This window comes from Nesiotobacter zosterae, from assembly GCF_033843645.1.
Taxonomy (GTDB): Bacteria; Pseudomonadota; Alphaproteobacteria; order Rhizobiales; family Stappiaceae; genus Pseudovibrio; species Pseudovibrio zosterae.
In genome coordinates, this window is the sequence record NZ_JAWXVZ010000018.1 from 1 (window position 1) to 57,671 (window position 57,671).

Below are 57,671 nucleotides of genomic sequence, written 5' to 3' on the forward strand. Positions count from 1 at the left end.
GGCGCCGCCGGGCATGATAACAACAATCAAAAAAACACTCTCCAGCATCAAACAGAACAAGCAATCCAAAAGCCCCCGACGCATCATGCGCGGGGGCTTTTTGCATTCCAAAACAAAAACAAAGACAATCAGCTTGAACACGAAACCACGATGTGCAAGCGTTGCAACTCGACTTCCATCGATTTTAAAGCACTCTTTTCTATTTCCACGATCTGCAAATGACTATGCAAGCGCCCTTTAGACTTCGGCTAGACACACTCGAAATCCCTGTCAGCAATCTTGACCGGTCCCGCAACTGGTACGCCTCCGTTTTTGACCTGACGCCCACTTGGTCTGATGATCTCCATTGCCAGCTTTCTTCAAAAAATGATCTCGGGCTCCGGTTCCTACTGGTTGCAGCGGGGTGTGAAGACAGGCTCGCGTTCCAGAACGTTGCAACCGGTGTCGTTCACAGCTTTGCGGATCTGGAAGTTGATGACCTTGAAGGGTTCCACGCGTCTTTGCGGGCGAAGGGCATCACTGTGCCAGACCTCAGGGATCCAGAGTACGACTGGGCACCGAAGGGGTTTGCGCTGCAAGATCCTGATGGTAACCGCTTCGGCATCTTTTCATTGAAAAGTGATTGAGACTTTAGGCAGCAGTTCTGGTTGCTAACCGACAGTGAGGCAGGGGCGTTTATGATGTGTTGCTGGGCATGCTAGCAACAATTAAAGTCTCCAGCATCAAGCAGAACAAACAATAACAAAAGCCCCCGACGCGTCATGCGCGGGGGCTTTTTGCATTCCAATACAAAAACAAACACCCAACAAAACATGCATGATATGCGCATTACATAAGCAGTCCAGCCATCAGGCTTGTGGGGCGGCTTTGGGGGCGCGCCGTAGAGCCTTATGGCCGGGCATAAACAGGCTGGCGGGGGCTTGTGCGGCCCGTGTGGGAGCGTTTTGGCTGGTAGCTGTTTGGTTCGTGTTGTTGTCCTTTCGACGTGCCAGAGTCCAACGTGGAAAGCGAACATTGCAAAGTCATTCGTCGTTTTATCTTGCAGCCTAACAGCCAAGCTGGCGGGCAGGCCTAACCGAACTGGCACAAGATCTGATGGCGATTGCGTCGGATTATTTTAGCCTAAACCGCTGCTTCATGGAGGGGCTTGCCAAGTGGAAACAGGGTTCTCTCCATTGGAAGCTCGAGATGGTTATGGCACTGTTTTCTGTGTTGCGGCGGGGACCAGGTTCGAGCCCATCCTATTGGTATTTATGGGGGTAGGGCGCTTTGCTCACTGAAACAACTTTAAGAGCGCCGAGTTCAGACCAGTTTGACGTGTTGAGATTCCTCATTCGCCATCGTCTGTCATCGCTTCTTCACAGGCTAATTGGCGTTTCCACAATGATTGCAAATATTCGCCTTGAAATCCGGCGCTTAGGTGGGTATCTACGCGGTCAAGGACACGTGGCCGAGTGGTCGAAGGCGCTCCCCTGCTAAGGGCGAGTGCTTTTTTTATATTCTCACGTAATATCAGTGAGTTATGTCACTTGTTGAATCGTGACTGTTTGGGTTTTGCAGATTTCCGCTTTTCTTCCCGAGAGAACGCATCCAGTACATTTTGAGAACCTTGCCGTGAGTGCGCATAGGTATCCAGGAGCACGCGCGGGCTTGACCAGCGGCCGTGTTTGGCAACGTCTACCGGGTTCACGCCGCGCCTGACAACGGTCTCTGTGCCGAAGCCGTGGCGGCCAGCGGCATGCGGACCGATGTACTCAATGCCTGCTTGTTTACATGCGTGTTGCCACGGGCCGTATATGCTGTGCCGGCTTGCGTACCCGAAGACTTTTCCATTCCGGGGAGGGAGGTTTGCAAGGGTAACCACCATATCTGTTGTGATGCTCACCCATTGTGCCGGGTGGCCTTTGGATGGTGGCATCCAGACACGGTGGTTTTGGAGATCAAGGTCATCTGGTACCAGCTCAATGGCTTGCGTAACTCGGGCTCCGGTGGTGAACATGAATAGCGCCAGCGCGCTCATATAGGGGTTTGCATGTTCGCGGAACTTATCGAGCCATTCCCATGAGCCGGGGGTCTTCTCGGCGCGGCTTTGCTTGCCTCTTGCCGCATCTTGAGCCTGACGCTCTGCGGGCGTGTAGGCTTTGACCTTGATGGGTGGCGTTCCCTTTATTTGGTGCGCATTGTTTATGACAGCGCTAATGGGAACAACGACCTGCCTTCTCCAGGTATCCGTTGCCGCTTTGGGGTAGATCTGCCTGCCCAGATTTCGAACTTCGTTGGGCGTTATGTCCCGGACCTTCTTTGCCGCCAGGTGGGGCAGGATCTTCTGAAGGTAGCCTGCCTCCGCCGGTTTGGCCGGGTACAGAATGACGGCTGCAGCGAAGGTCAGCTCATCTTTTTCTGATGGCGCATCTGGTCCAAGGATCGCACGTTGCCGCGCTTGCCTTTCGATCTCTGCGAGCTTCGCTGTTGCGACCGCTTCATCAGATGTTCTGAGGCTTCTGTCAATGTAGCCGTCGATGCCATCAGCGCGTCCACGGATCCACCATTTGAGGCCTTTTCGATAGATTGTGAGAGGCATGGCTTTTCCTCGAAAATACGATCTATATGTTCCGGCAAGAGCAGCATCGCATTGCCGAGAGTGCAAAAGGCGCCCAGTTGGCGAGCGCGCTCTCGGAGTTTGCGTTCAGAGATCGGGATTCCGCGTTCACTGAAAACTGTTACCCATTCATCCGGTGTTTTTCCAGCTTGTAGAACTTTAGGCATTGGTTGTGACATGCAACCCTCTAATATTCGCCTGAGGCTTTCATTTTGGCAGATCATGTTGCTCCTGCCAGCGTACCTGTTGGCTGACATTCCATTCTGCCCTGAACCAGCCATTCTGCATCTTTCCGATACTTCACAAGGGGCCGTTTCTTGCTGCGATCAAGGCTGCATCCAAAGCCGGTGTGAACCATAGGCCAGCACCGGCTAACAGCATCAAGAATGCCAGTTTTGCTGCTTCACTCAGCAGAAATACGGCATTTCGGATTCCGGGGTATCTGCCGAGCATTAGATCCTCCTTATTGTGTGGTGGGGAGGTGCACAGTGATCACGGCAGCCTTTGTTAGCGGTAGTATGGACAGTCTTCGAGGTACTCGAACTCGATGCGATTAACTTTAGATTCAGGTGGGCGTTTGTGATGATCTGCGAACATGCGCACGAAGTCTTCAGGGGAATACTCCGGAAACCCTTCGCGCGCGCAATCTTCTTGACTGATGTCTTTAAGGCGCTCTGTTTGCACAGAAACGACCCGGATTTGACAAAGTCGTTTGACTTTTTCGCCCGGTTTTAGACCCATGCCTTTTTCGACAGCGTTGAGAACTGTACCTGGCTTCAGAAAAGCCCAGCCAAAGCGCCGAGTGACTGTCTTTTTGCGGTTTATGATTTGCTGTTTTGTAAGAGCAAAACTCATGTTTCTTGGCATGCTATCACTCCTGTGAGAAGGACGGTCAGGGTTATCCTGACCGTCCGTATTACCCGTCACTATGGGAGGAGTGGTGGACGGGTTTAACCTACAAATTATTTACATCACCCTAAAGGGTTAATGTCAAACAATAAAGAGTGACTGGTCATATTTTCTGAAGTTGCATTTGAAGGACGCAGACCTTGTTACCCTCTGCATCCAAAACCACAGGGCCGATTTTCTCTGTTGGCAGTGCGATCCTCGTCAGCCAGCGCGCGAAGCCTGGATGCATAAGGGCGATAAGCCGTTCTGCTCCGACACCTATTGCTCTTTTGGCAAGAGCTCTGGCGTTGGCGGATAGCGCCTCGTTTTTTGTTTCTGGATCAAGAGTAGGGCAGGCCGTAAAGCGTGTAGCTTCCCAGCATTTTTCGTCAGTTGGAAGAAAGGGAATTTGAGGGTCTGGAAGCCCGTTCAAGCGCTTTAGAGCCGCATCCCTTATCATGTAGGACTGGCCGCCCATGTCAAATGAGCATGGATTCATGCGGCTTGCTGCAAGGACAACACCGTCCCGGTGAGTGATTACGTATTCCGTGTTTCCAGTGTCATATTGATCCCATTCGATGAGAGTATTGTGCGGAACTTTCCACTTAAGCTCATCGACAAATAGCGCCTTCCGTATCTGAAGGTGCTGAAGCCATAAATCCCCATATTCGTGGATGGTCTCGAAAGACATAGTGACAGATTGCATAGATCCCTCCTAGTTGAGTTAGGAGGCTACGATCGCGGATCTGAATGCTTTCGGCTGCTAGTTTATTTGGTGAACTTTTTGCTCCAGCCCAAAGCCGGCGCGCGCTGCAAGGGCGACTACAGTTGCAAAATTGTCGACGCCAATGTGTCGTTGGATTGCCTTTTTGCGCTGCTTGATAGCGTCTTCACTAACCCGAAAATGATGAGCAATCTCTTTTGCCTTGTGGCCTGAACTCGCGAGTTGAATTAGCTCCTTCTGTAACGGTTGCAAAGCCAGCGTCCGGTTACATAGCTCTTCAAGATGATAACCAGTGAGCAGTTGATGGACCTTTTGTTTCTCGGCTTGGCTGAAGGGTTTGGTTCTTGCCACACCTGCGATCAATCTATTTCCGCCAATGCAGGATGAAAAGGCAATGCCAGCCTTGATGTCTCTAGCGTAGGCTGCCGACAAAAAGCTATTATTCGGATTTGTGATTTGCCACTCGATCAGGCCGGTGTTGTTCAAGCCGAATATTACAACCGGATCATATTTTAGGCCGTTCATCGCAAAATACTGGCGTTGCCACTCGGCGCTGTAAGTGGTTTCCAGGTCGACATCTCCCATCGTGAATCGACCTTTTCCAATCGCGTAGCCCTGATAGGCTATAAGCTTAAAGTTCTCGTCCATAGCATTGTCCATTTAACCCTTTCGGGTGAAAATACTATAAAAAGTAATATCTCCGCAACCACATAGAAAACGTGTTGTAGAGTGGAACAAACAGTAGGTGCGCGGGTGCCTCTGCATGCGTCAAAAAGGAAACTGCATGAAGTCCTAACCCTTTAAGGTTACATTCACCAAATTTGTATTTACACCTGACGATGGTTGTGTAAGTTTAACCTGCATACTTTACGTGAGGTTGCTATGGATTCTAAGCAAAAAAGTGCAAAGGTGGAATTATCGATTATTATTAGCCGGATGTCCGATGTTCAGGCTGGTGAATTGTTGAAGCAAATAAAACAAAATCAAAAAGCAAGCTATTTCAATTTATCCAGCAAAGAGCGCGCTTCATCTTCGGACATTCCGTTTATGAGTTCATAAAGTTCGGCTTTAGCGGTTGATAGTGGGTTATCACTGTCCAATATTTGCGCTGACGGCAGTCCGATCACGCTACAAATCGCTTCGAGGGTCGACCAGCGTAATGATTTAGTGTCTGCTCGCAGGAACTTAGACACTGTGTTGATGCTGTAACCTGCTTTTTCCGAAACTTCCTTAGGTGTCATTCGTTTGTAGGCAATAATTGCTGCCAGATTTCGCCGGCGCCGATCCCAAAGATCCTCTTCATTGGGCTTAACAGTACTTTTTTTCACGTTAGGTATCCCTTGGGGTTAAGAGTTGGGACATTTTCACCCTTAACGGTGAAAATGTGAACATGCCAAAAAGTGATTTCATCAAAATAAAAAGATGTTATATAACCCTATAGTGTGAATGTAGCTATAAGGGGGTTTGCTATGGAAGATGGAACCAGAATTCCGAATCCTGCTGAGTTTCGGGAATGGGTTATTCAAACCATGGCGGCTCTCCAAATTAGCCCGCACTATTGGAGTACCGCCGCCGGTATTGGTCCTAACGCAATCAGCAAGTTTATTAGCAACGAACAACGAGACTTGCGGATGGGAACAGCCTCCGCAGTTTACAGCGCTGCTTTTCGGCTCGCAGCGGAAAAAGACACCGTTCTTCCACCTCTCAAAGCTCGGCAGGTTTTCGACGGCGAGCCAGTGGGCGATGCTCATGTCTAGTGCTTGTTGCGGCTGCATAATCCCCACAAAGCCTTCAGAGTGCTCTAGCAAGCCAGTGTCGAACCTCATAACCTTCAACGAACATTCCAGCTTGTCCATTACTCAACCAATCGATGCGATCCGAGCGAAATGTACGGACCTCATCTACTTCCCAGCAGTAGGCATCGATATAGAAAAAGTGCTCGCCGATTTCGGGGTCTGGGTACCAAATGGTCTTAACCTGAATGGTGAGTTCGCTCTCTATTCCATACCTGTTGTGGTAGCCGATTGTGAGCTCTTGGCCTACGAGCGAGCTTATGCCTCTATTTCTATCTCTGCGTTTAAGATACTGATTTCTGTAGTGTTCAAGTTGCTCTTCCTGATGCTGCTGTTCGCGGCGCTTGCGCAGATGGCGCCTTTTGGCAAAAAACCAAATGAGGAACACAATGGCGAGGAAAATGAAAAAGGTAGTGGGGCTCATACGACAAGCTCCCTGATCTTTTTGAGCAAGATCGCAACGCTTTCCCATCGGGTATCATTAGTGCGAGGGCTGGTGTCGATCATTGGCCCATTCCCTCACTTCATCACCGCAAACAGAGTTCCTAGGCGGCCGTGCGGGCCTGAGGGCCTCGCTGCCGATTTTCGTTCCGTCCGGGCGCCTGCCGTGCTCGATGCACCAGTCGCGGTAGTCTATGTCTCCTTTATCTCGTGGAGCGTGTTTCGGGTTCGTGATCATATCGAACAAGATTACACCCGCCATGATTGCGAAGTGTACAAGGATGACAAACGCGGTGGGGGCGTTGTTTGCCTCATCCGGGAACTTGCTGCCGCTCACAATCACGACCATGCATTTGGATATTACCAGAACGCAAAACAACAATATATTCAGACGCATAGTAGCCCCCCGTGGCGCGGTGTGTGTGATCCACGCTACCAATCACCGGTAGATTCGGCTTCCCTGCAAGCAAGGGGGATAGTTCATGGGGGGGAAGGTGACTGCGCCCGCAGTTTGTTAGCAGGCCGGGGTTACAGGCTCGGCCTGTTGCACGCCCCAGAGCCTAGGTTAGGCTATTTCTTCGTCTTTTACCTGCTGTTGGTAGACGGGCACCACCTCTGCTTTGAATTGGGCAACAACCTTTTCCAGTTCTTGGGCGTTGTTGCTGGTCAGTTGCTCGGTTTCTGCGGCCAGCAGGGACACCATGTGCCTGCACACGGTTCGGCTGCCACAGCTACAGATCATGGAAAATGTGCCGGGCCCATACACAACGTGGACCCGCTGTTGGCGTTCGTTTTGTGGCTTAAGATCAAACGTGAAACTTGGCATGTAATTACTCCTTCGAGTGCTTGCGGGAGCGCGATTAAGCGTGCCTTCCCGGCATTTTCGAAAAAGGGCCATGCCATCAAGGTTACGCCCCGCAACTCCCTGAAACTAAATGCTTACAGGCGCAGTCGTAGTTGGGCGTGCAGTGCCAAGTTTGCGGGAATTACCCCCGCTGGTGATACCAGCGGCATTTTGGGGATGGGCAATTAATGCGAGCAGAGTTTCTTCCGGGGTTTGGTGACGTTGGTTCTGTGGGTCGGGATCACCAGCTGATCATCGATAGCTTTGCTGGGGGCGGTGGGGCTTCGACAGGGATTGAGCTGGCTCTTGGGCGCGCGCCAGACTTGGCCATCAACCATTGTGGTAAGGCGCTTGCCATGCATGCGGCTAATCACCCGAACACTATTCACTTGAAACAGGATGTATTTGACGTTGATCTGCAGGCTCACACTCTGGGTCGAAAAGTGGGGCTACTTTGGGCATCGCCGGATTGTAGGCACTTTTCACGGGCGCGGGGCGGCAAGCCGACATCAAAAAGTGTCCGCATGCTGGCGTGGAGCATCGTTCGTTTTTGTCAGAAGCTCGGCGCCTGTCGGCCCGAAGTAATCGTGCTTGAAAACGTGCCTGAGTTTCAGTCCTGGGAAGACTTCCAGCCATGGCTCGGTGCCCTTAAAAAGCTCGGCTACAAACCTGAGTTCAAAGAGCTTCGCGCCTGCGACTATGGCGCGCCCACTATCCGAAAGCGCTTGTTCATGGTCGCGCGGCGCGATGGGAAGAAGATCCGTTGGCCAAAGCCAACGCATGGCGATCCGCGTGCTGAAGGTTTTGCCGAAAGCGGGCTCAAACCATGGCGTACAGCGGCAGAAATCATTGATTGGACGCTGCCTTGCCATTCGATCTTTCTGAACCGGGAAGAGGGGCGAATGGTTGGTGTGAAACGGCCTCTCTCAGACAATACGCTGCGCCGAATTGCGAAAGGTATTGTGAAGTATGTTTTGGATGCGAAAGAACCTTTCCTTGTGAACATGAGCCACGGTGGCCGGTGCGAGCCGCTTCATGAGCCCATGCGCACCATAACCACTACCAAGGGCGATGAGCGACTATTGGTTGCTGCCGGGATTCGGCGGGACTTCGGTAGCGCTCTTGGCCGATCTCTTCGAACTGTTACTTCTGACCGGGCGGGAAAAGCAACGCTTGTAGCTGCGTTCTTGGCGCAACACAACACAGGGGTGATTGGCCGAAGTTGCGATGCGCCACTCTCAACAGTGACGGCGCGTGGTACGCAACAGGCGATTGTCTCCAGTCATCTTGTGAACTTGAAGGGTACGCATCGGCGAGGGCAGGCACTTGATTCACCGATGCCCTCCATCACCGCAGGCGGCCTGCACGCAACTGAGGTGCGGGCATTCCTGATCAAGTACTACGGCACTTCGATTGGTCAGGCTGTAGATGAACCGCTTGGAACTGTCACAACTAAGGATCGCTTCGGCCTTGTGACTGTGCAGATCCACGGGGAGCCTTACGTGATCACCGACATTGGCATGCGGATGTTGAGTGCAAGAGAGTTATATCGCGCGCAGGGGTTTCCTGATGGGCACGAGTTGACAGCGGAGTTTGAAGGGAAAGCACTGACGAAGACCGACCTTATTAAGGGGTGCGGGAACAGCGTCAGTCCGGTGATTGCGCAGGCGATTATCGAGAGCGTGTGTCCAGATCTGAAAGTGGGGGTGGCATGACCGAGGTATCTGGCATTGCTGCGGACCAACTGCGGGCGTTCGTGGAGCGCGTGGAGCGGCTGGACGAAGAGATCACATCATTCAACGACGATAAAAAGGCGGTTTACGCGGAGGCCAAGTGCAATGGCTTTTGCGTGAAGACGCTGAAGAAAATCATACAGGAGCGGCGGAAGAAACCACAGGAACGCGAGGAGCAGGAGGCGCTTTTTGACCTTTACTGGCACGCGTTGCAAGGCGGAGGGGCAACTGATGCAAGCACCTAAGTTTTTTCCAGGTTCGGGCTTTCCGACCAGCTCGGTGATCCGGTTGGCGGCGCGGTATCGCGAGGCGGGCGTGTTTCCACGGTATGACCCGGCCGTGCTGATGATGGCGCTACGGATGCCTGAGCGCGCACCGGAGTCTTTGCTGGCGGAAGCGCGACACATCAACCGGACGGGGCGCTGGCAGAAAGAGGAGGAGGCGAGGCGCAAGCGGCGCAAAGCCAGCCCCAAAAAGCCGAGCATGAAAGCGCGGGTTGAGAAGATCCTCCAGCAGGAGGCTGCGGAAGCCGGCGTTTCCGTTGAGCGCTTGCGTGGGCGATGCCGAAAACGGCCATCGCTTCAGGCGCGCCGTGAAGCTGTGGCCCGGTGCCATGAGGAACTGGGCCTGAACTGCAAGCAGATTGGAGAATACTTTTCCGGGCGGGGCGCAGAGGCGGTGCGCACCTTGTTGCAGCGGGCGCAGGCGGCGCGGCAAAAACAGGCCGCTGAGGATGATGTGCATCGGCTGATGGAGATGCTGACTGAGGCGGAACGCAAGAGCCTTAAACAACGTGCATTGGCGCTGACCATAGCTGAAGAAATTGCGCGCAAACATGAACGCACCTTGGCGGAAATTCGTGCACGGCGGCGTGAGCCGGCGCTGCACGGCGTGCGACGGGAGGCGCTTTACTGGGCATGGGAGCGCACGAACCTGGGGTGGAGCGAACTGGGGCAACTGTTCGGGCGCGGGGCTGGCCATGTGGCGTGCCTCGTGCGCGAGCACGCGGAGCTTCATGGGCTGCGCGCCCCTGAAGGCATGGGGAGGGTGGCTGCATGAGTTTGACAAATCACCCCTTCGAGTGCATGTTTGCCAGTAACCAGTTTTCTACTGGTGAGTGCGTCACAAAAAGGCGTGCGGGGATTGGCGTCCCTTTCCGTACCGCAGGCGCTTGCACCGCGCCACGACTCCCCGTGAGCGTGGTTTTTTCTTATGGTCAGGCGTTCAGGAGAGCCTTCGGGCTCGCCGCCTCCTGTGGTGCGGTAACGCCAATCCTGTTCGTCTGGCCACCAGAAATTGGCGTTTCGAGTGGTCAGGCCTCAAAAGATGACCACAGGAGATTTGCCATGTGCGAGCAGGCGAATGACGGGCGAAATGTGCCCGAGGAAATTTATCTACAACTGCTAAATTTGAGTGCTGTTCTTGGTGAAAGTACAGCATTGATCCTCGCGATGACTTCACTGGCCGAGGACGGCATTCGATCAGAACGAAAAGTGGATGCCGTTTACACGTTGCTTGACACGTTGTCAGTGCTGGTGAAACGGGCTGAGCGCCATAATGAACGCGCTAGCGCCATACTATGCGAGCTCGCTGCACTCCCAATCCAACCTTCCGATACCTGATTTTCTTCCCCTCGCGTGCCTACGCGTGGGCGAGGGGCTTTTATGACACCCGGCGAACCGGGGCCATCCAGAGCTCTAAGGAGACTGATTATGGGTAAACAGCGAGTTGTAAATGCAGGACAATTAAAAGTGGCGCTGCGGGCCGTGAGCCCGCTGGTAAGGCGGCGGACGCTAGTTCCGATCCTATCGTGTGGGGTGCCTCGCCCTCCTTATCGCAGTGGCGAATATGCTGGCGGGTGTGACTGCGTCTTCGGCTTTTTGGAGGAGGGTCTGCAATGAGGGTGGATTACCTCTCGGGCTTTGGGGCTGAGGATGGGGGTGGGTTATGACACCAGCAATCCAACAATTCGTTTTCAGGCGTCGGGGTTTGACGGCTCCAGAACGACTGATCCTGCTTGCATTGATTGAGCACCGGCAAGGGAGCTTTGGCGCTGAGATTAGCCAAGCCGAGCTTTGCGATGATGTGGAGATTGCCCGGTCAACCTTGAATGTTCATTTGCTGGCTTTGGAGGAGCAGGGGCTCATCGTCAGGGAGCCGCAGCGAAGCGAGATTGATGGCACAACGTTGCCGACTTTCTATCGCTTTGGCGAGGAACTCCAAAGGGTGCTTGGCACGTCAGAGAGGGGGCGGGAATGAGCGAGCAATCCCAAGCCTGGAGTTGGCGTCAGGCGATTTACAAATCAAACCTACCGGCGATGACCAAGCACGTTTTGCAAACTCTGAGTGCGTTCATGAACTCATTCGGGGAGAGCTGTTACCCCTCTGTGGAGACCTTGGCCGAATACACCAGCCTGAGCAAGAGGGCCGTTATCGACCATCTGAGACAGGCCAGAGAAGCTGGCTGGATTGAGGTATCCTCACATGGATTTCGCGGCCAGAAATGGAAGCGGAACGAGTATACACCAAGGTGGCCGGATCGGGATCTGGTAGCTAGTTGTGGGGTGATAAATGATGAAAGAGGTGGTGAAGGAGGTTCACCACCTCGCGGTAAAAATGCGCGCGGAAAAGAGGCTGAAGGTGGTGAAGGAGAGTCACCACCTCCCTCAAAAAAGGTGGTGAAGGAGGTTCACGAAGGTGGTTACCGTGATGCACCTAAGGTGGTTACCGAGGTGCACCAAGATAAGAACAGTCCAGATAACATTCCAATACCAGTCCAGATTGAGAGAGAGCGCGCGCGAGAAAATCCGGAACAGGTTCAGGAAGCCGATACGGCAACCGTGACACCGGAAACCTGGAAGCGGCGGCTCAAGCGCGTGCATGCGCAATGGCCCACCTTCACCAGCGATAGCGATGCTGCTGCGGAAAAGGCGTGGTTCGATCTCAGCGCGGAAGACCGGCAGGCCGCTTGCGACTTGGCGGGGGCTTACATCGAGCAGTGCAAGGCGGAAGGGCGCAAGAAGTTTTGCTCATTCGCGGTTTATCTCTCGGAAAAGCGGTGGCTGAAGGTGAACGCCAAGGCGGGGCTGGCAACGGCTGGGGAGGTTGCCCGGCCGTTTGGCAAGGCGTGGGGCGCTGCCCGGTTTGCCGACCTGATGCGCGAGCCCTATGGCGTGTTTCCCAAGCCAAGCGGGTTTATCGCGGCGATCCTTGAGCGGGGTGGCCCGGATGCGGAGCGGGAGCGGGCCCAGCGGGTGGCGCGGTATGGCTGGCCGCGTGTGAACACCATGCAGGAGCGGGCGGTGCGCAGCCGGGCGTCCATCACGGTGGACGGGGCGCTGGCGCCACTGGCGGACATGTTCGAGCCCGTGAAGGTGGGCGGTGAGGTTTGGCAGGCGTGGCGGTTGCTGCACGAGGAGCACAACTGGCCGTGGTTTGGAGCCGAGCGTGACCTGCCGGAGTGGGTTTACATGCCCGCACGGCCCATGGACGAACCGGGCGATGAACTGGCGGCAGTGCGAGCCGCGCTGGCCAGTTTCGAGGCGGCGTATCGGGAGACCTTCAGCGGACAGGAGGCTGCGGAATGAGCACCTATCACACACACCAACCGTTGGAGCGTGCGGGGCTGATCTGGGTTGTTTGCCTGGTGAAGCCGCAGGCGGAGCGGAGGGCTGCGGCTGAACTGAGCCGGGCCGGGCTGGTGGGCTGGTGCCCGCTGGTGAGCGAGCGGCGCTACTGGCGGCGCAAACGTGTGATGCGGGTGATCGAAAAGCCGTTGTTGCCGCGGTATGTGCTGGCCGGTGTTGAGTGGCGAAAGGGCAAGCAGATCTCCACGGCGTTGGAGTGTGAGAGCGTGATCCGCGTGCTTTCGATGAGCGAGGATGGCCGGGCAATGCAGGTGCCTTTACGCGATATTCGGCGCATTCGGGAGTTGTTAGTTGCTGCTCGAAACAGAAATAGCGGGCGTATTCCCGAAGCGATTAATGTTGGTGAGGTGATGTTGGTAAGCCTTTCACACGGCGAGGAAAAAGAGATTACCGTGACGGCGGTGGAGCGCGATGGCCAGCGTGTCAAGGGCCTGATTTCCATGCTTGGAATCAATGCTCCCGTCACTGTGGGGGCTTCCAAGCTGCGACGCGGGGCAGCATGATATGGGCAGGACGATCCGTTGGACCCTGATGGACCCCGCAGAGCGCGGGAGTGACCGCAGCGGCGGACCCAGCCAACACAAGACGCGAGTTCGCGGAGTTGGCGCGATGGGGTTCTATGGGGAAAGCGGTGCGTTCGATTTCACTGGGGAAGGGTTACTGGCTCGTGAGGCAACTCACGGGCCGTTTTTCTTAAAGGGTAGAAGGGGGCGTCATGGCGCTGAAGATGATGGCAAGCCAGTTGCGGCGAACCAAGCCTGCGCTGCGTGCGCCCGCAAAGCTGGTGGATCCGTTCTACCGCACACCGGAATGGCGAGCCCTTGCTGCCGATGTGAAAGAGCTGAGGGGCTTTGTCTGCGAAGGGTGCGGCGGGGATTTCTCCAAGCGGCGCGACAAGCTGATCGCGGATCACAAGATCGAGCGCAAGGATGGCGGGGCGGATCTGGATCCGGTCAACGTCCAGTGCCTTTGCATCTACTGTCACAACCGGAAAACCGGGCTGGCTCGGAAGCAGCGGATTGCCCAGTCCTCCGAATGAGGGGGGTGGGGTAAAAGTCTGCAGGGCTGGAGAGCGAGACCGGACCCCAGCCTAATCGGGAGATTTTTTTTGGCTGACTTCGAATTTGACCTGCTTGGGGACCCGATCCCGGAAGGCTTTGGCAAGCGCGGCAGACCACCCCATCGCGTGACCGACGAAAAACGTAAACTTGTCATACAGTTATTGGCGTTCGGCTGGACGCTTGAAAAAATCGCTGCAGCGCTGAGCATCACACCACCGACTTTACGCAAGAATTATTTTCGAGAGCTGAAGTTCAAGGAGGAGGCCAAGGCACGTGTCCAGGCCAAGTGCCTTTCCAAGCTGATGGAACAGGTAGAGGCGGGCAATGTTTCCGCCATCGAGAAGTACATGACGCGGCTCGAGCGCGCAGACCAGCAGGCCAAGGCGGCAGCGCTGGCGCATCGCGGACCCAGCGTTGCCATCGCCTCGGCTCAAAAACTGGGAAAGAAGGAGGCGCGCAAACAGCAAGCGCATTCCTACGATGGCAAGTATGCACCGCCTGAGGCTCCCTTGTTGAACTGATCGGGATCGCGCATTTGACAGTGCATTGGACAACGGCCTGCCCAGACTGGGAACGGCGGATTGTTGCCGGCGAGACCCTGATCCCGCTGGAACCGCTATTCCCGGATGAGGCGCAGGCGGCGCTTGATGTGTTCAAGTCGCTAAAAGTAGTTGATGTGCCGGGCATGCCAACATTTGGCGAGTGCTGCGATCAGTGGGTGTTTGATTTCGTAGCTGCCATATTCGGTGCCTATGATGCCGCGACAGGCAAGCGGCTCATCACCGAGTTCATGCTCCTGATCTCGAAGAAGAACGCGAAATCGACCATCGCGGCGGGGATCATGATCACGGCACTGATCCGGAATTGGCGCCACCTGAATGAGCTGCTCTTGCTGGCACCGACGATCGAAGTTGCCAACAACTCGTTTGAGCCGGCGGCTGCGATGGTCAACTACGATGAGGAGTTGAAGGGCATCCTCACCGTTCATGACCACAAGCGAACGATCAAGCACGAGACAACCGGCGCGCAGCTGAAGATTGTTGCAGCTGATAGCGATACGCTATCAGGCAAGAAGGCGGGCTTCGTACTGGTTGATGAGCTTTGGTTGTTTGGCAAAAAGCCCAAGGCGGCCGCCATGCTTCAGGAGGCAACGGGAGGCCTTGTTTCCAAGCCGGAAGGGTTTGTGGTTTATCTGACAACCCATTCCGATGAGCCTGCAACCGGGGTTTTCAAGTCCAAGCTTGAGTACTTCCGTGATGTGCGGGACGGCAAGATTGAAGACCCGCAAAAGCTCGGGGTTCTTTATGAGTTCCCGCAGAAGATGATCAAGTCCCGCGACTATCTGAAGCCGGAGCATTTCTACATCACCAACCCGAATCTGGGGCGCTCGGTTCGCCTTGAGTGGCTGACTTCCAAGCTGCGAGAAGCGCTTGATAGTGGTGACGGTGACAAACAGTCCTTCCTGGCAAAGCACCTGAATGTGCCGATCGGGATGAACATGCATCGCGATCGGTGGGCCGGTGCGGATCATTGGGAAAGCGCAACTCTCGAGGTGATCCGTGATCTGGACGTGTTTCTTGAGCGCAGCGAGGTCGTGGTTGCCGGCATCGATGGCGGCGGGCTGGATGACTTGCTGGGGCTTTGCCTGATTGGACGCGAGAAGGTGACAAACATCTGGTTGCTATGGTCCATGGCCTGTTGCCACGAGATTGCACTCGATCGCCGCAAGCAGATTTCGGAAATCCTGCGTGGCTTTGAAGGTGATGGTGACTTCTTCATCTGCAGTCAGGTGCAGGACGATATCTTGATTGTCGCGGATATTTTGGAGCAGGTGCTCGATAGCGGATTGTTTCCGGAGCAAAACGCCATCGGACTGGATCCGGTTGGTGTGGCAGCAATCATTGATGAACTCAACCAGCGCGGATTTACAGAGGGGCAACTTGTCGGTGTTCCGCAAGGCTATCGGCTATCCGGGGTGACCAAAGGCATGGCGCGCAAGCTGGCAGATGGGTCGCTCGTTCATGGCGGGTCACGGATGATGGCGTGGTGTGTGTCCAATGCCAAAACCGAAAAACGTGGCAATGCGGACTACGTCACGAAGCAGGCCTCAGGTTCGATGAAAATTGATCCGGTCGTGGCGGCGTTCAATGCCTTTGATCTGATGAGCAGGCACCCGGTTGCCAGTAGCAACAACATCAACGATTTCCTCGCAAATCCGGTGATGGTCATATGATGCGATTTTTGAGAGCGGCGCTGCGCGGGGTGCGCAATGAGCTGCGGGGCGATGGCATCGGTTGGGTGGGGCTCAATTCGGCTTCAGGCTTTACCAGTCCCAGCCACAAGACACCGAGCGGCAAAACAGTCAACGCGACAACGTCTTTGGAGGTTTCTGCCGCGTTTGACTGCGTGCGAAAGACGGCACAGGTCGTGTCTTCGCTTCCCTTGAAACTTTACCGCAAAGCAGCGGCCAAGCGCGAAGAGATCGAGGATGACCTGTCGGACATTCTGACCACAAGCCCGAACCCGGAACAGACTGGTGTGGAGTTTTGGGAAGGCATGACCGCACACATGGTGTTGAGGGGTAACGCCTATGCCGAGCGGTTGATGATTGGCAACCGGCTTGTTGGCCTAAAACCGCTTCTTGATGTTGAGCCTAAACGTACAGCAGACGGATCGTTTGAGTATGCAGTGCGGGATCGGGGCAAGCTTGAGACACTGCCGGCTGGCAAGGTTTTTCATCTTCGGGGCTTCGGCCCAGGTGATGGTATCGGGCTCTCGGCCATTCGGTATGGGGCAGGTTCAATCGGGGCGGCATTGGCTGCGGATGAAACAGCTAGCCGTGTGTTCTCGAATGCGATGATGGCAAGCGGGGTATTGAGCTCCGAGCAGACATTGAACGCAGACCAGCGGGCAAGCTTGCAAGATTTGCTGACGCGCTATGCGGGCTCCAGCCGGGCCGGCAAGATGCTGGTTCTGGAGGCAGGTCTGAAATTCCATCAGCTGCAGATGAACCCGGAAGATGCCCAGCTTTTGGAAACGCGGCGCTTCAACGTTGAGGACGTGTGCCGCTGGTTTGGAACACCGCCGATCGTGATTGGCCACGCCGGGCAGGGGCAAACCATGTGGGGCACCGGGGTTGAGCACATCATGCTCTCCTGGTTGTCGCTGGGTATCAACCCGCTGCTGACCCGTATTGAAGCGCGAATTTTGAAAGATCTGGTTCCGGTTGAAAAGCGCAGGACGCATTATGCCGAGTTCACCCGCGAAGCCATGCTGAGGATGGACAGCAAGGCCATGGGCGACTTCCTTTTGAAAATGCGGATGGGCGGTTTCATGTCCGGCGATGAGGGGCGCGACAAGCTGAATCTGCCACGGCGTGGCGGCAAGAATGATGAGCTGGTTGTGCAGACCTCCATGGGACTGGTGGGCATGTTGGGCAAGGAGGACACATGAGCATCCGCGAGCTACCCAAAGCCCGGTTGACCAGCCGGCAGGGGCTGCAAAGCGCCATAAGCGATGCGGTTCTACAGCGTTGGAACCCGGATTTGCAGGCATCCAGCGAGGAGACAGACGGCAACGTTATTTCGATCCTCGATCCCATCGGTGACAATTGGCTCAGTGAAGCGGTGACAGCCAAGGGCGTCGCCCGTCGCCTTGAAGGGTTGGGCGACAATGATGTGGTGGTGACCATCAACTCACCGGGCGGTGATTTCTTTGAAGGTCTGGCGATTTACAATCTTTTGCGCGAGCACAAGGCCAAAGTGACGGTGAAGGTTTTGGGGCTGGCGGCCAGTGCTGCATCCATCATTGCCATGGCCGCAGATGAGATACAGGTGGGCCGTGCTGCATTCCTGATGATCCATAACACCTGGGTTTGTGCCTGCGGGGATCGTCATGCCTTTGCGGATGTGGCCGAGTGGCTGGAGGCTTTCGACAAGTCGGCCGTCAGCATCTATGCGGCCCGTACTGGTATCAAAGCCGCTGATCTTCACGCGATGTTGGACAAGGAAACATGGATCAGCGGCGAAAAGGCGGTTCAACAAGGGTTTGCCGATACCCTGCTATCCTCCGATGAAGTGGACAGCAAGGCGGAGATCGCGGCCCAATCTCTTTCTGCCAATGCGGCGCAAAAACAGCTCGATGTTCTGCTGGCGCGCCTTGGCATTCCTCGTTCCAATCGCCGGACACTTTGTGCGGCGCTGAAGGGAAGCAAGTCTGGCGCTGCTTCCCCCGGCATGCCAGGCGCTGCCGATATGGCGGGTGTGCAGGGCATCCTCGCCAAATTGCAATCCATGTAGCTGGAGATTGATCAATGATCACGAAATCCATGATGCCCGCCATATCTGTGGCGGCATTGGCCGCGACGCGCCCAGATGCCGTATTGGGCACGGTCCGCAGTGAAGCTTCCGACATGGAAGCCCTTCTGAAACAGGTTTCACAGCAGCTGGATCGGGTAAGCGGGGATGTAAAATCCACTGCCGAGACTGCGTTGCAAGAGGCCAAGCGCTCCGGTGAGGTCTCAAACGAGACCAAGGCAACCGCTGACAGGTTGCTTAGTGAACAAACCGCGCTCAGCAAGGCTGTATCCGACTTGACCACGACCCTTGAAGGGCTTGATGCGAAGACACAAGAGCTGTCTCAGCACGTCGCCAGCGGTCCCGGCGCATCACCCGCTTCGGTGCAGAGCTTGGGGCAGGCGTTTGTTTCCAATCAGGAAGCCATCAGTTCTTTTGCCGCAAACGGTGCCAAAGGCAGTCTGCGTATTGAGGTTGCCAACGCAATCACTACAGCAGACGGTTCTGCAGGCGGCCTGATTACTCATGAGGAAGAACGTGTGCCGGTGCGCTTGCCGCGTCGCCGCATGATGCTTCGTGCCCGCCTTACCCAAGGCACTGTGGGATCAGATCTGGTTACCTATCGAAAGCAGGTCCTTCGCGACAATCAAAGTGCGATGGTTGCTGAAGGGACGGCCAGCCCGGAATCGAGCTACGGCTGGGAAAAGGCCGATGCCAAGGTCAAGAAGATCTCCCATCACACCAACATTACGGAAGAAGCGCTTGCCGATGCCGATTTCCTGCAAACGGAGATCGATACCGAGCTTCGTTATGGTCTGGATCTGGAAGAAGAAGAGCAAATCCTTGCGGGCGATGGCACAGGAGAAAACCTGACTGGGCTGCTGACAGAAGCGCCTGTTTTCGTGGCGCCGTCTGGCCTGCCGGATGCGACCCGTATTGATCGCTTGCGCCTTGCCATTTTGCAGGTGGCACTTGCCGACTATTCTGTGACTGACCTTGTGTTGAACCCACTTGATTGGGCGGCCATCGAAATGCAGAAGGATTCGGAGAACCGCTACATTTTTGCCAATCCTGCCGCGATGACAACACCCGTGTTATGGGGCAAGGATGTGATCGAAACCAACACCATGTCGGCTGGCGAATGGCTGGCAGGCGATCTGGCAATGGCGGCCACCTACTATGATCGCCAACGCACCGAGGTTCTGATTTCCTCAGAACACGACACCAACTTCGTTGAAGACATGCTGACAATGAAGGCCAGAAAGCGGGTTGCAATGGCAATCAAGCGTCAGGCTGCCATGGTCAAAGGCAACTTCACCTTTGCCTGATCTGCAGAACCGTCTTCTGACCTAAAGCTCTGCGCGATGGTTGGAGCGCAGAGCCTATTCCAAATCGGAGAAAGCAAATGTGGGTGAAGGTTCTTCAAACCCGGAAAACCGAGATCGGGTTTCTGCGGTACGGGCAGGTGATCAATCTCGATGACAAAGACTACAAAACACGCAAGGTGCTGGATGATCTGACAAGAGGCAGGACACCGGCCTTAAAGAAGCTGAACGCCAAGCAACTGGTGGAAGCGCGCAAAGAAGGCCTCGGCGTCTATCCAGAGCTGGATCTGACCGGTTCCTCTGATGATGCGGACTGAAGCAGCGCTGTTTGGTGGTCATTGATCCATGAAGAGTGAACATAAACCATCAAGGATGGGGGCAGCACCGCGTTTGCCTATCACGCTGGAGGAGGCCAAGGCCCATCTCGTGGTGGATTTTAACGACGATGACGGCTTGATTTTGGCCTATATGCAGGCCGCCGTTGATCAGCTGGACGGATATGAGGGGGCGCTTAATCGCTGTCTGCTAAATCAGACCTGGCGCGAGGTTTATCGAGATTGGCCGGTCGATCGTGAGCTTGAACTCTGGTTCGGTGATGTCTCTGCGGTCACGGTGACCTTTCTCGACCAATCTGGTGTGGAGCACGTCATTGATGAGGCGTGCTATGAGCTACTTGAAGGCTTTGGACGATCTTTCATCCGGTTCCTGCCGACATTCACCGAGCCATTGCTTTCAAAAGACACCACAACGCCTGTGCGGGTTGAGTATGTCACTGGTTTTGGCGATCTGCCGGAAAATGTGCCAGCGGCCATTCGCTATGGCGCATTGATGATCGTGGGATCCTACTATGCCAATCGGGAGGACTTGGTGGTGGGCTCACAAGCCTCCACATTGCCCAGGTCAACCGAATTGATGATCAAGCGCTATCGGCGTTTTGTCGTTTAAGGGCACTCATGCGGGCAGGGTGGCTCAGAAACAAGGTTCAAGTTGAGCGGGAAATGCAAACCCCAGACGGTGCCGGCGGGGTGTCGGTTGAATGGCAGATCATTGCTGCCATTCGGGGTGAGCTGCGTATGTCTAAGGGTAAGGAAGTTGTCTCATCCGGGCAGATCGAGGCCAGTGCCATGGGTACGGTTTCGCTCAGATATTCAACGGTTACCGCATCCATCACTGAAGCCGATCGCGTGGTTGTCGACGGAATCCCAATGAACATCCGCAGCGTTCGAGATCCGGAAGGGCGCAAGCGGCGCATCGAACTGATCGTGGAGCGAGGAGTTGCTCAATGAGCCGAGATGGGATCACCATCAAGCAACGGGAGTTGGATGATAATATCAAGAAGTTGAGGCGTATCGTTCCTACTCTTGATCATGAAATGGACAAAGCGCTGAAGCGCACCACGGATGAGCACGTAAGGCTCTCACGCGAACTGGCGCCCAAGGAAAGCGGCGAGCTGGCTGCGTCACTAAGGAATGAGAAAGTAAAAGGCGGTGTTGCTACATTTCGCAACGCGCGCCGAAAGGAGCACAAGACTGTTGTTGAGTATCGCTCAATCTCTGCAACCAGTAGCTGGGGCATCTACGCAATGGCGCGTTGGGTTTTTGCGGAGTTCGGAACCGTTTATGCCGAGGCGCATCCTTTCATCTTTCCGGTAGCGCGCCTGCTCAAGCGCCGACATACGGGGCGCATGCGGCGGGCCTTGTCCAAAGCTCACAAACGGGCATTTCGCAAATGATGGATTACGCTGTGCCTCTGCAGCGCTGGCTCTATGAGGCGCTGACCCAGCCGGCAATCCAAGGCATATGTGCTGTTGTCGATCATCGCCCGCAGCACGCTCACCACCCGTTCATTGAGATAGCTGGCTCTGAGTTTGTCGAGGATGACGCGCAGTGTGCGCCGGGGGGATCTCACGTTCTTACCCTTCATATCTGGTCGCAGGGGCGCGGGCAGAGCGAAGTCAAACAGATCATGGGCGAGATCTACGAGCGGCTGCACGACCAAAGCCCGGATCTCACGGGGTTGGCTGCCTGCTTTTCGCGTGTTGATCAAACGCGTGTGTTGAACGATCCGGACGGGAAGACCCGTCATGGGGTGATGACAATCCAGTTCACATGCCGAAAGGAGATTTGAATGGCGGGTGCAGAAAGTAAAGGCCGGCTGATGTTGATCAAGCTCGGTGATGGCGGGGATCCTGAGACCTTTGAGCCCGTGTGCGGCGTCAAGGACAAGAGCTTCTCGATCAATAACAATACGGTCGATACAACCCGTCCGCCATGTGACGATCCGGGCGCGCCACTTCACTATTCGGGCGCTTACGGGGTTCGCACGATTTCCATCAGTGGAAACGGCGTGGCGATTGGAAAGCCGGAATACCAGAAAATTGCTCGGGCAGCGATTGAGCAAGATTATGTCACTTGCCAAATCATCGTTCCGCTGTGGGGCACCTTCACGGGCACTGTGCTGTTTAACTCTGTTGAGGCCTCAGGGCCCATGGAAGGTGAGGTGGAGTTTTCCATCGAACTGACAATGACCGGCGACATAACCGTTGATTGGGAGGCCCTTGTATGAGAAAGCCGATCAAGTCTCGCGGTGAAGTCGCCTGTTCTTTCAACGGAAAAGAGTACATTTTGTGCGCCACCATGGCTGCCCTGGATCAAATTGAGGCGGAGACCGATCTGGCAATTGCCGATCTCATCAATGAGATCAACAAGAAGCGGCTTTCTGTGTTGCGACGCTGCTTTGAGGCGCTTGTGGTGGAAGGTGATGCGGCAGCCGCATTTGCAGATAAAGTTGGCGTGGCGGAACTGCCCGAGCTCTCGATCTCAATCATGGATGCACTCATCCCAGATATGGGGACTGATGAGGGAAACGGGGACGCGGCGAGCGCGAGTTGAAGCGCTGGCCGCTCTCTGACTGGATGCAGTGGATGCCCGTGCTCGGCTGGCCGCCTGATGTCTTCTGGCGAGCGTCCATGATGGAGCTTTTTGCAGCGATTAAGGGCTGGCAGCGGGCGAACGGGGCTGCAGATGATGACAGCCAGATCACTCCAGACGATCACAACGAACTAAGGCGATTGGTGGCGAAGTATGGCTAGCGGCACTGAAAAGCTCGTGATGCTCTACGAAGCGCAGAACAAAGACGTTTTGCGCAAGTTGCGGCAGATCGAGAAAAGCCAGAAAAAGGCATTCGATAATAAGAATGTGAGCCGTTTCAACCGCTCCATGCAAGCATCGGCTACAAAAGGGGCGCGGCTTAAGACCACGTTTGCGCAAGCGGGCCGGTCTGTTTCCGCGATGCAGGGACCACTTGGTGCAATTAGTGGTCGGTTTTCCTCCATGGCGTCATCGCTTACTCGAGTAAATCCGGCTGTTGCCGCGTTCGGGATCGGGATTGCCGGCCTTTCAGTTGTAAGCGCAAAAGCGCTGAAGGCCTTTGAGGGCTTTGAAACACAGAGCCTGAAGCTGGATGCGGTGTTGAAAGCCACCGGCTTTTCCGCTGGTCGCACGGCGCAGCAACTGGAAGAACTGGCGCAGGGTGTTGGCTACGATACGCTGGCGGGTACCACAGGAGCGCGAGACGCCATTGCACAGCTTCTGACGTTTCGCTCGATAACAGGCGAGACGTTTGACCGGACAATCAAGCTTAGCCAAGATCTGGCTGCAGTAGGTTTTGGCACGTTGGAAAGCTCAGCTGTGCAACTGGGTAAAGCACTGGAAGATCCGGCCACGGGCCTGTCCGCCTTGAGGCGCGTTGGTGTGTCCTTTTCTCAAAGCCAACGGGACCTGATCAACAACTTCGTTAAAACCGGGCAGGTGGCGCAGGCACAGAATGTCATTCTGGATGCGGTTGAGAGTCAGGTCGGAGGGGCTGGTGTTGCTGCTGGGAGTGGATTGGCTGGTGCTTATGACAGTCTTTCTGAAGCGACACAGATACTTCTAGAGCGTTGGGGTGCCCAAATCTCCGAAGCAACTGGGCTTCGAGAGGCAATTCTAGGCATTGCTGATGCTGTAAACCGAGTGAATGAGGCGGCCGGCTCAGCAGCAACGCTGTCCGCGGTCAATCAAAACATCGAAAAGGTACACGAACGAATTTCGTTCTATCGCGGCCGCGATGACATGCGCGACAGTAGCAGAGAACGCAAGCTACAGTTCTATCAGGCTAAACTGCGGGATCTGCGTAAACAGCAGAATGCACTGTTACGCGAGTTGGATCATCAACGTAAACAGGAAACTCACGCCCATTTGGCTGGGCTGGAGGCGCAGCAAGAGCTTGCAAACCAGCGCGTTGAGGCTGTGGTTGCGGCACAGGAAAAGCTGATCTCCAATGCAGCCAAGACGCCCTTGCAGCGTCAGATAGATCTTAACCTTTCAACTGCGGGCGTGACTGCTGACAGTGATGCTGGCCAACGTGTAATCGAAGTGACCCGACGCGCCTTTGAACTCAGCAAAGGCGAAACCAAGGCGCGGGCGGCAGCCGCAAGCGCTGCAGGAAATCAGGCAGATCAAGTCCACCAGGTGATTGAGGCTCTGCAACTGGAACGCCAGCAGATTGCCATGAACGATGTAGAGCGCCGGATCTCAAACGAACTCACGAGCGCGGGTGCCGGTGCAACAGCTCTACAGCGAGCCGAGATCGAAAAGCTGACCCGCGCCAATGCCCAGCTTGTTTATGAACAGGAACAGGCCGCAGAAATGGCAGGATTCATGGGGCAGAATATTGCCTCTCAGTTTCAGCTGATCACCGGCCAGATTGAAACGGGCAACCGGGCGCTTGATACGTTTATCCAGAACCTGGCAAATGCTGCAATACAGGCTGCTGTGTTTGGAGAGGGACCGTTTGGCAAGTTCTTTGGCGGGTCATCATCTGGCGGCGGTGGCCTTATGAGTTTTCTTGGTAAATTTGGCGGTTTCTTCAAAAACGGTGGCAATCTCGGTGCAGGTCGATGGGGCATTGCCGGGGAGGCCGGGCCCGAGCTTATTCGCGGTCCTGCCAGTGTAACGCCCATGAGGCCTATGGCGGGTGCAGGCGCACTTACCGTTTCAGTTGCGCCCTCTCGGTTCTTCGATGTTGTGGTGCGTGATCTTGCCGGCAATGTTGTCCAGCACGCAGCACCGTCGATCGTTTCGGCCGGTGCTCAGGCAGGGGCAGCCTTGGTTCAAAAGAATTTTGGCCGCATGCAGTCCCAGGCGCACATGGCTTCGGGTGCTTGAATGGTTAGTTACATTGAATGGCCGCGTGAGCTGATTTCGCCGCGCCATTACACGCCGGGTTTCGACCCACAGACCAACCCTCAGGATCGCATGTCGCTTACTGGGCGTTTAGGGAATGGATCGGTACCGGGGCTGGGGATTTGGCGTCCGCGCTTTTCTGAGGTGCCGGTCCATCAACGGATCAACCAATCTGCCTTTGATGCGCTGGCGGCACAGATGAATGGGCGCGACGTTCATGTGCTTCTGCCATTCTATCATTTCGGCAAGTATCCCAAGGGCTCTGATCCGGTGGACGTTGGGTTTGCAAACGGAATGGACTTCGACGGCGGAAACCGGTTCGTTTCAACTGGCACCACGGCACTTGTAGCCGAAAACGCTTTTGCCGGGTCTGCCGCGGTTCAAATTTCAAAGGTGGCCTGTGCCACCATTATACCAGGCCATGCATTTTCCATAGGCCGGCACCTTTACCAGATCCGCTTTGTCGACATGCAGAACGACAACACGGCTCAAGTACGGATTCGGCCAGAACTGCGGGACGATATTTTGATCCGTGATGAAGTGGAGTTCGCAAGGCCGTGGGTGATGGCAACTCTGGTTGAGGGAATGGGCATGGACTTTGACCAGCAGTTCGGACGCTACGGGACGCCTTCTTTACAGTTCATCGAGAATACCGCTCCCTTCGATCCGGATCACGAGGTGTGAAGTGGGACTTTTCACCTCCGAACAGATCAAGGCCATCAGCGAGCGGGGAGCGAAGATTGCACGCGCCTGGGAGTTTCGTTTCAAGTCGGAAACGGTTCATGTGTGGAATGGCAACGTAAACCGCAGGTTTGGGGATGAGCCGCAAAAATGGATCGGCATGCGCGGTCACCTGCAAGGGCCTGATTTTCCGTTCTCAGCTACCGGCGAAAACCAAAGCGGGTTCTTTCGTGTTCACGGATTGCCAGAGCATATCAAACACATGATGTGGGACTACCAATCGGAAGTCTACGGCCGATACGTGATCGAATACACCCTGTTTCTGGATGGCCAGACGCTGGACCTGATTGGCCCAAAAGCCGTCAATCAGATCTATGTGATGCGGCGCTTACGATCAGCCCGCAGCGGGGCGGGCCTCTCGGGCAGCGCGCCGGGGTATACGCTCTCCATTATGGTTGCAAGTCTGTTTGAAAAACGGGCGGAAGCAGCCTTTGGCCGCTACACTGAAGCCGATCAAAAAGGCCGGTATCCCGGTATGGATGACCGGATATTCAACTACGCCACTGTGTTGGCGCGGGGCACACCAATCAAACTCATATGACACTGGATGCTGTTTTGAATGCCTTCTTTGCTGAAGTCTTTCGCAAAGGCTTTGGCTACAGGCCTGATGAGGTGGACTGCTGCCGCTTTGCGGCTGATTGGGTGGTCTGGAACGGTGGTCCTGATCCAGCAGCCGAATGGCGCGGGCGCTATTCATCCGAGGCGGAAGCGCTCGCCTTTGTAGCTGCGGCAGGCGGTGTTCACAGGATCCTTGATAAAGGTATGGGAGCGGCAGGTCTGGCAAACACGCGAGTGCCTTGCGATGGCGATGTGGGCTGCGTTCGAACGGCGGTGGTGGTTGAGGGGCATACCCAACGCTTGCCGGTTGGAGCCATTTATTTTAGCGGGATCTGGTGGACTTTGACTGAGGTTGGCATTTTGCCACTGCCCGCACAAACCCGTGCCATTGCCGCCTGGGAGGTGTTGCCATGCCGCCAGTAGTTGGCGCGATTGGCTCGTTCATTGCCGGTGCTGCGGCGGCCTTGGGGGCGGCCCCGCTTTCGCTCACGGGTATTTTGGGCAGCGGAGCGTATGCGGCCGGGTACGCCGCAGCCGGTGCTCTTGCCAGTGCGGTTGGTGCCTTGGGTGTGGGCGGTGTGATTGCCCTTGGCGGGGCAGTGGCTGGTCTGTTTATCTCTGCGCCGCAAACGCCTCAGGCAGCGCTCCCGTCCAGCCAAAGGCAGATTGTGCGTCAGGCTGTTGGGTATCGGCGCAAGGGGTGGGGCACGGCGCTTGGGGGTGGGCAATTGCTTTTCGCCGGGGTGAAGGGCAGCAGCTCGCGCTGGCCGGGCGGTAACAACTATTGCATGTTGGTGGCCTTTGCTGATGGGCGGGTGAGCAAGTGGCGGTCGTTTTTGGTGGACGGAAAAGAGGTCGCCGACGAAACCGGGGAGGTGTCCGTTGATGAATACACCGAATATCTGCGGTTTCATGCCAGAAATGGCACAGAAAACCAGACCGCTTTTGATCACCTGATAGCTGAGTTTCCGGAGACTGTGACCGAGCATTGGCGCGGGATTGGCACAGCATTGATAGCGGCAGAGCTTAGATGCACAAATGATGTTTATGCCATTTTTCCCAATGCCTACCGCACGGAGTTGGGGGCAATTGCCGACCTGTCACCAGTCTATGATCAGCGAGACCCAACTCAAGTATTTGCGCATCAAGCAACGTGGAAATTCTCTCGAAATGCGGCTCTGGTTATTCAGAATCAGTTGACCTCACCTTTGCGCGAAAACGGCCTCGCGATCCCGGTGGACATTCTGGATCTGGAAGATTTTGCTGCAGCTGCTGATGACAGTGATCGTGAGGTGGCGGGACCGGAAGGGCAGGCTCGCAAGCAATGGGAGTTGAGCGGCTGGGGGAGCTACAGCGAGACGCCAGCTGCGATTTTAAAGCGGATGATGGTGTGCTGCGATGCAAGATTGAGACTGACCTCCAATGGCAAGATCGGCATTGGCATTGGGGGCTGGCAAGAGCCCACGGTTACCCTGACAGACCAGGACTTTCTTGAGATCACCCAGACACGGGGACGGCTTGTTTCTGGTACGGGTACGGTGATCAAGAGCCGCTATACAAGCCCGGACCACGGCTACCTCGAACAAGATGCCATTGAGTACGTTCATCCAGCTGCGGCCACCTACGGGCGTGAAGTCACGACCGCTGACTTTCTGATGGCAAGCAACCACGGACAGGTGCGCCACCTGCAAAAGAGCACGGCCTATCGGCAAAATGCCGAGATTGAGGTGGAATGCGTCACAGGTGTGACCGGCCTTGCGGTAGTTGGTGAACGTTACATCTGCATCAGGAGCGAGCTGGAAGGGATTGAGGGCACCTTTGAGGTGAGTGAAGACTGGGAGTACTTGATCAACGAACATGGCAACTTCATCGGTGTGAAGTTTACTGCCATTTCCATGGCACGCGAAGGCGTTGAGTATGATGAACTCACTGAAGGGGTTACGCCACCGGAGGTGCTGGCCTCGGTTGAGAGCAGCATTGCGCCCGATACACCCACGCTTTTGATCAGCGGGTCGGCGCTGCGCCAATACTTCGAAATTTCACAGAGCGATACCAGTTATGTGCACCAGATCGAAATCGTGGATGTGACTGATCCTGAGGACTTGCAGACCGGCTATCTTTGGCTTGAACCGGGGCAACTATCCTCAAGCGCTGTTTTGGAAGATGGCCACGAGTATGAAATTCGCGCCAAGGCGCGCACCGTCTCCGGGCTTTCTTCGCCCTATACGGATGCCCAGACAATTACGGTGAGCGCCTAGAGCGCAAGTCTAACCATTTTTTTCAACCGACCATGATGGGGGCTGCATGACCCTTGCTTATGACCTCGACATCATCTTGCGGGACCACAAGGTGCTGGGCGATCCGGGAAGTGGTGCCCACGCAGTGGTGCTTTCGCAACTGCGTCAATACTTGAAGTGGGCAGAACGGGCTGGGCCTGCCATCGTTGTTGGGTCGTTGGCTGAGCTGAATGGCATTGTGGGCGGTGAAGGGGCATTGCGCGCCGAGGTGAGAGGGGCCGCAAACGGTGAGAACGGTTACTATCGCTGGGACGGCGGGAGGTGGACGAAGGTTGCGGGACTGGATGTCTCGTTCGGGCAACTGACCAACATGAGCGGTACGCCAAACGAGATCTCCGCTGCGCTTGTGGCTTCCGGAGAGCGGGGCACCGTGGTCGCTTTTGTGGGAACGGCTCTTTACAACAACGAGGGCGGGGGCACGTTCATTGCCATTGACGGCGTGCGGGAGGAGATCCTGACTGCAGCGGGCGATCCGCTACCGGAAAACCAACTGATTGCCGATCAGGCTTTCTTGTTGATGCGAGCGCCGGATGGCACGCTGCGTTGTTACTTTGCGGGCGATGCCGCAACCGCTGCGGCACAAGCGGCGCAAAGCGCTGTGCAAGCGCAGATTGCCCGGCAAGCTGCGGAAAGCGCAACAGCAAGCCTGACAGCATTGCAGTTTACATCCCGCGCCGTTTTTGAGGGAACAACCATTCTGCCCGGTGTTGTGACCGTGGAGATGCTTGGCATCTTTCAGCGCGGGGATTGCGGGCATCCGTTCCGTTTGACCCGGCTTGATAGCGCACCGGACCCTGTGGAGCCATGGCACTGGCAAAGTGCCGATGGTGGATACTGGTTGATGGCCAAGCCGTTTCCCAGCCCAAGAGAGTTTGGGGCGCGAGGCAATTACGCCAGTGATGACACAGCATCCGTGCGGGCATGGCTGCGCTATGGGGAGATTACAGGCCTGCCTCTTGGGGGCTATCCCGGTGTTTACCGCTGCACAAAAAGCTTTGAGCTGCCTGAGGGCATCCAGATTTATGGCAGTGGTGCGCCCGTAATTGCGGCCTATCCGCAATACGGGGGAGACAAAAGCTTGCTGAGGCCGGGGTATAAACACCGGATCAACGGCATGTCCTTTGTGTTTTCTGGCACGCCAACGATCACTGTCACGACACCGCGCAACGATCGTTTTGCAGTTGTGCGACCCTGCATGTACTACAAGTATCCAACACCGCCTGTGCTCAAGGACATCGCCATTTTGCAGGACATGGATGTGTTCAACGCATCTGGACAAATGACCTCGGCTGCGCAGGACAATCGCGCTGCCGGATTTACCTGCGGATTGTGGACGGAGAGCAACAAGGGCGTTTATGAACGCCTGACAATCTTTGGGTACTTTGACGTCCAAGGCATTGTGATCTCCAACTTCTCGCCGATATCACACATCAACCCGGATTATAACGGGTTCCGCTTCAATCGGATCACGTCTGGGCTTGCGATTATCAGCTCTGATGATGGCTCAATGGATGAGGGCAATACGGGCCTGCAGAGCTTTGGCAACAGTTATCAGGGCGCGGACCATCACGACAGAGCGGCGACAAATACTAACGTGCCGACACTCTACATTGACGGCGATGTGACAACACTCGGGCACATCCGAGGGCAATCGTTCACGGGAGACAGTTTCCGCACGCTCGTTAATGATGCGATCGTCCTCGATCATTGCGATGACGTTCAGTTTGCAAACTGCATCACCGAGTTTGCAATTGTCCCAGGTGTTCCGGGTCTTGATCAGCATGGCCGCTTGCGGGGCTCAAGCAACGTCCAATCGGCACGCTTTACGAACATAGCTTCTACACACGATATGGGCCTGCTGGAGTTCATGGCCGAATGCGACGGCGGCACGGTTACCGCTACCTCAGTTGGTCCGCGTGATGGGCACATTGTTTCAATCAATGGGAAGGCGGTTTGGCTCGGCCAGAATGCGGGGTCATATGGACCGGGTATTCAGTTCGTTGACGCCGTGAATGCAGGAACGGTGACAAAAGGTCTGATGCTTCAAAGGTCATCAGATGGCGGATTTCGAGCTGAGCTGGATGACGAACTAATTTTTGATGTTACGGCAGAGGGCATCGCCTACGGGTATGGTGGTACGCAGCTACCAGTGATCTCTCCCGTCAGCATTGAAAACAAGAACAGCCAGCTCAATCAGAGCAGGCGCGCCGGCCAAATGATCCTTGAGGGTGGAACCTACAAGCTTTTGATTTCAGCCAGCACAGCGCCTACCGGGACTTGGCGTGACGCTATGGGCGCGGTTGTCTATTCGCCTTCATAAGAGTTTCTGACGCCGATTTTTCATCAAAAACTGAACTGGAGAATGCAATGGGGCGGGTGCCTGACCACCACGTGCAACAGATGCTCGTGGCTGATTGGCGACGTGTGCTTGTACGGGCCTGGAGCCTGCGGCTGTTGATCATCGCGGCCGGGTTGCAGGGGCTGGAGGCTGCGGTTCCGTACCTTGGCGGGTTCGTTCCTGAAGGCGTGATGCTGGCGCTTTCGTTCATCGCGACTGCAGGTGCATTCGCGGCCCGGTTGATGGCACAAAAGGAGCTTTCCAGATGAGGAAGAAGACAAGACTGGTGGGTGGGGTGGCCGCGCTTACCATCACCTTCGTTGGTGCATGGGAAGGCCTGCGCCTTGCGGCCTATCGGGATATCGTTGGCGTGCCAACCATCTGCTATGGCGAAACGCGCGGCGTGAAGCTTGGGGATCAGCGCACACGGGCGGAGTGTGACGCCATGTTGCTGGAGAGCCTGAAGCGCCACGAGGCGGGCATGCGTAAGTGCCTGAAGGCACCGGACCGGATCCCGAACAAGAGCTATGTGGCGTTTGTTTCGCTCACTTACAACATTGGCACTGGCGCGTTTTGCCGGTCCACCGCAGCACGGCGGATTAACGCTGGTGACCTTGAGGGCGCGTGTGAGGCTGCGACCTGGTTTAACCGGGCCGGTGGGCGCGTGGTGAAGGGGCTGCAAAACCGGCGCTCGGCTGAGTACCGCCTTTGCATGGAAGGGGCAGGGGGATGAGTTGGGCTATTTCCATACTTGCCATGGGCAGCAATACATTATTGGCTTATGGCGCACTGGTGTTGGCGGGTGCAGCGTTCATAACTCGTCTGCATCCCCTAGTACCAAGAATCCTGTCCAGTATGCTCACTGTCTGCTTGTTGTGCGTGTCTGTCTGGCATTTTTCCGCTCGTCATCACAATCATGAGGCCCGGCTTGAGGCTCTGAACGATGAACTGCGGATTTTGAAGCAGCACACTGAGATGCAAAGACAGGTGCAGGAGAAAGCAAACATCAAACTTGCCAATCGCATCCGACTGACAACCGAGCTTCAGGAACAGATCGATGATTATGAAAAGGCTCTTGCTTCGGGGCAGGGTGGTGCTTGCCCTTCTGATGATGAGTATGATCGGCGCATGCGCGCAATCCAGATCGGCTCTGCCTCCTCCTCTCGCTGAACCTCCGCCAGACCTCATACAGCAATGTCGGGATCCAGGTGTTTCCGGCGATAAGGGACGCGATGCCATCCTCCATCGGGCCGCGCTTGCTGAATGTGAAGCGAAGCGAGAAGGGTGGCAAGACTTCTATCAATCTCAGGAAACGCGAGGTGCTGGCAAATGACACCTGAACAGGCAAACTATGCATCCGGTGTAAGCATGCTAAGCTATCCGTTTTGGCGTGATCTACTCGAAGCAGCCAGCAACCTTGCCTCCACCGTCGTACCAATTCTGGGGGCTGTGCTGGTGTGCATGCAGATCTACCTAACATTCCGCAAGGCACGTGCGATAAAGAGTGGAGATGAGTAGCGCCGGATGGCTCGGGCAGTGTTTGGGTGTTATTCCAGATTTTTGGGAGAACTGCTGTATGAGGATGAATGGGCTGCCTAGGTTGCAAGCGGCGTGAGCATCGATCGCTAATGTCGTTGTTCACGCTGGTACTGGCATTTGATCAAACGAATCTGTATTCAGTTATCATCAATTTATCAAAGGCTTAAAATGTCTGAAAAGTACGACAGTCTTACACGCGAGCAACTGATTGATCTGCTAAAGAAACGCGATAGGACCAAGAAACTTGGGCTGGTCTGGGAGCGGGACGAGATCGCAGCGGATCAGGCCATTGATGAGAACTTCATCGCCTGCGAGATCGTGCCGGAGCTGTCGGACAAGCCTGCGCCCTGGGCGAACATGGTGATCGAGGGCGACAATTTCGATGCGCTGCGCTGGTTGCGGATGACGCTGGCGGGGCGGGTCAAATGCATCTATGTCGATCCGCCCTACAACACAGGCAACAAGGACTGGGTCTATAACGACCGCTATATGGATGCCGAGGATCGGTTCCGCCAGTCTACATGGCTCGAATTCCTCTATCGCCGGTTCACGCTGGCCCGCGACCTGCTGGCCGAGGACGGGGTGATGCTGGTCTCGATCAATGATGAGCAGCGGGCGCTGCTGGAGTTGATGATGGACCAGGCGATGCCGGGGATGCGGATAGCGGTCATGCCCTGGCGAACACGGCAAGGGTCAAACGCAGATCAGAGGGCCTTTATGAGCCCGGACCACGAACATGTTCTGGTGTATGCGAAAGACGAATTTCGATTCCTCGGGAACGAAAAATCTTACTCGATGTATAAGCACTTCGACGAGTTGCGCGATGACTGGTATCGCCTGAGCGATTTGACACTTGGTTTCGACTACCGAGAACGGCCAAACCTGTATTACCCGCTTCAGGACCCCAAGACCGGCAATTGGTATCCCTGCAATCCGAACAGTGTATGGCGATACGCAACTCGTAAGCGGCTCAAGCCCGGCCAGCGAGTACAGTCTAAGCCAATGGAAGAGTGGTTGGAATTGAACCGCATAAAATTCCCTGAATCACCAAATACTCGCATCTTTTCCACGATCGATGAGTTGAAAGCTGCATGTGAGGCAGGCGAAGTTCCTTACAGCGGTCGAGCTCCTCTGATCCGACCTGATCTTCCAGACTTTGAGTTTTGGGTCGGAAAGAAAATCGCCTACGGAACCCCTTCCTTCAAGAGATATAAGAGAGAGTTGCGCAATCCGCGCCAGCCGTTGTCGTCTTGGGTTAGCCCCAGAGCAGAGGCTAAACAGATTGATGATGGTTCCAACACGATCATTGCTGGTACGAATGACGAAGCTGCAAAAGAAATCAAATCGGTCTTCGGATCCAAAGCCTTCAACTACGCCAAACCCGTCTCCCTGATCCGCGAACTCGTGCGACAGTCCACCGGACCCGGCGATATCGTGCTCGATTTCTTCGCAGGATCTGCCACCACCGCACAAGCTGTCATGGAACTCAACGCCGAGGATGGGGGGGGGCGACACTTCATTATGGTCTCCTCGACTGAGGCGACAGAGGAGGAACCCGATAAGAACCTCTGCCGAGATGTGACCGCCGAACGGGTCAGGCGGCTGAATACTAACGACGATCCGAAATATGCCGATCTTGTCGCCCCCTTTGCCTATCTGCGCACCCGTGAAATTGCCTTTGAGGATCTGGATTACGATCTCGCGCCCAAGGATGCCTGGGCGGCGCTGGAAACCCTGCATGGCCTGCCCCTGACCGTCTACAACACCGCAACACCGTGGAACGCGCATGAAGGTGATGGCGTGACGCTGGTCATGGTGGACCGCTACGACACCGCGCTGCTGGACTGGCTGCACGACCGGTCGCGTCGGAACGTCTTTGTCTATAGCTGGGCACCGGGGCAACTGGCTCGGGAACTGGCCGGTGTCGAGGTCGAAGTTCGTTCTGTCCGCGACACGCTGGTGAGGAGTTTCCAGCAATGAGCAGTGAGCGCTATGCACTAGCCGAATACCAGTCCCGTGCGGTTGAGGCACTGACCGGCGTGATTCGCAAGGTTGCCGAGTACCACAATGATCGCCCGCAGCATCGGCAGGAGATCGCGCTGAAAAGCGGTGTGACGCTGCTTCAATCGCCGACCGGTTCGGGTAAGACGCTGGTGCTAGGCCGCGTTCTGGAGGGGCTGCGCGGAGCGTTATCCCGCCCTGTCGTTTGGTTTTGGTTCGCACCCTATGCCGGGCTGGTAACACAGACCCGCGACGCGATTGTCGATCAATGCGGCGCGCTTCGCGTGCGTGACATCTCCAAGGATCGCGAGCCGATCGGCACGCGCGATGGCGACGTGTTCGTTCAGACCTGGAGTGCGGTGGCCGCAAACAATAAGGACGCCCGCAAGGTGCGCCGCACCAAGGAAAGTGCACTGTCGCTCGACGACATGATCGAGACGCTTCGCGACGACGGCTTCTTTGTTGGCGTGGTGATCGATGAGGCGCATTTGAATTTCGGAGCTTCGGCCAAGGCGGCTGCGGATTTCTATCTGAATGCTTTAAAGCCCGATTTCACGATTTTGTCGACCGCAACTCCAAACGACGATAAGTTGGAGGCGTTCGAGGACAAGGCTGGCATCGAAGTTGCCAGCCGCGTGATCGTTCCGCGCAGTGATGTAGTCGAAGCGGGCTTGAACAAGGAAGGCCTGATGATGGGCGTGATCCACATGAGCGATGCGGATCGCGATTTGGTGGATCATGAGCAGGCCACTCTGACTGCCGGCTGGACGCAGCATCAGCGTGTCAGAGAAAGATTGCGAGAGCGGGGGATCACTCTCACTCCCCTTATGTTGGTACAGGTGGAGGATCAGACTGCAGGCGGCGATGATCCGGTTGATCGTGTGCGAGAAAAACTGATTGAGGTTGGTGTTTCTGAGGAGGCCATTGCCACGCATACCTCGGGCCAACCCGACCCCGATTTTCACACGCTGGCATATGACCCCGACAAGGAAGTGCTCATCTTCAAGGTTGCGGTTGCTACCGGATTCGATGCCCCACGTGCCTGGACGCTGGTTTCGGTGCGCCCGAACCGGGGCAAGGAATTTGGTCTTCAGATTGTGGGTAGGATCATGCGGGTGCACCCGCTGATACGCCCATTCCACGGCCAGGACACATTGTTGGACCGAGGGTACGTCTTTCTAACTGACCCCGCGATGCAGGCAGGACTTGACGCAGCTGTTGAAGAAGTCAAGGCCGTGCGCCAGAGCATAGAGTTGGTTACAGACCGTTTGGACATTGTAGAGTTTGGGAACGCAACCAAACCATTGATGAGTTCCAGCACAGTGATTACTTCTCAGCTTAGTCCTGATACTCCAGCGACTGATGGGGAGCGAAAAGCGCGCCTTTCGAGACTCATTGAAAACGGTGTTGTGTTACCCAAAGTAGCAAACTTTCCAATAGATGAACAAAATAGAGCTATTCAAGCTGGTGAGACTTTGCTGGACCTAAACAGTACATCGCTTTTTGGTAACTTACCGCAGCAGGAACGGCAGGTTGAAGCGGAAAAAATCCCACAAAAACAGCAATATCACGGGTACCCACTCCGTAAGGATATCAGCATTCCGACATCATTGTGGCGTGAACTGCCGCCTGAACCAACTAGTCTGAATGACTTGGTTGAAGATATTGCAAAGGCATTTTTCAGGAGTTCTAATGCTATTAATTTGCTTCAAAAGCGAAAAACGAAAGCTAAGATGAACCTGAAAGATCTTTTTACTGAGGATATCTCTGAAGAAGTTGATTTGCGTTTATATCTTTCGAATGCCCGGATATCTGAGAAGGCCCAGTTGGCATTTAAATTCAATGACTCGATTGATACGCGCTTTCTAAAACGGGCAATGGTTGATGAGCTTCGCCGGCTTGTAGATGACAATGGCATTGACGCCGAGGAGACAGACCTGCGCCGCGCAATTGATCTTGCTGTGATGTTTGAGCCAGAAAAGCTAAAAGAAGCGGTGAAGTATGCACAAGGTCGGAACTCTCGATTGTCGGACAGTGAACCTATACCTGAACTCTATAAAGGCCCTGTGGGCCTGGTTACGGCGACCAAATCAGCATACGGAGTATTTCCTTCGAGAATGAACAAAGAAGAGAGGGCACTTGCCGAACTTCTTGATACTGATGACACAGGTACAGTCTTGTGGTGGTTGCGTAATCCTGAGAACGAACGTTGGGCAACGCGCCTTTTGCTTCCAAGCGGAAAGAACTTTTTCCCGGATTTCGTCGTCGGCGTGAAAGGTAGGAGTACACCAAACTCGATTGCCCTAATTGAGATCAAGGATGATGGAGCTACAGGGCGTCTTCAGTCGGATAGAAATTTAGAAAAGATCCGTGTGCAGCACAGAAAGTACAACAAAGTGTTCTGGACCTATCGGAATGATACCGGCACTTGGGTAAAAGCTGAATACTCAGAGGGGCTCAACAGAATAGTCGATCGCGATAAATACGAAGTAGTTCAAATGGTTTATGATTAATGCGGTTTATGGCACTGACGCGTTCCAAAGTGACGCCATCTGGAGCGTACAGCAGCGATATTGATTGGCTCAGCTGATAACTTTTTGCTTTCACCGTGATAAGTAAAAAATCATCAGAGCTTTTTGATATCTCAGTGCTTTTTAGAGATGGCTACTATTTTTTAATAGCAGCAGGCGAGAGGTGTTTGTTCCATAGGCTACGAGTGTGGTGGAACATGAAGACTGTGCCTGATGGTCAGGTTTTGCTTGGCTTTTATAGTGTTATGCCACCGCGCGATCGACCGAATGCCTCAAGCGCTCCATCCTCCGTGTGATTTTGTACGTTATCGTCGTTTGCTTAGGAGTTCGTAAGGCGTCACCCAAATTAGGGTTGAGCAGAATCGCTACTGAAATCTTCAGCATTGTCATTGGTACCTATCTTATCAAGTTCCACTACGCCGAACACAACTTGATAAATGTCGTACATACACAAAATGTAGAGGGCTAAGATCCACAAAGCCGATGCATTTACAATTGCAATCGTAGTTGAACAATCTTCATTCAAACCCTTAACAAATAATAATACTATGGTGATAGAAAAGCCCCAAAAAATGTACCAAGCGTTGTCCCTGAGCTCTTTCTTCACCTTGTCGGCTGCGTTCTGAATGTTGTGATTTCCGTTGAACCTTTCTCTCACCATTCTGTTTAACGCGAGATGTAGGTTCGCTACGCTAGCTAGCGTTACAGTAAGTACAACAGCCATCAATGCGATGAGTTCATGACTAACAAATTCATTTAAGAACGTGTTCTCAGACAGCCAATGTTCTCTACTAACTAACATGCACGTTAGAATGACACCTACACCGATTAAAGTGATCCACTTAATCACTTCTCCCCCCAAACAAAAGTAAAAATAATCCTAAGATCTTAGTGGTTTCGCATTGCCGTGGCATTAGCGATTCCGGTACTTGTTTGCTTTTTTTTGAATCGCTTGAGTTATAAACTTTTTTCCTTCCGGCCTTTAGGCTCGCTGACCCCGGGCCTTCTGCGATATAGTCTATTGCCTCTTCGACGAAATCACCCTCGGGAATAAGCGCGCCATCTTTATTCTTTACAGTGTACTCCGTACTTTGTCCGTTAGTTTCCTTTACTATTTCCTTATTAAGCTCGCGCAGGGTGTCCATTCCACGTAAGCCGTTCGGTGGGTAAAACTCAAACTTAAGTTCAGTTATTTGGCCCTTGTACTCTTGAACTGCTGCCCAAAAATCATTTCTATCAGAGATAAAAGCGATGTCGGTATGCCAAGATGTTTTTTTTCTATCTCTAACTACATGTTCCAACATTGATGAAAGAATAGATTTTGGAGATCCAACATCTGATCTCTTTTCGAATGCAACAATTTGTTTATCTGACGCTGTATCAATACATAAAAATGAGGCTTTGTAATGCTCTGATTTTGTGAGTGCAAACTGGCTTTCAGGGCCAGCATTAACTGTCTCTACAACAGGCTTACCTACAAGTCCTGATAGAAGATTGCTGTCTTCGGGATCTTTATAAATGGGTACGTATGAGTACTTCGTACCCATATGAAAGAAATCTTGCCGTTTTGAAAACGCCTCTTTTAGATAATCCTGTCTAGAAATATCTGGCTCTTTGCGATCAAGCGCAGACACCAAATCGCCGATAGCTGGGATGCTGAGAGAAAGTCTTAGGTATTCAAATGTTGCCATATCGTTATCGATTGAGTTAAATTAGTTTTGTATTTCATAAACTTTAAATTGCAAGTTGGGAAGAACTAACTCTTTGACTTTTGTCAATAGTCCTCACGAGATGAACTGCCTTTTAGCGTTCCTCATGGTAACATGATCGCAGGATTACACGGTATCGCTGCAAGGTTTCTGCACCACAATGTCTCTGGCCATAAGGGGCCTATAAAGTTCTCGGGGGTTATCCGCGAGCACAAGGCCTCCGCTCCCAAAGCAACTGCGAGACAGACAAAGAGACGGCTGCCGCTGTGGTTGGGGCACTGCAAACAAGACAGCTGGTATTGTTGCAGATAGCACTGGGGAAACGCTGACCTGCGAGACTTTTCAGGAAGGCGATTTTACTGAACTGGGCCGCTGGAGGTCTGAAGCATATTGCCGGCACAAACGCAAAGCCAAACCCAAGGACACCGGCCTCCGGCAAGGGCAAAAACCTCCTGATCAATACCGAAAAATGGTCCAAACCAAGAACATATTTGTTTGGGTTTTGTTTGAGAAATGCCGAAAGTTCCCGTTTGTTCCTTACATGTTCTAACATGAAACTGCGAGAAAGCTTCGTGGGGAAAAGTGCACTGGTGGACAAAAAAGCCTTGAAGTCCAGCGCTTAGGTGGGTATCTACGCGGTCAAGGACACGTGGCCGAGTGGTCGAAGGCGCTCCCCTGCTAAGGGAGTAGGCCCGGAAGGGTCTCGAGGGTTCGAATCCCTCCGTGTCCGCCATTTCCCAAACATCGATAGTCTTTTCGCAGCAGTCCAACGCTAGCGCGTTTGGATGTTTAAGGTGCCATTCCAACTGGTCGAGCAGCACCATTGACCCCCTTAGTTTTTCATAGTCTGACGACACTGGCAGATTTTTTGATCGCTATGAGCTGCTCATGGCTGTTCTACCCGCATGTTTGCTTGGACGGTTGGATACTCGTTCCCGCCATTTTCGAAAACTTGCTGGTTTCAAGCTTCGGCGCATGAGGACGATCACCTCTTTTTCGCTGAGGCCATGGGCGCGTTTGATGGCGTCAAATGGCACATCATCTTGCCATGCCATCTCGATGATTTCCGAATGGTAGGCGTCTTGATCCGCTTTTCTCATTGAGATTCCGATTTCCCTGCAGTTGCCAACTGAGAAATAGGGGAGTGCGGCGGAGATTCCAGTCCTTCCTCTGAATTGCTGATCACAGTGTATTTCGACATTGAGGACAAAGAAGAGAGGGGCGCTAATCTCTGTAGCCTGCTAAATTTGCATTACCTTAACGTAACTTGGAAAGCTTATTCTTGTAATATATTCATCGGTTCGCTACCATCATTTTGACTTACTCAACGGTAATTTTGCCGCGCCGGTCAATCTTGGACCTGGTTGAGGGAAGACTTGGCTAAAAGGTGGGAAATCACGCAAATGGCGAGGGTGCCTTTGTCAAAGCAGTGGATACTGAGCCTACCAAGCTGCGCTCTGGCGCGGAAATTTCATGGCTTTGGCATGCTCAATTGTTTCCGCCGCCATTTTGTGGTTCCGTGTGCCGTCTTGGTGGTGTGCTGCGCCTTGATTGCAGTCTATGGCGAACCAGCAGTCGCACAAACCGAGAATGCGCCCTTGCGGATCGTTACGCGCAACGGGCCCAACCTTGAAGGCCCTGCCATTCGGCATGGAGAAGTTTTTGAACGGGACACCGGAATGGCGACTCAGGTCGAGGGCATTCCGTTTCGTGAACTCTACAATGAAATCATGATGGGGTTCATCACCGGCGAGAACGAGGCCGATGTCATGTTGGTTCCCGCGCCTTGGGTGCCCGATTTCGCGCCGTTTCTTGCAGATGTGCCCATGGACCTTATTGCGAGCAACGCCGTTCGCAGCATTCACCCTGCCTATCGCGAGGGCCTGATGCGCTGGAACCGGCGTTGGCTTGCCGTGACCATCGATGGCGACCTGCACATGGGGATTTATCGGCGCGATCTGTTTGAGGATCCAGAACATCGATTGGCTTTTCAGGGAGTACATGGGCGGCCACTATCGCCGCCGGAAACCTGGACGGAGTATCTTGAAATCGCGCGGTTCTTTCATGGCAGAAAGGACCAGCAGGGCAACACGCTTGCCGGGGCTCTGGAGGCTTACTTGCAAGGCGGACAGCGTATTTGGTTCGTCATCAGCCACGCTGCGGCCTATGCCAGTCATCCGTCCTATTCGGGAACGCTGTTTTTCAATCCTCGCACGATGGAGCCAGCGATCAACTCGCCCGCATGGCAACGAGCGGTGTCGGAGTATGCCGAGTTGATGCGCCTTGGTCCGCCGGATCTGGCTTGGCTCGGGAGCGGGGATGTGCGCAAGCGGTTTTCTGAGGGCAAGGCGGCAATGGCTGTAGATTGGGCAGACATTGGCGTGATGGCGGCCACGCTAGAGGGCGGTGTTGGGTCTGAGAACATAGGTTTTTTTGAGCTGCCTGGTTCAACATCTGCATGGAACCCCATAACGGAACGGTGGGACACGCTGGCCTATCCCCGGCAGGTGCCGTATCTCGCGTTCGGTGGCTGGGTTGCCGTCGTCCCAGAGACCTCCCAGAACAAGGAGGCGGCTTGGGACTATATCAGCCATTTCAACTCACAAGAAAACAGCATGAAGGACATGCTCGTTGGCGATTCCGGAATAAACCCATACCGGCATGAACACATCGCGGATGAAACGGTCTGGTTCGATCTTATGGGAGAGCAGGCGGCTGAAGACTATCTGGATGTGCTGCGTTCGTCTCTGGACGCGCCACAGCTTGCGTTGGAGCTGCGCATTCCGGGATACCGTGCCTACATGCAGGCACTTGATCTGCAGATTGAGCGGGTGTTGCGCAGCGAAGCGACTGTTCAGGAGGCGTTGGATTTGGCTGCTGCGCAGTGGGATCAGATTACGGATCGCCTTGGCCGTGACAGTCAACGTCGTCACTACATATCAGCCATGGGGCTGACGGGGAGTTTTCCGTGAACCTCACCGGTATAAAAGCGCGACTTACCCTCATCATTGCCATTGCCAGCCTCGCGGTGCTGATCGCAAGTGGCACGGCGCTATGGACCATCGGTGACATTCAGGGTGAAGTCAGCGAGATTACCGAGAAAGAGTTTCCCCGTACCGCCAGCGCATTGACACTGGCACTTATTGGCGAGCGCCTTCAGCGCCACGGCGAAAGCCTCATGACAGCGGCTGGCTCTGATGACCGTGACACCATTCAAAACTTGATCGGCGCGGACCTTTCTGCCATGCGCAGCCAGCTTGTCTTGCTGCGGCAGTTGCTGCCGGATTTGCGAGGTGCGGAGGAGCAATTGGTTCTTCTGTCCTCTGACCTGGCATTCAACTTGACTTCCATGCGGCAGAACCTGGAGACACAGACTGAGCTGGAACTGAGTGTGCTTTACAAGCGCGCCCAATTGATGGACCAGAAGGAGGGGATCCTTCAAGTGCTGGGGCCCTCCGTTCTGGCGATCAATGCGATCGTGACTGCAACCGACGCGCAGAGCGCCGAGGTCCTGACAAAGGCGATTTCCAGTCAAGACGCGCTTTTGACTTCCGAGCGCCTTATCAACTCGCTGATGGTGCAGGTTCTGCTCGCCGAGCGGGCCACCAACGCTGAAGAGGTGCGCCAGCGCAGTTTGTCCTACCAGCGTACGCTTCAGCAGTTTCTGAATTCCGTTGGTAACCTGCCCAAGGGGCTGAAAGACCGGGTGCAGAGGCATCTTGGTGTGTTGGAGAGCCAAACCACTGACGGCAGTATCTTCGACATCAAGACACAGTTGCTCAGCACCGTGGCGCTGTTGCAGGCCACCATCGATCAAACGCGAGGCCTTGCCACCGCTTTGGACCAGGAGGTGGATATCCTACTGGCCAATGATCAGCGGTCCATCATGGAAACATCGGGACGTATTTCGGATCTGTTTGTCACGCACACGGTGCAGTTTCTTATCAGCAGCCTGCTCATTGTGCTTTTGCTGGTTGTCTTGGCGTATTCCTTGATCGCCCGCCCGATCGTAAAGAACGCCATGGCACTGACCAGAGCGATGACACGCATTGCCAGTGGGGAGCCTGATGTCACCATCCCCGGTCTACAGCGCAAAGATGAGATGGGTGACATTGCGCGCGCTCTTTCGGTGATGAAAGACACGATCGCGCGCATACATGGGCTGGACAAGGAGCTGGCCGAGCAAAGCCAGCTTCTCATCACTACGCTCGACACCATGACGGATGGGTTCACCGTTTATGATGCCAATGCGGAGCTGGTGGCATGGAACCCGCGTTTTCTCTCGCTCTACAATCTGCAAAGCAACATGATTTCCGCCGGCACGCCCATTCGTCAGGTCCATGCCTCACTGGCACGGCAGGGAATACGGGTTTTCGAGCTGCACGGACCGGAGACGGACTATCCAACTGTTGCGCGTTCCCGCATGTTGGTGCCAAAGCAGTTTGAGCTTCGGGCCCCCAGCGGACGGATTATCGAAATGCGCAGCACCCCCATTCCCGATGGGGGGCATGTCACCATTCATTTGGATGTAACCGAGCAAAGGTCTGCAGAGGAGCGGGTGCGTCAGGCCCAGAAGATGGAAACCGTTGGCGAGTTGACCAGCGGTCTGGCCCATGAGTTCAACAATATCCTTGCGGTCATTGCAGGCAACCTGAACATCATTGAACGCGGGTTGAGTGATGATCCGCGCCTCAAAGAGCGGGCACACAAGGCCATGGGGGCCGTTGAGCGTGCAACCATGCAAGTTGAGCGCTTGGTGATGTTTTCCCGCCGGCAGAAGCTGTCTCCGGAGGATGTAGAGATCAATGAACTCATATCCGGACTGGTGCAGCTGTTCCAATACTCCTTGGGGCCAGACATTGAGGTGGAGACCGAGCTGGAAGCGGATCTTCCAATGATCAGGGTCGATCCTGTCCAGTTGGAAAACGCGCTGATGAGCCTTGCCGTCAACGCCAAGGATGCCATGGAGAAGGGGGGCACGCTCACCATTTCCACCGCCACGGGACCGGATAACTCGATTGAGATCACCGTCGCAGACACGGGAATCGGCATTTCTGAGGAAGCCCTTCAAAAAGTGATCAACCCGTTCTTTACCACCAAGCCCGCAGGCAAGGGCACGGGCCTTGGGTTGAGCATGGTCCATGGGTTCGTGAGCCAGTCTGGCGGCTCCATTGACATTACAAGCGAGCAGGGCAAGGGCACCAAGGTTCTGATGCGGTTTGGGGCCTCTCTTGAGCATGTGAGCCAGCCCGGCATTGATGTCCGCACACCACGCGGTCAGGGGGAACTGGTGCTCGTGGTCGACAATGATCTGGGCGTTCTGGATGTGACGGCAGCTCAGCTTGAAGCGCTTGGCTACAACGTGGATACCGCAGCGGCTGGCGAAGAAGCATTGGCAAAGCTCAAGGCAAATCCGGAGTTTAAGCTGCTTTACAGCGAAGCCATGCTGCCGCGGCCATGGGATGGCGAAGCGCTGGCAAAGGAGGCAAAGGGCCTCAATCCAGATCTCGCCATCCTTCTGACCAGTGCGGAACTAGGGGCACTGGACCACGTTCCCCATGAGTGTTTGCAAAAGCCGGTTCCAGAGCGCGTGCTGGCCCGTGCGGTTCATGACCAAATCCGGAGGAAGGCGTCCCAGTCTTCTGCCCATCAGACCTGAAGCCGTTTTCCTTTAACGTTCCAGAGGTCATGGTCGTTTGTCTTGTTTTGGGACAGAATGGCCGCGTTCTGAGCCAACCGCCGTCTGGCTCCAGTCTCATCTGCTGAATCGCGCGTGTGTTGTTGAAAAGGCCTTGATAACGCGAGGTCAGGCCGCTTTAGTCCACTCTTCCTATGCGTGCAAAAACAGCGTTTGAAGACGGGTGCTTACTGGAAATTAAGGGGATTTGGTTATCTGGCAAAACGACAGCGCTCTCAGGCCATTAAAATTTTACTCGATTCAGAAAAACGCCGTTGGGCTCATGGTTTATGAGAAATTCTCCCTGTCATCGAAATGAAATTTTTCTCGATAAGTGCTTGTACGTGAGGGGCATATGGGATGACACAAATCTTACACGGCAAAATAGAAAAAACTCGTCATGAACCTGTAATAAATCTATGGCTTCTCGTGGCCTCAAGTTAATCACCGGTTAGGAAATTGTTGTGATCAAGTTTGAGGCCGTAAGAAAAGAATTCGGGAACCACGTTGCCGTACAGGGTGCGTCTTTTACTGTCGATAAGCCTCAGATGATAGGGATTATTGGACGCTCCGGTGCTGGCAAGTCTACGCTTCTGCGTATGATCAACCGCTTGACACCGGCCACATCCGGCCATGTCTACGTTGATGGTCGCGATGTTCTGGCTCTCAAAGGCAAAGAAAAACGCCGCTGGCAGCGCGATTGCGCCATGATCTTCCAGCAGTTCAACCTGGTGCCTCGTCTGGATGTTCTTACCAACGTGATGCTGGGTCGCCTCAACGACCACGGCACGATCGCAAGCTGTCTGAAGCTGTTCACCAAGGAAGAGCGCATGCAGGCACTGCTCAAGCTGGAGCGCTTGGGCATTGCGGAAACGGCCCTGAAACGCGCCGAGCACCTGTCCGGTGGTCAGCAGCAGCGTGTGGCCATTGCCCGTGCGTTGATGCAGAACCCGCAAATGCTTCTGGCCGATGAGCCGATCGCCTCCCTCGACCCGATGAATGCACAGGTCGTCATGGATGCGCTCAAGGCCATCAATACGGAAGACAAGCTAACGGTTATTTGCAACCTGCATACCCTCGATACCGCTCGGAAATACTGTGATCGCGTCATTGGGATGCTGCATGGCGAAATCGTCTTTGACGGCACGCCTGATGGCCTGACAACAGAAGTTGCACGGGAAATCTACGGCGCTGATGAGAGCTTTTCCGAAGCAACCACTTCTACTGCGCTGAATGTCGGTCCGACATCAGCCGTCGCCTGAGAATTGCCAGCCCGCAGGATCACTGCTTGCGGGTAGGGCACGCCTTTGCAGAGGCGTTACTGAACTCATATCGAGTAAACTTGGAGAGCTGTTCAATGAAATTCGCTGTTAAACTTGCTGCAGTTGCTGCTGTCAGCATCGCCGCTCTTGGTTCCACCGGTGCAATCGCCGCTGAGCCAATCACAGAATTCCGCATCGGTCTTCTGGGTGGTGAGAACGAAGCAGACCGTCTGCGCAACAACCAGTGTCTGGTTGACCGTTTTGAAGAGCTGCTGGGCGTTCCAGTCAAGCTGTTCCCAGCAGCGGACTACGCTGGCACCATCGAAGGCCTGAAGGGCGGCAACCTGGACTATGCTGAGCTGGGCGCATCCGGTTACGCAGCTATTTACCTGGCTGATCCGAAGGCTGTTGAGCCAGTTCTGACAACCCAGCAGGTTGATGGCGCAACTGGTTACCACTCCATCATGGTTTCCCGCGCAGACTCCGGCATCGAAACCCTGGAAGACATGAAGGGCAAGCGTCTGGGTTACGCTGATCCTAACTCCACTTCCGGTTATCTGGTTCCTTCCGTCGCTTTCGACCAGATGGGCCTGAACGCTGATGAGTACTTCGCGTCCGCTACGTTCTCTGGTGGTCACGAGCAGAACGTTCTGGCTGTTGTAAACGGCGACGTTGATGGCGGCGTTACCTGGTCTTCCGGCGTTGGCGAGTGGGAAGAAGGTTACACTTCCGGCAACCTGCGCAAGATGGTTGACAAGGGCATGATCGACATGACCGAGCTCAACGAAGTATGGCGCTCTCCGCTGATCCCTAATGGCCCGCTGGTTCTGCGCAGCTCCCTGCCACAGGACGTTAAGGACAAGGTCGTTGCTTCCTTGAAGGCAATGGTTCAGGACGACCCAGAGTGCTTCTACTCCGCACAGGCTGGTGAATACGCTGACTACGTAGAAGTTGACCACTCCTTCTACGAGACCATTGTTGAAGCACGTCGCCGCAAGATCGAAGCTGCGAAGGCTAACTAATCACAGTTTGGAGGGAGCGCCGCGTTTCTCGCGGCGCTCCTTTTGTATCTGGCCTTCGGGCCATTTTCTTTGTTCTCAGGAGGTTTCCGGTGGCTCTAGTCAATGCGTTCAACGCATCGCCCCACCTTGCCGAAATTGAAAAGGCCTACGAGCAGGTTGCTCGTCAGCGCACCACCTATACATTCCTGCTCTTGCTGGTTTGTCTCGTGTCAATCGTTGGTGGTTTTTACGTTGCAGAGGAGGCGAACTCCGGCAGCTTCTGGGGAGGGATTAGCAGTTTCGGGGATTATCCCTATGACATCCTCGCAGGTGCCTATGAGCGCGGCTGGGGTCTGTTTTCTCTCGTTGTAAAGTACTTCCCGTTTCTGGTTGAAACGCTGAACATTGCGCTGGTCTCAACACTGGTCGGCTTTTTCTTCAGCTCCATCCTGAGCTTCTTTGCAAGCCGCAATCTGATGACCAACAGGGGCGTCGTTTTTGTCGTACGCCGTGCACTCGACATTACCCGTGCGTTCCCTGAGCTGGTCATTGCATTGATGCTGGTTCTGATCTTCGGCCCATCTCCCATTGCTGCGATCATGGCTGTGACCTTCCACACCATTGGTGCGCTCGGCAAACTGTTTTCTGAAACCAATGAAAACGCGGATATGAAGGCCGTGGAGGGCTTGAAGTCCGTGGGCGCGAACTGGGTGCAGCAGATGCGCCTTGGTATCTTGCCACAGGTTCTGCCGAACTTTCTTTCCTATGCGCTCCTTCGCCTTGAGATCAACGTTCGCGCCTCAGCCATTCTTGGCTTCGTAGGCGCTGGTGGTCTGGGTGCTGAGCTGAAAATGGTGGTGGACTGGAACTATGGCGCCGACATTTTCGTGATCATCGTCATGCTGGTCTGCGCGATTACCGCCATCGATTACTTCTCTGGCTGGTTGCGTCGCAAGCTTATCGGCACATCAGGTACGCTTTAAGGGCTTTTGAAAAATGACAACTGTATCTGGTTTCGAACAAGCCCGTCTTGAAGAACAGTACCCGGGCGTAATTGAAAAGCCATGGTCCAAGCGCATCTTGGGGCCGGCCATCACCGTTGGCATTCTCGGCTATCTGGTCATTTGCTTCTTCGCGTTTGACGTGATGGGCGTCATGCAAAAGGCGCGCATGGACATGGCGCAGCTTTATGCGCTGGACTCCTATGCCCACAAGGACCATGCCAAGTTCACTTTCCGCAAGCCTGAAGAAGGCTTCGAGTTGTCTTTGGAAGGCACGCGCCGGGCGCGCTATGAAACGCCGCCTGCGTGGTTCCAGTCAAACGGTGCGGAAAGCACCATTGATCTGGCAGAGGATGGTACCGTTTCTTTCGACGGTTCGTCCATGGTGACCTATTATCATCCAGAGTACGCCGAGCCATTCCGCTTCAAGGTTGGCAATAACGAATATCCGGTCTATCTGGGCAGTGAGGCTCCTGAGTGGCTCAAGGACAGTGGCAAACAGATTGACGCCCGTCCGAGCCTGCACAGCCGCATCTGGATTACGCGCAGCAAGCTGGAAATCCACCGCTATGAAGCAGGTTGGGAAGACTTCTGGTTCGGGTTTCATTCACCGCTCAAGGGGATGAGCCTCGGACAGATTATCTCCTTGTCCGTTTCTGGTGACCGCATTGATCCGAACATGTCGAACCTGAGCTTCATTGCCTCGGAGTTCTGGTACAATCCGGACTGGCAGCACGGTGACATTTTCTACGCTCTGCTCCAGACCCTTGTCATGGCTGTGGTTGGCACCTTGGTCGCTGGCATCATTGCACTGCCTTTGGCTTTTGCAGCGGCGAACAACGTGAATCCGTTTGGGTCCATTCGCTTTGGGTTGCGGCGCATCTTCGACTTCTTGCGTGGTGTGGATACACTCATCTGGTCTTTGATCTTCATCCGCGCCTTTGGGCTTGGCCCGCTATCCGGTACTTTTGCGATCATCTTTACGGACACCGGGACCTTCGGAAAGCTGTTTTCTGAAGCCATCGAGAACGCAGACCGTCGTCAGGCGGAGGGTATTCAAGCAACGGGTGCTTCGCCAGTTCAGAAATATCGGTTTGGTGTCTTCCCGCAGATCCTGCCTCTCTTTGTTTCGCAGATGCTGTATTTCCTGGAGTCCAACACGCGTTCAGCAACCGTAATTGGTGCCTTGGGCGCTGGTGGTATTGGCCTCAAGTTGCTTGAGACCATGCGTACCCGCCAGGACTGGGAAAACACCGCCTACATCATTGTGCTGGTGATCGCACTGGTGATCTTGATGGACAACATGTCCGGCTGGCTGCGTCGCAAGCTTATCGGCGGCGCCGAGGGATAATCGTCTCAAACCAACCCTTTAAGCTAAGCCCGCGGAAGTTCTCTTCTGCGGGCTTTTTGCATTTTAGGGAAGGGCTTAGGAGTTCGCCAACCAAGTTTCTATCGGAGTTGTTAAGGGGATCGTTGTTACGTTGCGTCAACGCGCAATCAGACCAGAAAAAGAGCGCGGTTCACAGGTGCCGCTCCAATATGGCTACAGACTGCTGTCCTCCAGATATTGAAAGCAAGAAACGCTTCAAGAAAAATGGCCTGCTGCTGGGTATCGGCTTGGCCGTATTTGCAGCTGTCGTTCTTTTGCAAATAACAATGGTGGCTCTTGTCCAGGTCTATGCGCATGAACGGGCCTACAGAGCGTTGCTTGATACACTGCGCTCGGAGCTGATCGTGGCTCTTCGTGTTGTTTCTGGAGAGGGGCGTCTCCAGTCTTTTCTGACCAGGCTGGATGAGCCCGGTGGCCTTTCGGTCAATGCACTGGATGGAGCTGTAACGATCAGGTCCTTCCCCTTAAGCTGGGAAGAACTCAGGGCAGGTGACAGCTTCGAGATCAACGGTTTGCTGTTCTCGCCATTCAATGAGTTTCACATGCACTCGTCATTGGATATCGAAACGTGGTTAGGGCATGACCATGAGGAAGACCCTTTTCACCACAGTGTTGGCGCAGGTTTTCTCCCGCCAGCCATGATGCCATCTGAAGTACTGCAGCGTCAGTTGGCAGAGCGGATTACAACCAGCCTGCGCTTTGTTCAAAACGTCCAAACATTTGATGGCAATGCCCAACTCCTGGTCGCGGCCATTTTGCCTCTTGAAGAGCCCGTGGCAATCACAATCGAGGACAGTCTGGAGGCGGGGTTTATCTGGAATAAAGAGCTGCAGACGCTCTACATTCTTTTTGGCTTGTCCTATTTCCTTCTATTAGTGTGTTGTCTGATTTTGTTTAAGGCAAGGCTCACTCAGGAACAGATGGCCTTGGTCGATTTGAGCACCGAGTGTGACACGAAAGGTGCCATGTTGCTCCAGCAAGCGGAGGATGCTCGGCTTCATGCATCCCAAGTGAACTCGGTGCTCAGCAGCGTCAGTGACGCAATCCTGACATTGGATCTTGAGGGCCGCATTGTCATGGCTAACCGGGCGGCTCTCCTGTTGTTTGAAACTGACAAGAATGAGATCGCCGGAACACAGATTGGTCAATGGATCAGCCCTAATAAGGTTGACCTCAGCGACCTGTTTGCCAATCGTTTGACAGAGGAGCAGGAGAAAGACCTGTTCGTTCATCCGCAGCAGATTGATCTGGAACAGTCGGACGGCGGCTTGAAACACATCGAAATGATCGTCAGTGACTTTTTCCAGCGAGACGGGCGCCACTTCTCATGCGTGCTGCGCGACGTCACTGAACGCGTGGAGGCTGAGCAAGAAGCCGCTGAGGCGCAAAACCGGCTTTATCAGGCGATCAATCACCTTCCGGATGCCTTTGTACTCTTCGATCAAGAAGATCGTCTCTTGATTTGCAATGATCGCTATAAGGAAATTTACCGCAGAAGCGCAGACCTTTTCGTCGCGGGCAATACCTTCGAACACATTGTGCGAACGGGGGCTGAACGGGGCCAATATGAGCTGGATGGAATGAGCGTGGATCAGTGGGTCGCACAGCGCATGAAGGACCATCAACATGCAAAAAACGAGGTCATTCAGCGCTTGAATGACGGCTCGTGGGTGCGGGTCAGCGAGCGGAAAACGCCAGATGGGCTAACGGTCGGGTTCCGAAGCGACATCACGGAACTCAAGCGTCATGAGGAAGCTGTCCTTGCGCGTGAAGCAGAGTTGCGGTCCATTTTTACGTCGGCGCTTGATGCAATCATCGGCATCGATGAAAACGACCAGATCATCGAGTTCAACAAGGCTGCCGAGGTGTTGCTGGGCCACAAGCGGGAGGATGTTCTCGGGCTGGAGGCACATCGTCTGTTGTTTCCTCGTCAGGAGTGGCAGAACTACCTCATGGTGGTTAGTGCGCTGAAGCGTTTGCAGGGTGATATGACCTCTGGCAACAGGCGCGAAGCGACCGTTCTTGACCGTGATGGAAATGAAATTGCAGTAGAGCTTTCCATGAACGTGGCGCAGGTGCCATCTGGAAAGCGTTTTTACGCTTTTCTTCATGATGTGCGGGCACGAATACGCGCCATCGAGGAGCTCCAGCAAGCGAAAGAGGTTGCTGAGAATGCTACTCAGGCTAAAACTGCATTTTTGGCCATGATGAGCCACGAGATCCGGACACCGCTTAGCGCTGTCATTGGCTTCCTTCAGTTGTTGCAGGCGGGCAAGCTTAGCGCGAAGCAAGCGGACTACGTAAACACCTGTGTGGAGTCTGCCGAAGCCCTGCTGAAAATTCTCAATGATATTTTGGACCTATCGAAGCTTGAAGCTGGGAAGCTGGAGTTCAAGGCAGAGCCTGTCGACATTGGTGAAGTGGTGGAGCAGGTGCAGGACTTGTTGCTGCCCCGTGCCCAAGAGCTTGGTTTGCAGCTGAATGTGGATGTGTCTGATGACGTGCCGCAGTTGGTTCTGACGGATCAGGGCAGGGTGCGCCAGCTCTTGATCAATCTCACGAATAACGCATTGAAGTTCACCCCGCAGGGGCATGTCACCATTCGCGCAGAAAGCCATCGACAGCCAAGCGATCCGAAGAACTGTTCCATACGGCTGTCAGTCATTGATACGGGCATTGGTATTCCCCGTGAGAAGCAGCAGAGCATCTTTCACCAGTTTGCGACCATCGATAGCGAGCAAGCCCGCAAAACGGATGGCGTCGGCTTGGGCCTTGCCATTTGCCGGGAGCTGGTGGAGGGCCTTGGTGGGCGCATCGGTTTGCAGTCGGTTCCGGATAAAGGGAGCGTTTTTTGGGTTGAACTTGACGTGCCGCTGTATGAAGGGGAAGCCGACCCGGTTTCGCCTCCGGCTGCCGAGCCTGCTTCAATCCCGTCGCCCCGACACACGGCGGAGCAGCTCATCCAGGGAAAGCACTTCTTGATCGCTGAGGACAGCGAACCAAATCGCATGGTGCTGACCAAGCTGATTGAAGCCTCGGGAGCCCGCGTTGAGCAGGTCGAAAACGGCCAGCAGGCCATCGATGCGTTGGAGCACTCAATTGAAGATCCTTTCGATGCCGTTTTCATGGATGTTTCCATGCCGGTCCTTGATGGGATCGCGGCAACACGGTCCATCAGAGGGCGGCCGGATTTGTTGTCGTCCATACCTATCGTTGGGCTGACAGCCCACGCGGGGCAGGATGACCACAAGCTCATGTATGCAGCAGGTTTCACGACTGTCTTGACCAAGCCAATCAAGAAACAGGCCATTGAAGAGGCACTGCAGAAGCTGTTCATCAGCCAGATGGAAAGGGCGCGAGAACGGAAGCTCGGCCCGCCGCAACCCGTTACAGCGTTCAGTCTTCCGCAGCCGTTGCGCCGACCCACGACGCGGGGCGCAGACGATTCTGCGTTGCTGACGCCCGTGCAAACCAAGGATGAATTGTCCCTCAGGTCGTTTGAGCGGCTCCTCAACTCCTTTGATGAGAGCATTCGCTTCAGTCGCAGTCTGCTGAACTCACCGCGGATCGACGTGGCAGAGGTGGAAACCCTGTGTGATAGCGTGGAGCAGCTTTCCGAAGCGACGCAGGCTGAAGGGCTCCATTTGCTGGCCAGCAAGCTTCACGAGCAGACGACGCAGGCCGCTTCCGGTGAACAGGAAGCTCTTTCGTCCGCAACGATGGATATCTGTCGCAATTCACTGTTTGCGCTCTCCATGGCCCTTGAGCAGGCGCGCAGCCGGCTCATCGGCAAAACCACCGAGCACCCGCCCGCCGAGGAAAAGTTCAACGGTCCTCAGCAATCCATTGGTGAGCGCTAGGCTCTCTTTTCGTTAATCGACATTCGATCCAGCCTCTCATTGGAGCGGCCTTTCTGCTCCATAGACCTCCTGCAGACCCTGAGGCTTTCGAGCTTGTGGATCTTTACGATTTGGACAGGGTTGCGCTGGGGGAGTATTACGCCCTCGGCGGGCAAGTCAAAATGGTTAATAGATGAAACAAATTTCTTTAACTTGTAGCCGCCGCACCCTCTGTCTTGTTTTGAGAGTGAAAGCACACTGCGGTTATTAGCCTCTCTGTTTTATCAGTGTAATTTAAACTCCCTCGGTTTAGGAGCGGCTGTACCTTTGGCGAAAACTTCGGGTTTTCACAGGTGCCCCAGACAATACTTCAATTCACTTCAATAAAACTGAGTGGGTCAAACACCCTTCCAAGCGCCCATGCGTGGTGGTCATGCAACCTGTGTCTTTCGCGCCACTCTTAAAATCCAGTTGCAAAAACTGCTAGTTCCGGTTCTTCCATTTCTCCATGACCGTCACTACACATAGGCTTGCAAGTCGACCAGCGCATCCTTTGGTTGCGTCGGTGAAGAGGTGGGGACCTCGGAACTTAATGGGCAACTTGCACATCGAAAATCAAGACAAGCACATGCGCCTCATAGGCCATTGCATTGTCCTGCCTATTTGAAAGTTTGGAAGGTCGATATGAACTTCAAGGCACTTGCTCTTGCAACAGCCTCTGCTGCTGTTGTTACCTCCGCTTCTGCTGCGGATCTGCCAGTTGTGGCTGAGCCAGTAGACTACGTACAGGTTTGTGACGCATACGGCTCTGGCTTCTTCAAGCTGCCAGGCAAAGACACCTGCATCCGCGTTGGCGGTCGTGTTCGTGCGCAGTTTATCTCTGATAACCTGAACAATGACGCAAACTACGAAGACAACGATTCCTACGTTCGTGGTTACGTTCGTCTGACTTCCATGACCGACACCGAAATCGGTCTGATCAAGACCTACACCGAGATCTACTCTCAGTGGGATGAGGCAGGCACTGGCGAACTGAAGACCGACGACGCTTACATCCAGTTCGGCACCCAGTACGGTGACCTTCTGATCGGTTACGCGGTTTCCAACTTCGACACCTTCACCGGTTCCACCGATATCGGCATTGTTGATCGCAACATTTCCGATACGGACACGCTGCAGATGACTTACACCAAGTCTCTCGGCAACGGTCTGACCGCTTCCCTTTCTCTGGAAGATTCTTCCTACCGTGAAGGTGGTGAGAACGAGTACGATGTTGTTGGTGGTCTGAAGATTTCTCAGGGTTGGGGCTTCGCACGTCTGGTTGGTGCATACCACCAGGTAAACGACGACATTGAAAACAACGGCGTTGGCGCTGCTGGCATCGTTGGTAACGAAAAAGACGGTTTCGCTATTGCGGGTACCGTTGGCATCAACCTGAACATGCTGGCTGAAGGCGATCAGCTCGTGTTTGCGGTTAGCTACGCAGATGCAGCTGGTCACTATGTCAACATCGACAGCGACTACCTGGACGGCACCAAGGATTCTTGGGATGCGAAGGGCTACGATGCGTTTTCTGTAGCGGCTGGTTTCACGCACTATTTCACACCTGAAGTTGCTGGTTCCATCGATGCGTCTTACCTGATGGTTGACGACGCTGATGATTACGAGCGCATTGCAACAACTGCTGCACTCGGTTGGTACCCAACCTCCGGTCTCGTGATCGCGGGTGAAGTCGGCTACGTCAATCAGGATGACGACAAGAACTCCTTCGATGCGAATGGCAACGACCACGACTACCGCGTTGGTACTCGCATCCAGTACACCTTCTAATCAGATCCTCAGATCCGATGAGAAAAAGGCGGCCTTCGGGTCGCCTTTTTTGTTGCGCTGTTGAGATGCAGGGAAGGGGAGCCTTGAGAGCGAAGTGTGTGAACGCTTGCTCTGCGGGTTTTGGGGGCGGAGGCGGCGGTGTTTAGGCGCCGTATGGTGGTATTTCCACCAGATGGAGATCATCATTGCTCGTCAGGCGCAGCCAAAGATGATTCCAATTAATTCGATGAAATGCGCATATAAATGGAATTACCCAGAGGTGATTCCATCAAACTTCCCCATAATATAAATCTAGAGTGTATTTCTTTGGTTGTAATTTGTTTGCGTCTGACAATTTCAAGTAGAAGAAATGGTTGTTATTTGTATTTATAAATATCTTGAGTTGATTTCAAAAGTTATCCATCAATTAACTATGTTGTTACTCTGCAACACTCATATCTGGCGTGCCAAATCTGCCTATAAATATTGAAGTGAGTGGTTGCCCTCAAAATGTGTGTGAGGCATCAATGTGTCTGCGAGGTGAAAATATCTAATCAATTGTGTGGGGGAAGGTTACTCACTCATTGATCTTTTTCGGGGACTCGCAGGGGCCATTCGGGGACACGCTCTTTTTAAATAGCGATGCGAAATGCGCCCTCTATTTGCAAACGGACTTATAGAGGTCAGGAATTATGAAATTGAAAGCTCTTCTGCTTGCGACTGCTGGTGTAGCTGTTGCAGGTTCCGCATCTGCTGCTGATCTGCCAGTCGTGGCTGAGCCAGTAGACTACGTACAGGTTTGTGACGCATACGGCGCAGGCTTCTTCAAGATCCCAGGTAAGGACACCTGCCTGAAGATCGGTGGTCGTGTTCGCGCTCAGTTCGTGACAGACAACCTGAACTCTGATGTCGATTACACAGACAACAGCTCCTACGTTCGCGGTTACCTGTACCTGACATCCATGACCGACACTGAAATCGGTCTGATCAAGACTGTGACCGAATTCCAGAGCGAGTGGGAACAGGATGCAAACGGCAACAGCAAGGTTGACGACGCTTACATCCAGTTCGCAACTCACTACGGTGACTTCCTGATCGGTCGCACGACCTCTCAGTTCGACACCTTCACTGGCGCAACTGATCTGGGCATCGTTACCCGTAACTTCTCTGATGCAAGCGTGCTTCAGGTTGCTTACAACAAGTCTCTGGGCAACGGTCTGACCGCTTCTCTGTCTCTGGAAGACTCTTCCTACCGTGCTGGTGGCGCCAACGAGTATGACGTTGTTGGTGGTCTGAAGCTGTCTCAGGGCTGGGGCTTTGCTCGCGTTGTTGGTGCATACCACCAGATCGACGACATCGCTGCGACTGACGAGCAGGACGGCTACGCTGTTGCTGGTACTCTGGGCATCAACCTGGACATGCTGGCTGCAGGTGACAAGATCGTATTCGCTGCGACCTACGCAGACGCTGCTTCTTCCTACGTGAACGCAGAAAACGTCACTTGGGATCGTCTCGGTTACGACGCTTACTCTGTAGGTGCAGGTTTCACTCACTACTTCACGCCTGAGCTGGCTGCTTCTGTAGACGGTTCTTACCTCTCTGTAGAAGACGCTAATGATTACACCCGCGCGGCTGTGACCACCTCTCTTGGTTGGTACCCAGTTTCTGGTCTCGTAATCGCTGGTGAATTCGGTTGGGCATCTGAAGATGATGACGTTGCAACCTACGATGACGAATACCTCCTCGGTACTCGCATTCAGTACACCTTCTAATCTGATCTTTCAGATTTGATTTGAGATGGGCGAGTCGGCTGACTCGCCCTTTTTTTTGTTTTTTGTCCGCCAGCCCTTCTCTGTGCCTGTGGAACAATACCTTGGCTCGAACTCTTTTGATCGGGCCTCACGATTTCTCTTTCTAAAGAGCAGTAGACCCCAAAAAATACGTAGCTACACTTAACAATTGTTGCTTGGAGAGCTTATTGTGTGATATGGGTCACACTTTATTATGGATTATCGATTATTCCTCCTTAAGCCCTTGAGAATAAACGATAAAAATGTGTGTTTCTTTCGCCACACTCCCCTTCGATAGTGTGGCTTCAGTGCCGCTCAAACGTGGAGGCGCGTTGCTCAGCGACGCGGATGGGAGCATTAAGAGTGCCACAAGCTGATTGCATGTATCTGCCCTATGGCCGCGAAGGTTGTGGCGGGCAGGTCGGGGGCGACAGCTTGAAGTAGGGCACTTGGGGAAACGCTCGTCCACACAGCGCATTCACCGGCCCTCTATCAGTAATTTGAGACTCATAGAGGTCAGGACACATGAAAATTAAAGCAATTTTGCTTGCAACTGCTGGTTTTGCTGTTGCAGGTTCCGCATCCGCTGCTGATTTGCCAGTAGTAGCTGAGCCAGTTGATTACGTACAGATTTGCGACGCATACGGCGCAGGCTTCTTCAAGATCCCAGGTAAGGACACCTGCCTGAAGATCGGTGGTCGTATCCGTACTCAGATCGTCTCTGACAACCTGGACGACAACGACGACGACACCAAGTACGAAGACTACGATGCGGTCGCTCGTGGTTACCTGTACCTGCACACCATGACCGACACGGAAATTGGTCTCATTCGTACCGTTACTGAAATGTACAGCGAATGGAACGAAGAAGGTGGCAGCAAAATGAAAGTGGACGACGCTTTCATTCAGATCAGCAACAACTTTGCAGACGTTCTGATCGGTCGCGAAGCTTCCATGTTCGACGGTTTCACCGGCGCGGTTGATATCGGCGTTATCGATCGTAACTTCTCTGACCAGTCTACCCTGCAGTTCGCTCTGACCAAGTCTCTGGGCAACGGCGTTACAGCTGGCGTATCTGTTGAAGATTCTTCTTACCGCAATGGCAGCGACAACTCCATCGACTTCGTTGGTAAGATCGGCATCTCTCAGGGTTGGGGTTCCTTCTCTGTTGCTGGTGCAACCCACGCAATTGCTGACGAAGCATCCTTCAAAGATGGCGACGGCAAGGCACTTGCTGGCGAGACCTACGAAAAGGACAGCAGCACCGGTTATGCAGTTCGCGGTACTGTGACCTTTAACCTCGACATGATTGCACCAGGCGATGCATTCGTATTCCAGGCAGCTTATGCAGATTCCGCTGCAAGCTACCTGAATGCTTCCCTGCCAGGCGCGCTTGTAAAGTCTTCCTTCCCAGGTGCTAGCTCTGCAGATTCTGCTATGCTCGACGTGCTCGGCGCAAAGGGTTACTCACTCGTAGCGGCGTTCAGCCACTACTGGACACCAGAAATCGCGACCACCATCGACGGTTCCTGGATGAGCCTCGAAGCTGACTACGATCATGCCGGCAAGGCAGTCGATGCTGACATGGATCGTTGGGCAATTGATGCTTCCAT

Annotated in this window: 56 protein-coding genes and 1 tRNA gene (1 of these 57 running past the window's edge); 48 read left to right on the top strand and 9 right to left on the bottom strand. The window is 54.3% G+C overall.

Translation table 11 applies throughout. The features are described 5' to 3' along the window. Positions 1-222, top strand: a 222-nt coding sequence (locus Q3Y58_RS18815) for a hypothetical protein (protein ID WP_319623335.1), incomplete at its 5' end; no start/stop codon positions are given. Next, on the top strand, positions 219-626 hold the full coding sequence (locus tag Q3Y58_RS18820; protein ID WP_319623336.1) for a VOC family protein: 408 nt from the start codon (positions 219-221) through the stop codon (positions 624-626). The genes Q3Y58_RS18815 and Q3Y58_RS18820, both read left to right, overlap by 4 nt. Before the next feature lie 899 nt (positions 627-1,525). On the opposite strand, the gene Q3Y58_RS18825 is transcribed toward Q3Y58_RS18820, so the two are convergent. The 6 genes from Q3Y58_RS18825 to Q3Y58_RS18850 form a co-directional block, all read right to left on the bottom strand. After that, positions 1,526-2,581, bottom strand: coding sequence for a tyrosine-type recombinase/integrase (locus tag Q3Y58_RS18825; protein ID WP_319623337.1), 1,056 nt, complete (start codon positions 2,579-2,581; stop codon positions 1,526-1,528). Between the two features lie 318 nt (positions 2,582-2,899). Then, positions 2,900-3,052, bottom strand: coding sequence for a hypothetical protein (locus tag Q3Y58_RS18830; RefSeq protein ID WP_319623338.1), 153 nt, complete (start codon positions 3,050-3,052; stop codon positions 2,900-2,902). Between the two features lie 54 nt (positions 3,053-3,106). After that, entirely contained in the window at positions 3,107-3,466 is a 360-nt protein-coding gene (locus tag Q3Y58_RS18835; RefSeq protein WP_319623339.1) for an ASCH domain-containing protein, read from the bottom strand. Positions 3,467-3,611: 145 nt separating this feature from the next. Continuing rightward, positions 3,612-4,178, bottom strand: a complete 567-nt coding sequence (locus Q3Y58_RS18840; RefSeq protein WP_319623340.1) for an acyl-homoserine-lactone synthase — start codon at positions 4,176-4,178, stop codon at positions 3,612-3,614. A gap of 72 nt (positions 4,179-4,250) precedes the next feature. Continuing rightward, positions 4,251-4,859 (bottom strand): helix-turn-helix transcriptional regulator, encoded by a 609-nt coding sequence (locus Q3Y58_RS18845; protein WP_319623341.1) that lies wholly within the window; start codon positions 4,857-4,859, stop codon positions 4,251-4,253. 347 nt (positions 4,860-5,206) lie between these two features. Next, positions 5,207-5,539, bottom strand: coding sequence for a helix-turn-helix domain-containing protein (locus Q3Y58_RS18850; protein WP_028482260.1), 333 nt, complete (start codon positions 5,537-5,539; stop codon positions 5,207-5,209). 141 nt (positions 5,540-5,680) lie between these two features. Between Q3Y58_RS18850 and Q3Y58_RS18855 the strand changes: the two genes are divergently transcribed. The 35 genes from Q3Y58_RS18855 to Q3Y58_RS19025 all read left to right on the top strand — a co-directional run bounded on the left by Q3Y58_RS18855 (position 5,681) and on the right by Q3Y58_RS19025 (position 36,562). Further along, positions 5,681-5,968 (top strand): hypothetical protein, encoded by a 288-nt coding sequence (locus Q3Y58_RS18855; protein WP_028482259.1) that lies wholly within the window; start codon positions 5,681-5,683, stop codon positions 5,966-5,968. A gap of 55 nt (positions 5,969-6,023) precedes the next feature. Then, positions 6,024-7,478: a hypothetical protein gene (locus Q3Y58_RS18860; protein WP_319623342.1), complete on the top strand. Its 1,455-nt coding sequence runs from the start codon at positions 6,024-6,026 to the stop codon at positions 7,476-7,478. Then, a complete protein-coding gene (locus Q3Y58_RS18865; RefSeq protein ID WP_319623343.1) occupies positions 7,478-9,004 on the top strand; it encodes a DNA cytosine methyltransferase in 1,527 nt (508 codons plus the stop codon). Before Q3Y58_RS18860 ends, Q3Y58_RS18865 begins: the two co-directional genes overlap by 1 nt. Next, positions 9,001-9,267 (top strand): DUF2312 domain-containing protein, encoded by a 267-nt coding sequence (locus Q3Y58_RS18870; protein WP_319623344.1) that lies wholly within the window; start codon positions 9,001-9,003, stop codon positions 9,265-9,267. The genes Q3Y58_RS18865 and Q3Y58_RS18870 overlap by 4 nt, the downstream gene beginning before the upstream one ends. Then, on the top strand, positions 9,254-10,081 hold the full coding sequence (locus tag Q3Y58_RS18875) for a hypothetical protein (protein WP_319623345.1): 828 nt from the start codon (positions 9,254-9,256) through the stop codon (positions 10,079-10,081). Before Q3Y58_RS18870 ends, Q3Y58_RS18875 begins: the two co-directional genes overlap by 14 nt. Then, the gene (locus tag Q3Y58_RS18880) at positions 10,078-10,644 is read left to right on the top strand and encodes a hypothetical protein (RefSeq protein ID WP_319623346.1); all 567 of its coding nucleotides are present in this window, start codon (positions 10,078-10,080) and stop codon (positions 10,642-10,644) included. The genes Q3Y58_RS18875 and Q3Y58_RS18880 overlap by 4 nt, the downstream gene beginning before the upstream one ends. Before the next feature lie 325 nt (positions 10,645-10,969). Further along, positions 10,970-11,281 carry a helix-turn-helix domain-containing protein gene (locus tag Q3Y58_RS18885; RefSeq protein WP_319623347.1) on the top strand — a complete coding sequence of 104 codons (312 nt, stop codon included), beginning with the start codon at positions 10,970-10,972 and terminating at the stop codon, positions 11,279-11,281. Then, positions 11,278-12,609, top strand: coding sequence for a helix-turn-helix domain-containing protein (locus Q3Y58_RS18890; RefSeq protein WP_319623348.1), 1,332 nt, complete (start codon positions 11,278-11,280; stop codon positions 12,607-12,609). Before Q3Y58_RS18885 ends, Q3Y58_RS18890 begins: the two co-directional genes overlap by 4 nt. Beyond that, positions 12,606-13,172: a transcription termination/antitermination NusG family protein gene (locus Q3Y58_RS18895; RefSeq protein ID WP_319623349.1), complete on the top strand. Its 567-nt coding sequence runs from the start codon at positions 12,606-12,608 to the stop codon at positions 13,170-13,172. The genes Q3Y58_RS18890 and Q3Y58_RS18895 overlap by 4 nt, the downstream gene beginning before the upstream one ends. Positions 13,173-13,384: 212 nt before the next feature. Continuing rightward, positions 13,385-13,708: an HNH endonuclease signature motif containing protein gene (locus Q3Y58_RS18900; RefSeq protein WP_319623350.1), complete on the top strand. Its 324-nt coding sequence runs from the start codon at positions 13,385-13,387 to the stop codon at positions 13,706-13,708. 69 nt (positions 13,709-13,777) lie between these two features. Next, a complete protein-coding gene (locus Q3Y58_RS18905; protein ID WP_051269368.1) occupies positions 13,778-14,251 on the top strand; it encodes a helix-turn-helix domain-containing protein in 474 nt (157 codons plus the stop codon). A gap of 14 nt (positions 14,252-14,265) precedes the next feature. After that, entirely contained in the window at positions 14,266-15,963 is a 1,698-nt protein-coding gene (locus Q3Y58_RS18910) for a terminase large subunit (protein ID WP_461668049.1), read from the top strand. Next, positions 15,960-17,183 (top strand): phage portal protein, encoded by a 1,224-nt coding sequence (locus tag Q3Y58_RS18915; RefSeq protein WP_319623351.1) that lies wholly within the window; start codon positions 15,960-15,962, stop codon positions 17,181-17,183. The genes Q3Y58_RS18910 and Q3Y58_RS18915 overlap by 4 nt, the downstream gene beginning before the upstream one ends. Further along, the gene (locus Q3Y58_RS18920) at positions 17,180-18,028 is read left to right on the top strand and encodes a head maturation protease, ClpP-related (RefSeq protein WP_319623352.1); all 849 of its coding nucleotides are present in this window, start codon (positions 17,180-17,182) and stop codon (positions 18,026-18,028) included. The genes Q3Y58_RS18915 and Q3Y58_RS18920 overlap by 4 nt, the downstream gene beginning before the upstream one ends. A 14-nt stretch (positions 18,029-18,042) precedes the next feature. Continuing rightward, positions 18,043-19,353, top strand: coding sequence for a phage major capsid protein (locus Q3Y58_RS18925; RefSeq protein ID WP_319623353.1), 1,311 nt, complete (start codon positions 18,043-18,045; stop codon positions 19,351-19,353). Positions 19,354-19,430: 77 nt separating this feature from the next. Continuing rightward, positions 19,431-19,667, top strand: a complete 237-nt coding sequence (locus tag Q3Y58_RS18930; RefSeq protein WP_102867634.1) for a hypothetical protein — start codon at positions 19,431-19,433, stop codon at positions 19,665-19,667. Positions 19,668-19,695: 28 nt separating this feature from the next. Next, positions 19,696-20,295: a head-tail connector protein gene (locus Q3Y58_RS18935; protein ID WP_319623354.1), complete on the top strand. Its 600-nt coding sequence runs from the start codon at positions 19,696-19,698 to the stop codon at positions 20,293-20,295. A gap of 8 nt (positions 20,296-20,303) precedes the next feature. Then, positions 20,304-20,636, top strand: a complete 333-nt coding sequence (locus Q3Y58_RS18940; protein ID WP_028482244.1) for a phage head closure protein — start codon at positions 20,304-20,306, stop codon at positions 20,634-20,636. Next, entirely contained in the window at positions 20,633-21,082 is a 450-nt protein-coding gene (locus tag Q3Y58_RS18945; protein ID WP_319623355.1) for an HK97-gp10 family putative phage morphogenesis protein, read from the top strand. Before Q3Y58_RS18940 ends, Q3Y58_RS18945 begins: the two co-directional genes overlap by 4 nt. Further along, positions 21,079-21,477 (top strand): DUF3168 domain-containing protein, encoded by a 399-nt coding sequence (locus Q3Y58_RS18950; RefSeq protein ID WP_319623356.1) that lies wholly within the window; start codon positions 21,079-21,081, stop codon positions 21,475-21,477. The genes Q3Y58_RS18945 and Q3Y58_RS18950 overlap by 4 nt, the downstream gene beginning before the upstream one ends. Continuing rightward, positions 21,478-21,915 carry a phage tail tube protein gene (locus tag Q3Y58_RS18955; RefSeq protein ID WP_319623357.1) on the top strand — a complete coding sequence of 146 codons (438 nt, stop codon included), beginning with the start codon at positions 21,478-21,480 and terminating at the stop codon, positions 21,913-21,915. Continuing rightward, entirely contained in the window at positions 21,912-22,241 is a 330-nt protein-coding gene (locus Q3Y58_RS18960; protein ID WP_319623358.1) for a hypothetical protein, read from the top strand. The genes Q3Y58_RS18955 and Q3Y58_RS18960 overlap by 4 nt, the downstream gene beginning before the upstream one ends. Further along, positions 22,238-22,441, top strand: coding sequence for a phage tail assembly chaperone (locus tag Q3Y58_RS18965; RefSeq protein WP_143181343.1), 204 nt, complete (start codon positions 22,238-22,240; stop codon positions 22,439-22,441). The genes Q3Y58_RS18960 and Q3Y58_RS18965 overlap by 4 nt, the downstream gene beginning before the upstream one ends. Further along, a complete protein-coding gene (locus Q3Y58_RS18970) occupies positions 22,434-24,557 on the top strand; it encodes a hypothetical protein (protein ID WP_319623359.1) in 2,124 nt (707 codons plus the stop codon). The genes Q3Y58_RS18965 and Q3Y58_RS18970 overlap by 8 nt, the downstream gene beginning before the upstream one ends. Next, positions 24,558-25,259, top strand: a complete 702-nt coding sequence (locus tag Q3Y58_RS18975; RefSeq protein ID WP_319623360.1) for a hypothetical protein — start codon at positions 24,558-24,560, stop codon at positions 25,257-25,259. It abuts the gene before it with no gap. A gap of 1 nt (position 25,260) precedes the next feature. Further along, positions 25,261-25,857: a hypothetical protein gene (locus tag Q3Y58_RS18980; RefSeq protein ID WP_319623361.1), complete on the top strand. Its 597-nt coding sequence runs from the start codon at positions 25,261-25,263 to the stop codon at positions 25,855-25,857. Next, a complete protein-coding gene (locus Q3Y58_RS18985; RefSeq protein WP_319623362.1) occupies positions 25,854-26,297 on the top strand; it encodes a DUF6950 family protein in 444 nt (147 codons plus the stop codon). Before Q3Y58_RS18980 ends, Q3Y58_RS18985 begins: the two co-directional genes overlap by 4 nt. Beyond that, positions 26,285-28,132, top strand: a complete 1,848-nt coding sequence (locus Q3Y58_RS18990) for a hypothetical protein (RefSeq protein ID WP_319623363.1) — start codon at positions 26,285-26,287, stop codon at positions 28,130-28,132. Before Q3Y58_RS18985 ends, Q3Y58_RS18990 begins: the two co-directional genes overlap by 13 nt. A gap of 46 nt (positions 28,133-28,178) precedes the next feature. Next, positions 28,179-30,491: a pectate lyase family protein gene (locus tag Q3Y58_RS18995; protein ID WP_319623364.1), complete on the top strand. Its 2,313-nt coding sequence runs from the start codon at positions 28,179-28,181 to the stop codon at positions 30,489-30,491. Positions 30,492-30,538: 47 nt separating this feature from the next. Beyond that, the gene (locus Q3Y58_RS19000) at positions 30,539-30,778 is read left to right on the top strand and encodes a DUF7940 domain-containing protein (protein WP_319623365.1); all 240 of its coding nucleotides are present in this window, start codon (positions 30,539-30,541) and stop codon (positions 30,776-30,778) included. Continuing rightward, positions 30,775-31,242: a lysozyme gene (locus tag Q3Y58_RS19005; protein ID WP_319623366.1), complete on the top strand. Its 468-nt coding sequence runs from the start codon at positions 30,775-30,777 to the stop codon at positions 31,240-31,242. The genes Q3Y58_RS19000 and Q3Y58_RS19005 overlap by 4 nt, the downstream gene beginning before the upstream one ends. Continuing rightward, complete coding sequence (locus Q3Y58_RS19010; protein WP_319623367.1) at positions 31,239-31,679, top strand: hypothetical protein; 441 nt, start codon at positions 31,239-31,241, stop codon at positions 31,677-31,679. Before Q3Y58_RS19005 ends, Q3Y58_RS19010 begins: the two co-directional genes overlap by 4 nt. 159 nt (positions 31,680-31,838) lie before the next feature. Next, positions 31,839-32,027 (top strand): hypothetical protein, encoded by a 189-nt coding sequence (locus Q3Y58_RS19015; RefSeq protein WP_319623368.1) that lies wholly within the window; start codon positions 31,839-31,841, stop codon positions 32,025-32,027. A gap of 189 nt (positions 32,028-32,216) precedes the next feature. Beyond that, positions 32,217-34,028 (top strand): site-specific DNA-methyltransferase, encoded by a 1,812-nt coding sequence (locus Q3Y58_RS19020; protein ID WP_319623369.1) that lies wholly within the window; start codon positions 32,217-32,219, stop codon positions 34,026-34,028. Next, positions 34,025-36,562: a DEAD/DEAH box helicase gene (locus Q3Y58_RS19025; protein ID WP_319623370.1), complete on the top strand. Its 2,538-nt coding sequence runs from the start codon at positions 34,025-34,027 to the stop codon at positions 36,560-36,562. The genes Q3Y58_RS19020 and Q3Y58_RS19025 overlap by 4 nt, the downstream gene beginning before the upstream one ends. Before the next feature lie 364 nt (positions 36,563-36,926). Here Q3Y58_RS19025 and Q3Y58_RS19030 read toward each other — a convergent pair whose 3' ends face one another. Together Q3Y58_RS19030 and Q3Y58_RS19035 are read right to left on the bottom strand one after the other, a co-directional pair. Continuing rightward, complete coding sequence (locus Q3Y58_RS19030; RefSeq protein ID WP_319623371.1) at positions 36,927-37,430, bottom strand: hypothetical protein; 504 nt, start codon at positions 37,428-37,430, stop codon at positions 36,927-36,929. Further along, positions 37,423-38,271 carry a hypothetical protein gene (locus Q3Y58_RS19035; protein ID WP_319623372.1) on the bottom strand — a complete coding sequence of 283 codons (849 nt, stop codon included), beginning with the start codon at positions 38,269-38,271 and terminating at the stop codon, positions 37,423-37,425. Before Q3Y58_RS19035 ends, Q3Y58_RS19030 begins: the two co-directional genes overlap by 8 nt. 661 nt (positions 38,272-38,932) lie before the next feature. Here Q3Y58_RS19035 and Q3Y58_RS19040 point away from each other — a divergent pair. After that, positions 38,933-39,022: transfer RNA gene (locus tag Q3Y58_RS19040), tRNA-Ser, on the top strand. 142 nt (positions 39,023-39,164) lie between these two features. Here the strand turns inward: Q3Y58_RS19040 and Q3Y58_RS19045 are convergent. Continuing rightward, positions 39,165-39,389, bottom strand: coding sequence for a TIGR03643 family protein (locus tag Q3Y58_RS19045; RefSeq protein ID WP_319623373.1), 225 nt, complete (start codon positions 39,387-39,389; stop codon positions 39,165-39,167). Positions 39,390-39,773: 384 nt separating this feature from the next. Here Q3Y58_RS19045 and Q3Y58_RS19050 point away from each other — a divergent pair, with 384 nt between their 5' ends. From Q3Y58_RS19050 to Q3Y58_RS19095, 10 genes are all read left to right on the top strand, one after another. Next, a complete protein-coding gene (locus Q3Y58_RS19050) occupies positions 39,774-41,261 on the top strand; it encodes an extracellular solute-binding protein (protein ID WP_319623382.1) in 1,488 nt (495 codons plus the stop codon). Continuing rightward, positions 41,258-43,948 (top strand): PAS-domain containing protein, encoded by a 2,691-nt coding sequence (locus Q3Y58_RS19055; RefSeq protein WP_319623374.1) that lies wholly within the window; start codon positions 41,258-41,260, stop codon positions 43,946-43,948. Before Q3Y58_RS19050 ends, Q3Y58_RS19055 begins: the two co-directional genes overlap by 4 nt. A gap of 482 nt (positions 43,949-44,430) precedes the next feature. Next, positions 44,431-45,228: a phosphonate ABC transporter ATP-binding protein gene (gene phnC / locus Q3Y58_RS19060; RefSeq protein WP_274216441.1), complete on the top strand. Its 798-nt coding sequence runs from the start codon at positions 44,431-44,433 to the stop codon at positions 45,226-45,228. Between the two features lie 95 nt (positions 45,229-45,323). Continuing rightward, a complete protein-coding gene (phnD, locus tag Q3Y58_RS19065; protein WP_319623375.1) occupies positions 45,324-46,250 on the top strand; it encodes a phosphonate ABC transporter substrate-binding protein in 927 nt (308 codons plus the stop codon). An 89-nt stretch (positions 46,251-46,339) separates the two neighbouring features. Further along, positions 46,340-47,212, top strand: coding sequence for a phosphonate ABC transporter, permease protein PhnE (phnE, locus tag Q3Y58_RS19070; RefSeq protein ID WP_274216443.1), 873 nt, complete (start codon positions 46,340-46,342; stop codon positions 47,210-47,212). Between the two features lie 13 nt (positions 47,213-47,225). Continuing rightward, positions 47,226-48,581, top strand: a complete 1,356-nt coding sequence (phnE, locus tag Q3Y58_RS19075; RefSeq protein ID WP_319623376.1) for a phosphonate ABC transporter, permease protein PhnE — start codon at positions 47,226-47,228, stop codon at positions 48,579-48,581. A gap of 188 nt (positions 48,582-48,769) precedes the next feature. Further along, a complete protein-coding gene (locus Q3Y58_RS19080) occupies positions 48,770-52,480 on the top strand; it encodes a PAS domain-containing hybrid sensor histidine kinase/response regulator (RefSeq protein WP_319623377.1) in 3,711 nt (1,236 codons plus the stop codon). 663 nt (positions 52,481-53,143) lie between these two features. Next, positions 53,144-54,289, top strand: coding sequence for a porin (locus Q3Y58_RS19085; RefSeq protein WP_319623378.1), 1,146 nt, complete (start codon positions 53,144-53,146; stop codon positions 54,287-54,289). Between the two features lie 671 nt (positions 54,290-54,960). After that, a complete protein-coding gene (locus Q3Y58_RS19090) occupies positions 54,961-56,040 on the top strand; it encodes a porin (RefSeq protein ID WP_319623379.1) in 1,080 nt (359 codons plus the stop codon). A 543-nt stretch (positions 56,041-56,583) separates the two neighbouring features. Beyond that, a protein-coding gene (locus tag Q3Y58_RS19095) for a porin (protein WP_319623380.1) crosses the window boundary here: on the top strand, positions 56,584-57,671 show its 5' portion. 136 nt of this gene lie beyond the right edge of the window; only the first 1,088 of its 1,224 coding nucleotides appear in the window; its start codon is at positions 56,584-56,586; its stop codon lies off the right edge, out of view.

Excerpts from the sequence above, each read along its gene's own strand:
- Q3Y58_RS18820 (WP_319623336.1), top strand. The coding sequence starts at position 219 with ATGACTATGCAAGCGCCCTTTAGACTTCGGCTAGACACACTCGAAATC.
- Q3Y58_RS18825 (WP_319623337.1), bottom strand. The coding sequence starts at position 2,581 with ATGCCTCTCACAATCTATCGAAAAGGCCTCAAATGGTGGATCCGTGGA.
- Q3Y58_RS18830 (WP_319623338.1), bottom strand. The coding sequence starts at position 3,052 with ATGCTCGGCAGATACCCCGGAATCCGAAATGCCGTATTTCTGCTGAGT.
- Q3Y58_RS18835 (WP_319623339.1), bottom strand. The coding sequence starts at position 3,466 with ATGCCAAGAAACATGAGTTTTGCTCTTACAAAACAGCAAATCATAAAC.
- Q3Y58_RS18840 (WP_319623340.1), bottom strand. The coding sequence starts at position 4,178 with ATGTCTTTCGAGACCATCCACGAATATGGGGATTTATGGCTTCAGCAC.
- Q3Y58_RS18845 (WP_319623341.1), bottom strand. The coding sequence starts at position 4,859 with ATGGACGAGAACTTTAAGCTTATAGCCTATCAGGGCTACGCGATTGGA.
- Q3Y58_RS18855 (WP_028482259.1), top strand. The coding sequence starts at position 5,681 with ATGGAAGATGGAACCAGAATTCCGAATCCTGCTGAGTTTCGGGAATGG.
- Q3Y58_RS18865 (WP_319623343.1), top strand. The coding sequence starts at position 7,478 with ATGCGAGCAGAGTTTCTTCCGGGGTTTGGTGACGTTGGTTCTGTGGGT.
- Q3Y58_RS18870 (WP_319623344.1), top strand. The coding sequence starts at position 9,001 with ATGACCGAGGTATCTGGCATTGCTGCGGACCAACTGCGGGCGTTCGTG.
- Q3Y58_RS18875 (WP_319623345.1), top strand. The coding sequence starts at position 9,254 with ATGCAAGCACCTAAGTTTTTTCCAGGTTCGGGCTTTCCGACCAGCTCG.
- Q3Y58_RS18880 (WP_319623346.1), top strand. The coding sequence starts at position 10,078 with ATGAGTTTGACAAATCACCCCTTCGAGTGCATGTTTGCCAGTAACCAG.
- Q3Y58_RS18885 (WP_319623347.1), top strand. The coding sequence starts at position 10,970 with ATGACACCAGCAATCCAACAATTCGTTTTCAGGCGTCGGGGTTTGACG.
- Q3Y58_RS18890 (WP_319623348.1), top strand. The coding sequence starts at position 11,278 with ATGAGCGAGCAATCCCAAGCCTGGAGTTGGCGTCAGGCGATTTACAAA.
- Q3Y58_RS18895 (WP_319623349.1), top strand. The coding sequence starts at position 12,606 with ATGAGCACCTATCACACACACCAACCGTTGGAGCGTGCGGGGCTGATC.
- Q3Y58_RS18900 (WP_319623350.1), top strand. The coding sequence starts at position 13,385 with ATGGCGCTGAAGATGATGGCAAGCCAGTTGCGGCGAACCAAGCCTGCG.
- Q3Y58_RS18915 (WP_319623351.1), top strand. The coding sequence starts at position 15,960 with ATGATGCGATTTTTGAGAGCGGCGCTGCGCGGGGTGCGCAATGAGCTG.
- Q3Y58_RS18920 (WP_319623352.1), top strand. The coding sequence starts at position 17,180 with ATGAGCATCCGCGAGCTACCCAAAGCCCGGTTGACCAGCCGGCAGGGG.
- Q3Y58_RS18925 (WP_319623353.1), top strand. The coding sequence starts at position 18,043 with ATGATCACGAAATCCATGATGCCCGCCATATCTGTGGCGGCATTGGCC.
- Q3Y58_RS18930 (WP_102867634.1), top strand. The coding sequence starts at position 19,431 with ATGTGGGTGAAGGTTCTTCAAACCCGGAAAACCGAGATCGGGTTTCTG.
- Q3Y58_RS18935 (WP_319623354.1), top strand. The coding sequence starts at position 19,696 with ATGAAGAGTGAACATAAACCATCAAGGATGGGGGCAGCACCGCGTTTG.
- Q3Y58_RS18940 (WP_028482244.1), top strand. The coding sequence starts at position 20,304 with ATGCGGGCAGGGTGGCTCAGAAACAAGGTTCAAGTTGAGCGGGAAATG.
- Q3Y58_RS18945 (WP_319623355.1), top strand. The coding sequence starts at position 20,633 with ATGAGCCGAGATGGGATCACCATCAAGCAACGGGAGTTGGATGATAAT.
- Q3Y58_RS18950 (WP_319623356.1), top strand. The coding sequence starts at position 21,079 with ATGATGGATTACGCTGTGCCTCTGCAGCGCTGGCTCTATGAGGCGCTG.
- Q3Y58_RS18955 (WP_319623357.1), top strand. The coding sequence starts at position 21,478 with ATGGCGGGTGCAGAAAGTAAAGGCCGGCTGATGTTGATCAAGCTCGGT.
- Q3Y58_RS18960 (WP_319623358.1), top strand. The coding sequence starts at position 21,912 with ATGAGAAAGCCGATCAAGTCTCGCGGTGAAGTCGCCTGTTCTTTCAAC.
- Q3Y58_RS18970 (WP_319623359.1), top strand. The coding sequence starts at position 22,434 with ATGGCTAGCGGCACTGAAAAGCTCGTGATGCTCTACGAAGCGCAGAAC.
- Q3Y58_RS18975 (WP_319623360.1), top strand. The coding sequence starts at position 24,558 with ATGGTTAGTTACATTGAATGGCCGCGTGAGCTGATTTCGCCGCGCCAT.
- Q3Y58_RS18985 (WP_319623362.1), top strand. The coding sequence starts at position 25,854 with ATGACACTGGATGCTGTTTTGAATGCCTTCTTTGCTGAAGTCTTTCGC.
- Q3Y58_RS18990 (WP_319623363.1), top strand. The coding sequence starts at position 26,285 with ATGCCGCCAGTAGTTGGCGCGATTGGCTCGTTCATTGCCGGTGCTGCG.
- Q3Y58_RS18995 (WP_319623364.1), top strand. The coding sequence starts at position 28,179 with ATGACCCTTGCTTATGACCTCGACATCATCTTGCGGGACCACAAGGTG.
- Q3Y58_RS19000 (WP_319623365.1), top strand. The coding sequence starts at position 30,539 with ATGGGGCGGGTGCCTGACCACCACGTGCAACAGATGCTCGTGGCTGAT.
- Q3Y58_RS19005 (WP_319623366.1), top strand. The coding sequence starts at position 30,775 with ATGAGGAAGAAGACAAGACTGGTGGGTGGGGTGGCCGCGCTTACCATC.
- Q3Y58_RS19010 (WP_319623367.1), top strand. The coding sequence starts at position 31,239 with ATGAGTTGGGCTATTTCCATACTTGCCATGGGCAGCAATACATTATTG.
- Q3Y58_RS19015 (WP_319623368.1), top strand. The coding sequence starts at position 31,839 with ATGACACCTGAACAGGCAAACTATGCATCCGGTGTAAGCATGCTAAGC.
- Q3Y58_RS19020 (WP_319623369.1), top strand. The coding sequence starts at position 32,217 with ATGTCTGAAAAGTACGACAGTCTTACACGCGAGCAACTGATTGATCTG.
- Q3Y58_RS19025 (WP_319623370.1), top strand. The coding sequence starts at position 34,025 with ATGAGCAGTGAGCGCTATGCACTAGCCGAATACCAGTCCCGTGCGGTT.
- Q3Y58_RS19035 (WP_319623372.1), bottom strand. The coding sequence starts at position 38,271 with ATGGCAACATTTGAATACCTAAGACTTTCTCTCAGCATCCCAGCTATC.
- Q3Y58_RS19045 (WP_319623373.1), bottom strand. The coding sequence starts at position 39,389 with ATGAGAAAAGCGGATCAAGACGCCTACCATTCGGAAATCATCGAGATG.
- Q3Y58_RS19050 (WP_319623382.1), top strand. The coding sequence starts at position 39,774 with ATGCTCAATTGTTTCCGCCGCCATTTTGTGGTTCCGTGTGCCGTCTTG.
- phnD (WP_319623375.1), top strand. The coding sequence starts at position 45,324 with ATGAAATTCGCTGTTAAACTTGCTGCAGTTGCTGCTGTCAGCATCGCC.
- phnE (WP_319623376.1), top strand. The coding sequence starts at position 47,226 with ATGACAACTGTATCTGGTTTCGAACAAGCCCGTCTTGAAGAACAGTAC.
- Q3Y58_RS19080 (WP_319623377.1), top strand. The coding sequence starts at position 48,770 with ATGGCTACAGACTGCTGTCCTCCAGATATTGAAAGCAAGAAACGCTTC.
- Q3Y58_RS19085 (WP_319623378.1), top strand. The coding sequence starts at position 53,144 with ATGAACTTCAAGGCACTTGCTCTTGCAACAGCCTCTGCTGCTGTTGTT.
- Q3Y58_RS19090 (WP_319623379.1), top strand. The coding sequence starts at position 54,961 with ATGAAATTGAAAGCTCTTCTGCTTGCGACTGCTGGTGTAGCTGTTGCA.